The sequence below is a fragment of the Nonomuraea sp. NPDC049378 genome, from assembly GCF_055586745.1.
In genome coordinates this window covers 135,100-191,636 of record NZ_JBVJHP010000018.1, presented here as the reverse complement: position 1 = coordinate 191,636, position 56,537 = coordinate 135,100, and the positions used below count along the sequence as shown (strand labels likewise).

Annotated in this window: 51 protein-coding genes (2 of these 51 only partly in view); 25 read left to right on the top strand and 26 right to left on the bottom strand. The window is 71.9% G+C overall.

Annotated elements, in window-relative coordinates:
* The 4 genes in view from ACZ6SA_RS34875 to ACZ6SA_RS34860 are tightly spaced (each overlapping or abutting the next) and all read left to right on the top strand, a layout consistent with a single transcriptional unit that may run on beyond the window.
* Positions 1-506, top strand: the end of a protein-coding gene (locus tag ACZ6SA_RS34875; RefSeq protein ID WP_465833059.1) for a polyprenyl synthetase family protein. 532 nt of this gene lie to the left of the window's left edge; only the last 506 of its 1,038 coding nucleotides appear in the window; its start codon lies off the left edge, out of view; its stop codon occupies positions 504-506.
* Positions 503-1,960, top strand: coding sequence for a phytoene desaturase family protein (locus tag ACZ6SA_RS34870; RefSeq protein ID WP_347646147.1), 1,458 nt, complete (start codon positions 503-505; stop codon positions 1,958-1,960). The genes ACZ6SA_RS34875 and ACZ6SA_RS34870 overlap by 4 nt, the downstream gene beginning before the upstream one ends.
* Positions 1,957-2,856: a phytoene/squalene synthase family protein gene (locus ACZ6SA_RS34865; RefSeq protein WP_465833001.1), complete on the top strand. Its 900-nt coding sequence runs from the start codon at positions 1,957-1,959 to the stop codon at positions 2,854-2,856. Before ACZ6SA_RS34870 ends, ACZ6SA_RS34865 begins: the two co-directional genes overlap by 4 nt.
* Positions 2,853-3,824: a phosphate acyltransferase gene (locus ACZ6SA_RS34860; protein WP_465832999.1), complete on the top strand. Its 972-nt coding sequence runs from the start codon at positions 2,853-2,855 to the stop codon at positions 3,822-3,824. Before ACZ6SA_RS34865 ends, ACZ6SA_RS34860 begins: the two co-directional genes overlap by 4 nt.
* A gap of 5 nt (positions 3,825-3,829) precedes the next feature.
* Here the strand turns inward: ACZ6SA_RS34860 and ACZ6SA_RS34855 are convergent, their stop codons facing one another.
* Positions 3,830-4,534, bottom strand: a complete 705-nt coding sequence (locus ACZ6SA_RS34855) for a spheroidene monooxygenase (RefSeq protein WP_465832997.1) — start codon at positions 4,532-4,534, stop codon at positions 3,830-3,832.
* Here ACZ6SA_RS34855 and ACZ6SA_RS34850 point away from each other — a divergent pair.
* Positions 4,509-5,105, top strand: coding sequence for a glycerol-3-phosphate acyltransferase (locus tag ACZ6SA_RS34850; RefSeq protein ID WP_465832995.1), 597 nt, complete (start codon positions 4,509-4,511; stop codon positions 5,103-5,105). The two genes, ACZ6SA_RS34855 and ACZ6SA_RS34850, sit on opposite strands and share 26 nt — an antisense overlap.
* Here ACZ6SA_RS34850 and ACZ6SA_RS34845 read toward each other — a convergent pair.
* From ACZ6SA_RS34845 to ACZ6SA_RS34800, 10 genes are all read right to left on the bottom strand, one after another.
* On the bottom strand, positions 5,056-6,171 hold the full coding sequence (locus tag ACZ6SA_RS34845; protein ID WP_443154253.1) for a glycosyltransferase family 2 protein: 1,116 nt from the start codon (positions 6,169-6,171) through the stop codon (positions 5,056-5,058). The genes ACZ6SA_RS34850 and ACZ6SA_RS34845 overlap by 50 nt on opposite strands.
* Positions 6,168-7,607, bottom strand: a complete 1,440-nt coding sequence (locus ACZ6SA_RS34840; RefSeq protein ID WP_465832993.1) for a phytoene desaturase family protein — start codon at positions 7,605-7,607, stop codon at positions 6,168-6,170. The genes ACZ6SA_RS34845 and ACZ6SA_RS34840 overlap by 4 nt, the downstream gene beginning before the upstream one ends.
* On the bottom strand, positions 7,595-8,365 hold the full coding sequence (locus tag ACZ6SA_RS34835; RefSeq protein WP_465832991.1) for a carotenoid biosynthesis protein: 771 nt from the start codon (positions 8,363-8,365) through the stop codon (positions 7,595-7,597). Before ACZ6SA_RS34835 ends, ACZ6SA_RS34840 begins: the two co-directional genes overlap by 13 nt.
* A 112-nt stretch (positions 8,366-8,477) precedes the next feature.
* Complete coding sequence (locus ACZ6SA_RS34830; protein ID WP_465832989.1) at positions 8,478-10,022, bottom strand: alpha/beta fold hydrolase; 1,545 nt, start codon at positions 10,020-10,022, stop codon at positions 8,478-8,480.
* Positions 10,023-10,150: 128 nt separating this feature from the next.
* Positions 10,151-12,049, bottom strand: coding sequence for a helix-turn-helix domain-containing protein (locus ACZ6SA_RS34825; protein WP_465832987.1), 1,899 nt, complete (start codon positions 12,047-12,049; stop codon positions 10,151-10,153).
* A 137-nt stretch (positions 12,050-12,186) separates the two neighbouring features.
* Complete coding sequence (locus ACZ6SA_RS34820) at positions 12,187-13,194, bottom strand: branched-chain amino acid ABC transporter permease (protein WP_347646137.1); 1,008 nt, start codon at positions 13,192-13,194, stop codon at positions 12,187-12,189.
* Positions 13,191-14,054, bottom strand: a complete 864-nt coding sequence (locus tag ACZ6SA_RS34815; protein WP_347646136.1) for a branched-chain amino acid ABC transporter permease — start codon at positions 14,052-14,054, stop codon at positions 13,191-13,193. Before ACZ6SA_RS34815 ends, ACZ6SA_RS34820 begins: the two co-directional genes overlap by 4 nt.
* Before the next feature lie 9 nt (positions 14,055-14,063).
* Positions 14,064-15,305 carry an ABC transporter substrate-binding protein gene (locus ACZ6SA_RS34810; protein ID WP_465832984.1) on the bottom strand — a complete coding sequence of 414 codons (1,242 nt, stop codon included), beginning with the start codon at positions 15,303-15,305 and terminating at the stop codon, positions 14,064-14,066.
* A gap of 34 nt (positions 15,306-15,339) precedes the next feature.
* Positions 15,340-16,047 (bottom strand): ABC transporter ATP-binding protein, encoded by a 708-nt coding sequence (locus ACZ6SA_RS34805; protein ID WP_347646134.1) that lies wholly within the window; start codon positions 16,045-16,047, stop codon positions 15,340-15,342.
* The gene (locus ACZ6SA_RS34800) at positions 16,034-16,840 is read right to left on the bottom strand and encodes an ABC transporter ATP-binding protein (protein ID WP_465832981.1); all 807 of its coding nucleotides are present in this window, start codon (positions 16,838-16,840) and stop codon (positions 16,034-16,036) included. Before ACZ6SA_RS34800 ends, ACZ6SA_RS34805 begins: the two co-directional genes overlap by 14 nt.
* Positions 16,841-17,087: 247 nt before the next feature.
* Between ACZ6SA_RS34800 and ACZ6SA_RS34795 the strand changes: the two genes are divergently transcribed.
* Positions 17,088-18,341 carry a serine hydrolase domain-containing protein gene (locus tag ACZ6SA_RS34795; RefSeq protein ID WP_347646132.1) on the top strand — a complete coding sequence of 418 codons (1,254 nt, stop codon included), beginning with the start codon at positions 17,088-17,090 and terminating at the stop codon, positions 18,339-18,341.
* Positions 18,342-18,357: 16 nt separating this feature from the next.
* Here the strand turns inward: ACZ6SA_RS34795 and ACZ6SA_RS34790 are convergent, their stop codons facing one another.
* The 4 genes from ACZ6SA_RS34790 to ACZ6SA_RS34775 form a co-directional block, all read right to left on the bottom strand.
* Positions 18,358-18,813 carry a helix-turn-helix transcriptional regulator gene (locus ACZ6SA_RS34790; RefSeq protein ID WP_347646131.1) on the bottom strand — a complete coding sequence of 152 codons (456 nt, stop codon included), beginning with the start codon at positions 18,811-18,813 and terminating at the stop codon, positions 18,358-18,360.
* Between the two features lie 25 nt (positions 18,814-18,838).
* Positions 18,839-19,249 (bottom strand): VOC family protein, encoded by a 411-nt coding sequence (locus tag ACZ6SA_RS34785; RefSeq protein WP_465832979.1) that lies wholly within the window; start codon positions 19,247-19,249, stop codon positions 18,839-18,841.
* A gap of 61 nt (positions 19,250-19,310) precedes the next feature.
* Entirely contained in the window at positions 19,311-20,135 is an 825-nt protein-coding gene (locus ACZ6SA_RS34780) for a glycoside hydrolase family 12 protein (RefSeq protein WP_465832977.1), read from the bottom strand.
* 140 nt (positions 20,136-20,275) lie between these two features.
* Positions 20,276-21,919 carry a hypothetical protein gene (locus tag ACZ6SA_RS34775; RefSeq protein WP_465832975.1) on the bottom strand — a complete coding sequence of 548 codons (1,644 nt, stop codon included), beginning with the start codon at positions 21,917-21,919 and terminating at the stop codon, positions 20,276-20,278.
* A gap of 9 nt (positions 21,920-21,928) precedes the next feature.
* Between ACZ6SA_RS34775 and ACZ6SA_RS34770 the strand changes: the two genes are divergently transcribed.
* Positions 21,929-22,189, top strand: coding sequence for a hypothetical protein (locus tag ACZ6SA_RS34770; RefSeq protein ID WP_465832973.1), 261 nt, complete (start codon positions 21,929-21,931; stop codon positions 22,187-22,189).
* A 12-nt stretch (positions 22,190-22,201) separates the two neighbouring features.
* Positions 22,202-23,065 (top strand): discoidin domain-containing protein, encoded by an 864-nt coding sequence (locus tag ACZ6SA_RS34765; protein WP_465832971.1) that lies wholly within the window; start codon positions 22,202-22,204, stop codon positions 23,063-23,065.
* 10 nt (positions 23,066-23,075) lie between these two features.
* On the opposite strand, the gene ACZ6SA_RS34760 is transcribed toward ACZ6SA_RS34765, so the two are convergent.
* Together ACZ6SA_RS34760 and ACZ6SA_RS34755 are read right to left on the bottom strand one after the other, a co-directional pair.
* Positions 23,076-23,786, bottom strand: a complete 711-nt coding sequence (locus tag ACZ6SA_RS34760; RefSeq protein WP_465832969.1) for an RDD family protein — start codon at positions 23,784-23,786, stop codon at positions 23,076-23,078.
* Complete coding sequence (locus ACZ6SA_RS34755; protein ID WP_347646120.1) at positions 23,783-24,169, bottom strand: PadR family transcriptional regulator; 387 nt, start codon at positions 24,167-24,169, stop codon at positions 23,783-23,785. Before ACZ6SA_RS34755 ends, ACZ6SA_RS34760 begins: the two co-directional genes overlap by 4 nt.
* Before the next feature lie 130 nt (positions 24,170-24,299).
* Between ACZ6SA_RS34755 and ACZ6SA_RS34750 the strand changes: the two genes are divergently transcribed.
* Both ACZ6SA_RS34750 and ACZ6SA_RS34745 read left to right on the top strand, forming a co-directional pair.
* Positions 24,300-27,311, top strand: a complete 3,012-nt coding sequence (locus tag ACZ6SA_RS34750) for a GH92 family glycosyl hydrolase (protein ID WP_465832967.1) — start codon at positions 24,300-24,302, stop codon at positions 27,309-27,311.
* Positions 27,312-27,389: 78 nt separating this feature from the next.
* A complete protein-coding gene (locus ACZ6SA_RS34745) occupies positions 27,390-27,908 on the top strand; it encodes a DinB family protein (protein WP_347646118.1) in 519 nt (172 codons plus the stop codon).
* Here ACZ6SA_RS34745 and ACZ6SA_RS34740 read toward each other — a convergent pair.
* Positions 27,905-29,017 carry an ROK family transcriptional regulator gene (locus tag ACZ6SA_RS34740; RefSeq protein WP_347646117.1) on the bottom strand — a complete coding sequence of 371 codons (1,113 nt, stop codon included), beginning with the start codon at positions 29,015-29,017 and terminating at the stop codon, positions 27,905-27,907. The genes ACZ6SA_RS34745 and ACZ6SA_RS34740 overlap by 4 nt on opposite strands.
* Before the next feature lie 88 nt (positions 29,018-29,105).
* Here ACZ6SA_RS34740 and xylA point away from each other — a divergent pair, with 88 nt between their 5' ends.
* The 7 genes from xylA (at position 29,106) to ACZ6SA_RS34705 (ending at position 36,249) form a co-directional block, all read left to right on the top strand.
* Positions 29,106-30,257, top strand: a complete 1,152-nt coding sequence (gene xylA / locus ACZ6SA_RS34735) for a xylose isomerase (protein ID WP_347646116.1) — start codon at positions 29,106-29,108, stop codon at positions 30,255-30,257.
* Positions 30,254-30,997: a sugar phosphate isomerase/epimerase family protein gene (locus ACZ6SA_RS34730; RefSeq protein WP_347646115.1), complete on the top strand. Its 744-nt coding sequence runs from the start codon at positions 30,254-30,256 to the stop codon at positions 30,995-30,997. Before xylA ends, ACZ6SA_RS34730 begins: the two co-directional genes overlap by 4 nt.
* Entirely contained in the window at positions 30,994-32,097 is a 1,104-nt protein-coding gene (locus ACZ6SA_RS34725) for a Gfo/Idh/MocA family protein (protein WP_347646114.1), read from the top strand. Before ACZ6SA_RS34730 ends, ACZ6SA_RS34725 begins: the two co-directional genes overlap by 4 nt.
* Before the next feature lie 218 nt (positions 32,098-32,315).
* Entirely contained in the window at positions 32,316-33,917 is a 1,602-nt protein-coding gene (gene lysS / locus ACZ6SA_RS34720; RefSeq protein ID WP_465832963.1) for a lysine--tRNA ligase, read from the top strand.
* Positions 33,914-34,453, top strand: a complete 540-nt coding sequence (locus tag ACZ6SA_RS34715; protein ID WP_465832961.1) for an AAA family ATPase — start codon at positions 33,914-33,916, stop codon at positions 34,451-34,453. The genes lysS and ACZ6SA_RS34715 overlap by 4 nt, the downstream gene beginning before the upstream one ends.
* A 63-nt stretch (positions 34,454-34,516) precedes the next feature.
* Positions 34,517-35,245: a glycosyltransferase family 2 protein gene (locus tag ACZ6SA_RS34710; protein WP_443154269.1), complete on the top strand. Its 729-nt coding sequence runs from the start codon at positions 34,517-34,519 to the stop codon at positions 35,243-35,245.
* 41 nt (positions 35,246-35,286) lie between these two features.
* Positions 35,287-36,249: a ketopantoate reductase family protein gene (locus ACZ6SA_RS34705; protein WP_465832959.1), complete on the top strand. Its 963-nt coding sequence runs from the start codon at positions 35,287-35,289 to the stop codon at positions 36,247-36,249.
* Here the strand turns inward: ACZ6SA_RS34705 and ACZ6SA_RS34700 are convergent.
* A complete protein-coding gene (locus ACZ6SA_RS34700; RefSeq protein ID WP_465832957.1) occupies positions 36,224-36,751 on the bottom strand; it encodes a DUF6886 family protein in 528 nt (175 codons plus the stop codon). The genes ACZ6SA_RS34705 and ACZ6SA_RS34700 overlap by 26 nt on opposite strands.
* 76 nt (positions 36,752-36,827) lie before the next feature.
* Between ACZ6SA_RS34700 and ACZ6SA_RS34695 the strand changes: the two genes are divergently transcribed.
* Positions 36,828-37,184 (top strand): hypothetical protein, encoded by a 357-nt coding sequence (locus ACZ6SA_RS34695; RefSeq protein ID WP_347646108.1) that lies wholly within the window; start codon positions 36,828-36,830, stop codon positions 37,182-37,184.
* Between the two features lie 6 nt (positions 37,185-37,190).
* On the opposite strand, the gene ACZ6SA_RS34690 is transcribed toward ACZ6SA_RS34695, so the two are convergent.
* Positions 37,191-37,616, bottom strand: coding sequence for a hypothetical protein (locus ACZ6SA_RS34690; protein WP_347646107.1), 426 nt, complete (start codon positions 37,614-37,616; stop codon positions 37,191-37,193).
* Positions 37,617-37,678: 62 nt separating this feature from the next.
* Between ACZ6SA_RS34690 and ACZ6SA_RS34685 the strand changes: the two genes are divergently transcribed.
* Entirely contained in the window at positions 37,679-39,580 is a 1,902-nt protein-coding gene (locus ACZ6SA_RS34685) for a sensor histidine kinase (RefSeq protein WP_465832954.1), read from the top strand.
* Here ACZ6SA_RS34685 and ACZ6SA_RS34680 read toward each other — a convergent pair.
* On the bottom strand, positions 39,567-40,376 hold the full coding sequence (locus ACZ6SA_RS34680) for an MBL fold metallo-hydrolase (protein WP_465832952.1): 810 nt from the start codon (positions 40,374-40,376) through the stop codon (positions 39,567-39,569). The genes ACZ6SA_RS34685 and ACZ6SA_RS34680 overlap by 14 nt on opposite strands.
* Before the next feature lie 21 nt (positions 40,377-40,397).
* Positions 40,398-40,538 carry a hypothetical protein gene (locus tag ACZ6SA_RS34675; RefSeq protein ID WP_347646104.1) on the bottom strand — a complete coding sequence of 47 codons (141 nt, stop codon included), beginning with the start codon at positions 40,536-40,538 and terminating at the stop codon, positions 40,398-40,400.
* Between the two features lie 393 nt (positions 40,539-40,931).
* On the opposite strand from ACZ6SA_RS34675, the gene rho reads away from it, so the two are divergent.
* The 3 genes from rho to ACZ6SA_RS34660 all read left to right on the top strand — a co-directional run bounded on the left by rho (position 40,932) and on the right by ACZ6SA_RS34660 (position 44,999).
* On the top strand, positions 40,932-42,035 hold the full coding sequence (gene rho, locus ACZ6SA_RS34670) for a transcription termination factor Rho (RefSeq protein WP_465832950.1): 1,104 nt from the start codon (positions 40,932-40,934) through the stop codon (positions 42,033-42,035).
* Positions 42,036-42,058: 23 nt separating this feature from the next.
* Entirely contained in the window at positions 42,059-43,090 is a 1,032-nt protein-coding gene (locus ACZ6SA_RS34665; RefSeq protein WP_465832948.1) for a putative RNA methyltransferase, read from the top strand.
* Positions 43,091-43,232: 142 nt separating this feature from the next.
* Positions 43,233-44,999 (top strand): S9 family peptidase, encoded by a 1,767-nt coding sequence (locus ACZ6SA_RS34660; protein WP_347646101.1) that lies wholly within the window; start codon positions 43,233-43,235, stop codon positions 44,997-44,999.
* 202 nt (positions 45,000-45,201) lie between these two features.
* On the opposite strand, the gene ACZ6SA_RS34655 is transcribed toward ACZ6SA_RS34660, so the two are convergent.
* On the bottom strand, positions 45,202-46,392 hold the full coding sequence (locus tag ACZ6SA_RS34655; RefSeq protein ID WP_347646100.1) for a PP2C family protein-serine/threonine phosphatase: 1,191 nt from the start codon (positions 46,390-46,392) through the stop codon (positions 45,202-45,204).
* Positions 46,393-46,863: 471 nt separating this feature from the next.
* Between ACZ6SA_RS34655 and ACZ6SA_RS34650 the strand changes: the two genes are divergently transcribed.
* Together ACZ6SA_RS34650 and ACZ6SA_RS34645 are read left to right on the top strand one after the other, a co-directional pair.
* Positions 46,864-51,039, top strand: coding sequence for a HAMP domain-containing protein (locus tag ACZ6SA_RS34650; protein WP_465832945.1), 4,176 nt, complete (start codon positions 46,864-46,866; stop codon positions 51,037-51,039).
* Between the two features lie 3 nt (positions 51,040-51,042).
* The gene (locus ACZ6SA_RS34645; protein WP_347646098.1) at positions 51,043-51,672 is read left to right on the top strand and encodes a response regulator; all 630 of its coding nucleotides are present in this window, start codon (positions 51,043-51,045) and stop codon (positions 51,670-51,672) included.
* A gap of 31 nt (positions 51,673-51,703) precedes the next feature.
* Here ACZ6SA_RS34645 and ACZ6SA_RS34640 read toward each other — a convergent pair whose 3' ends face one another.
* A complete protein-coding gene (locus tag ACZ6SA_RS34640; RefSeq protein WP_465832943.1) occupies positions 51,704-53,068 on the bottom strand; it encodes an NYN domain-containing protein in 1,365 nt (454 codons plus the stop codon).
* A gap of 186 nt (positions 53,069-53,254) precedes the next feature.
* Complete coding sequence (locus ACZ6SA_RS34635) at positions 53,255-55,624, bottom strand: sigma-70 family RNA polymerase sigma factor (RefSeq protein WP_347646096.1); 2,370 nt, start codon at positions 55,622-55,624, stop codon at positions 53,255-53,257.
* A gap of 110 nt (positions 55,625-55,734) precedes the next feature.
* Between ACZ6SA_RS34635 and pyrE the strand changes: the two genes are divergently transcribed.
* Positions 55,735-56,268, top strand: coding sequence for an orotate phosphoribosyltransferase (pyrE, locus tag ACZ6SA_RS34630; RefSeq protein WP_347646095.1), 534 nt, complete (start codon positions 55,735-55,737; stop codon positions 56,266-56,268).
* On the opposite strand, the gene ACZ6SA_RS34625 is transcribed toward pyrE, so the two are convergent.
* A protein-coding gene (locus ACZ6SA_RS34625) for a hypothetical protein (RefSeq protein ID WP_347646094.1) crosses the window boundary here: on the bottom strand, positions 56,265-56,537 show its 3' portion. The gene runs 141 nt beyond the window's last position; the window shows 273 of its 414 coding nt (coding positions 142-414); its start codon lies off the right edge, out of view; the stop codon is at positions 56,265-56,267. The two genes, pyrE and ACZ6SA_RS34625, sit on opposite strands and share 4 nt — an antisense overlap.

Below are 56,537 nucleotides of genomic sequence, written 5' to 3'. Positions count from 1 at the left end.
CGCCCGGCGGCAACGGCGACGACGAGCAGGCCAGGCTCATCTCCCTCTACAAGTCGGGCAAGTACACCGTGGAGCGGCCCCTGCACCTCGGGCACGCCGTCGCGGGCGGCTGCCCGGGCACGCTGCGGCTGCTGAGCGCGTACGCGCTGCCGCTGGGGGAGGCGTTCCAGCTCAGGGACGACGTCAACGGCGTGTTCGGCGACCCGGCCGGCACCGGTAAGCCCGCCGGGGCCGACCTGCTCCAGGGCAAGGCGACCTACCTGCTCGCCGTCGCCCGCAGGCGGACCGGGAGCCCGGTCCTGGACAGCGTCACCGATCAGCGCGGCGTGGCGGCGGCGCGCAGGCTGATCGTCGAGTGCGGCGCGCTGGACGCGGCGGAGCAGCGCATCGCCGCGCTCGCCGGCGAGGCGGTCACGGCGCTGGACGAGCCGCCCGGCATCCCGCCCGAGGCCAGGCAGGCTCTGGTCGAGCTGGCGGCCCTGTGCGCCGCGGGAGCCCCCGGATGAGTCCTGTCGTGGTCGTCGGAGCCGGTCTCGGCGGCCTGGCGGCGGCCGTCCACCTGGCCGCGGCCGGCCGCGAGGTCACCGTGGTCGAGGCTCTCGACGAGCCCGGGGGCTGCTGCGGCACCACCCGCGTCGGGGCGTACCGGTTCGACGCCGGCCCGTCCGTGCTGACCATGCCCGGCGTGCTCGCCGAGGTCTTCGGCGCGGCCGGTGAGGAGCTGCGGCGCTGGTTGCCGCTGCGCCGCCTCGAACCGTCCTACCGGCTCGTCTTCGACGACGGGTCGCGGCTGGACATGCTGCCCGAGCGCGAGGCGATGACCGAGCAGGTGCGGATGGTGTGCGGGCCCGCGGAGGCGGCGCGCTACGAGCGCTACCGGCGGCTGCTCGGCGAGCTCTTCCGGATCGAGTGGCCGGCGTTCATCAACGCCGACATGACCAGGTTGCGCGGCCTGGCCCGGCCGGCTGCGCTGCTCCGGCTGGCCGGGCTGGGCGGCTTTCGCCGGCTGGACCGCCTGGCCGCCCGCCATCTGACGGACCCGCGGCTGATCAGGGCGCACACGTTCCAGGCGCTGTACGTGGGCCTGTCGCCGCAGCACGCGCTGGGCATCTACGCCGTGATCGCGCACATGGACACCGTCGGCGGCGTGTTCTTTCCCGAACGCGGCGGCATGCACGCCATACCGGCCGCCATGGCGGCGCTGCTGGAGAAGCTGGGCGCGGGCATCCGCTACGGCGTGCGCGCTCGCGAGATCGGGACGGACGGCGACGGCGTCACCGGGGTGCTGCTGGAGGGCGGCGAACGGCTGCCCGCCAGGCAGGTGGTCGTGGCCTGCGACCGGCTGGCGGCCCGGAGGCTGCTGCCCGCACGGGCGGACGACTGGCGGCTGCGCCGCCCCCACCACTCCCCCTCCTGCCTGGTGATGCACGCCGGCCTGGACCGCCCACCGGCCGGCCAGGCGCACCACACGCTGCACTTCGGGCGGGCCTGGGAGGAGACGTTCACCGCGCTGGCGGCGGGCCGGCCACAGCCGGACCCGAGCCTGCTGGTCACCTGCCCGGAACCGGACGGCGACGCGGCGCCCGACGGGCACGCCACGCTCAGCGTCCTCGAACCGGCGCCCAACCTGCAGCGCGTCGCCGACTGGGGCCGGCTGCGCCCGGAGCTCGAGGCGCGGCTGCTCGGCCGCCTGGCCACGCTCGGCTACGGCGACCTCGCGGGCGCGCCCCGGCTGGTGGTGGACCCGCCCGCCTGGGCGGCGCGCGGGCACAGCGCGGGCACGCCGTTCGCGCTGGACCACCGCTTCACCCAGACGGCCTGGCTGCGCCCCTCCGCCGTCGCCCGGCGGGTGCCCGGGCTGCACTTCGCCGGCATGTACACCGCACCCGGTGTCGGGGTGCCCACGGTGCTGATCTCCGGCCGGCTCGCCGCCGAACGCATCCTCAAGGAGGCCCGTTGACGCTCACCGCCAGCTACGAACGGTGCAGGCGGCTCCACGCCCGCTACGGCCGCTCCTACTACCTCGCCACCCGGCTGCTGCCGCAGTGGAAGCGGCGGCACGTGCACGCGCTGTACGGTTTCGCCCGCTACGCCGACGAGATCGTCGACTCGTTCACCATGACCGCCGACCGGTCCCGAGCGCTCGACGGGCTGTGCGCCAGGGTCGAGGCCGGGCTCACCGGGGCCAGACCGGACGATCCGGTGCTGCCGGCGCTGCTGCACACCGTCAACTCCTTCGGCATCGACCACGACGACATCGCCGCCTTCCTCGCCTCGATGCGGGCGGACCTGTCGGTCACCCGGTACGCCACCTACGACGACCTGCTCGGCTACATGGCCGGATCGGCCGCCGCCATCGGCACGATGATGCTGCCGGTGCTGGAGCCGGCGCCGGGCTGCGAAGAGGCGGCCCGCGAGCCCGCCCGCCAGCTCGGCCTGGCCTTCCAGCTCACCAACTTCCTGCGTGACGTCGGCGAGGACTTCGCCCGCGGCCGGGTCTACCTGCCGATGGAGGACCTCGGCAAGTTCGGCGTCGAGCCGGGCGAGCTGGGCGCCGCCCGCACCGGACGGGCCGTACGGCGGCTGCTGGCCTTCGAGGCCGGGCGCGCCCGCGAGCACTACCGCGCCGCCGCCGGCGGCATCGGCCTGCTCGTCGCCTCGTCACGGCCCTGCGTACGCGCCGCCGTCGATCTCTACGGCGGCATCCTCGACGAGATCGAGCGCGGCGGGTTCGAGGTCCTGGCCGGCCGCGTACGGGTGCCGCGCCGGCGGCAGGCGGCCGTGTTCGCCCGCCACCTGCTGGCCTCCGCCGAGGCGGGCAGGACCGAGCGCCGCGTCCGCGTGGAACTCCCGTGACAGCCGTGCGCCCGGTGGTCCTGGACGCGATGGGCGGCGACCACGGACCGGCGGAGACGGTCGCCGGTGCGGTGGCGGCGTGGCGCGCGCACAAGGTGCCGGTCATCCTGGTCGGCGACGAAGCGCGCGTGACCGGGGAGCTGCGCAGGCACGGCGCCGCGGGCGAGCTCGCGGTCGTGCACGCCGACGACGCCGTCCCGATGGCCGAGCGCGGCCCCGCCGCCACGGCGCTGGCGACCTCCAGCCTCGCGGTCGGCTGCGAGCTGGTCGGCCGGGGCCACGGCGGGGCGCTGGTGTCCGCGGGATCCACCGGCGCGGTGGTCTCCTGCGCGGTGCGCGGCATCGGACGGTCCGGCGTGCTGCGGCCCGCGCTGGCGGTGGCGCTGCCGTCGCTGCGGGGCGGCGCGAGCGTGCTGGTGGACGCCGGCGCGACAGCCGATCCGAGCCCGGCCATGATGGCCGAGTTCGCGCAGCTGGGCGCCGGGTACGCGCGAGCCGTGCTCGGCCGCCCCGACCCGGTCGTGGGGTTGTTGTCGATCGGGTCGGAGCCGGGCAAGGGCAACCGGCTGACCCGCCAGGCCGGGGAGCTGCTCGCCGCCCTGCCGCTGCGCTTCCACGGCAACGTCGAGGGCCATGACGTGCTGGCCGGCACCGTGGACGTGATCGTCACCGACGGGTTCACCGGCAACGTCGTGCTGAAGAACGTCGAGGGGTGCGTACGCACGGCGCTGACCATGGTCGCCCAGGCCGGCATCGCCTCCCCGCGGCAGCTCGCGAAGGTGGCCCGCCGCTACGACCCTGAGACCCATGGCGGCGCCGCCCTGCTCGGCCTGCGCGGCACCGTCGTCGTCGCCCACGGCTCGTCGCCGGCCGCCACGATCGCCAGGGCGTGCGTGGTGGCGTACGCGCTGGCGGGGCCGGAACCGGGGACCGGCATCGAGGCGACGGCGGCGGAGCGGGTGACATGACCCGCTCAGCGCAGCGGGTCGGCGCCGTTCCAGGTTCCTTCACTGGCGTAGGGGGCGAAGCGGGCGAACAGCTCCTCGGCGTACCAGTTGTGCGCCCGTACCTTGCGGATGACCCGCTGGTGTGCCCCGTCCCGGTAGGCGAAGGCGCGCACCGCCTCCTGGTCCCGCCACAACGAGAACGTCGCCTGCCGGGCCAGCGGCCACTCCCCCATGCCGATCGAGCGCAGGCAGCCGTCCTGCCGCCGGAGCAGGTCGTCGACGGGCCGAACCGACCGGTAGAAGGCGACCAGGCGGCCGGGCCGGATGGACGCCCTGGTGAGCACCGCCACCGGCCCTCTCCCGCCCTCGGGGCGGGCCGCCATGCCGTCGAAGGGGTCGCGCCCGGCCCAGGCGCCGCGCGAGGCCAGCGGGACCAGCCGCGCGTGCCAGCTCTCGTACGCCTCCGCACGCCAGCGGGCGGCGATCGGCGAGACGCGCAGGAACTCCTCCAGGTCGTCCTCTCCGCGCCAGACCGCGAACAGCGCCCACCGGCGCAGATCGGCTCCCAGCGACATGGAGCGGCCCCGGCCGGTGCCGAGCAGCCGCCAGAACAGCAGCCCGCCGGCGCCCCGCAGCAGCGGCCGGTCGAAGGCCATGTGCTTCATGGCGCCCGCGCTGCCGTACCGGACGAGGTGGAACGAGGCGATGGTCGAGGTGCTCGTGGCGGTCACCGCCGGCTACCTGCTCGGCTCGGTGCCGGTCGCGGTCGTGGTGGCGGGCGGGCACGGCGTCGATCCGCGTGACGTCGGCGACCGCAACCCGGGGTACTGGAACGTCAAGGAGCAGCTCGGGCGGCGGGCGGCCGTGCCGGTGTTCGCCGGCGACACGCTGAAGGGCACGCTGGCGGCCCTGGCGGGGCTGCTGGTCAGCGGCGGCCACACCACCGGGCTCGGCGTGGTGTCGGGCCCGAGCGTGGTGCCGGTGTACCTCGCGGTGGCGGCGGCCATGGCCGGGCACGCGTGGCCGGTCTTCGCCTCCTTCCGGGGCGGCCGCTCGGTCCTCACCTTCGCCGGCGGCGTCGCGGTCATCTGCCCGCCGGCGTTCGTGCTGGCGGTGGCCGTGCTGGTCGTGACGGCGCTGGCGCTGCGCTCGTTCGCCGCGGGGGCGCGCCTGGCGGTGTTCGCGGTGCCGGTGCTGCAACTGCTGTTCGCGCCCGTGGAGGTGGTGGCGGCCACCGGCGGGCTGATGTGCCTCATCGGGCTGCGCTTCTGCCTGGCCGCGCTGGCCGCCCGCCGCCGCTGACGCGCGGGTACGTGCGGCCACGCCACGCGCGGACGGGTCGCAGCGTGGCCTGGGTCAGCCGGAACGCGGACGCCGGATCGAGCAGCGGCGACAGCAGCACGCCCGCGCCCGGTTCGCGATAGCTGCCCCGCAACGCCCTGGCCAGCAGCAGCCGCATCCCCAGCAGCGCCACGTCCAGCGCGGCCGGGCGGCCGGCGGCCAGCCGGAGCACGGGCAGCGCCCCGGTCAGCCAGAGGACGGCCAGGTCGGCCGCCTGCCGGCCGGGCCCGGTCACGTCCCGCAGCGGCAGCGAACGGCCCCACTCCCGCCACAGCTCGCGGACCGAGTCGTGCATGTCCACCTCCAGCAGGCCGCCCGCGTCCAGGAAGCCCACCGTCCAGCCTCGCCCGGCCAGGCAGCGGGCCAGCGCCACATCGTCGGTCATGCGATCACGTACGAGCGCGAACCCCTCCACTTCGGCCATCCGGGCCCGCCGGAAGGCCATGCACTGGCCGTTGGCGACGACGCGGCGCGGCGGCGGCGGGCTCGGCGGGCCGATGGGCCCGAACCGGTAGACCAGCGTGGCCAGCATGGAAGCGTGCAGGGCCTGCTCCAGCACGCCGTCGCAGACGAACCGGGGACCGGCGCTCACCAGGTCGTACCGCTCCAGAGCCGCCGCCAGCGCGCCGAACAGGCCGGGCGCGGGCCGGGCGTCGGCGTCGAGCGTCACCACGACCTCGCCGGCGGCGGCGGCCATCCCCTGGTGCAGCGCCCACTGCTTGCCCACCCATCCCGGTGGCAGCGGTCCCGCGGTGACGACCTTGGCGCCCAGCGACGCGGCCACCCGGGCCGTGCCGTCGCGGGAGCCGTCGTCGACGACGATCACCTCGGTCACGGCGGGCGCCGCCGGCACGGCCCGCAGGCACGGTCCGATCCTGGCCGCCTCGTCGCGGGCGGGGATCACCACGGAGATCGTCGTGCCGGCGTCCAGGCGGGGCCGGAGCCGCGGCAGCCGCCGCCGGCCGCGCGCGAGCCTGGCGGCGACGACAGCGGCGGCGACGATCTGGGCCGCGGTGAGCGGCCTCACGGCGCGCCCCCGGGGAGGTCCCGTGCCACCAGCCCGGCCACGATGCGCGCGCCCAGAGCCACCATCGGCAGCCCGCCGCCCGGGTGCACCGAGCCGCCCACCAGGTACAGGCCGCGGCGCGGCCCCCGGTTGCCCGGGCGCAGGAAGGGCGCCAGCCTGCCCCCGCAGGCGCTCCCGTAGATGGCGCCGCCCCAGGATCCGTAGCGTTCCCGCAGGTCGGCAGGGGTGAAGACGTCGACGAAACGCAGCCGACCAGCCAGGTCGTGGCCGCGCTCGGCCAGCCGCTCCAGCACGAGATCCCGGTACGCCGGCACCCCGATCGGCCATCGGCCGGGGTCGCGGGCGGGCACGTTGACCAGCACGGTCCAGTTCTCGGCGCCGCGCGGTGCCTGGGAGGGGTCGTCCACGGCCGAGCAGCCGACGTAGATCGTCGGGTCGCGCGGCGGGCTCCCGCGTTCGAAGATGTCGGCGAACTCCCGCTCGTAGCCGGCCGAGAACAGCACCGAGTGATGCGGCAGTCCCGGCGTGCGCCCCTCCACCCCGGCCAGCAGCAGCAGCGCGGACGACGAGCGCCCCAGCCGCGCGATGCGGCGCAGCCGCCGGCGGTCCGGCAGCAGGCGCGCGTACAGGGCGGCGGCGTCGGTGTTGGCCACCACGACGTCGGAGCGCACGCGCTCTCCGCTCGCCAGCCGCACCCCCGTGACCCGGGAACCGCCGGCCTCGACGGCGGCGACCGGCTCCGACAGGAACACCTGCACACCTGCCGTTTTCAGCAGCAGGGCCAGGTCGTCGGCCAGCCGGGCCAGGCCGCCGGGCGTGTACCAGACACCCTGCCCGTGCTCCAGCGCCGGCACGCACCCCAGCGCGGCGGGCGCGAGATACGGGCTCGACCCGGCGTAGGTGGCGTAGCGGCCGGTGTACTGGCGCAGGCGGGGGTCACGGAAGTAGCGGCGGGCCAGCCCGTCCAGCGTACGCGCGGGCGCCACGGCCAGCAGATCGGACAGCCGGGCCTGGCCGGGCGGGCGGATCAGCGGCCCGGCGAACACCGTCCGGTGCGCGGCCCGCAGGCAGCCCCGCGCCCAGCCGTGGAAGGCGCGCCAGCTCGGTCCCTCTCCGGGGGCCAGCCGCTCCACCTCGGCCGCCATCCGGTCCGGGTCTCGCGGCGCGTCCAGCACCGTGCCGTCGGCGAACCGGTAGCGGCACAGGAGCTCCGGCTCGACGAGCTCGCGCCGCAGCCCCAGCTCGCGGAACAGCTCCGGCATGGTGAGCAGCGAAGGCCCGAGGGAGAAGGCGAACCCGTCCCGGCGGTGCTCGGCCAGCTTGCCGCCCAGCCGCGCGGACTGCTCGTACAGCCGGACCTCGTGCCCCTGCCTGGCCAGCAGCAGCGCGCACACCATGCCGCCCACGCCGCCGCCGATCACCGTCACCTCTGCCATGACCGCCTCCAGGCCAGCGCGGCGAACACGCCCATCGTGATCCCTCCGGCCGCCGCCACCAGCGGGTCGGCGGGCTCGAACACCGCCGCGAAGGCGACCGTCTCCATCACCGCCATGACCGTGTACAGCACGAGCAGGCCCCGCCCTGGCCCGGCGTCGCCGCACACGCGTCCGACGGCCAGCATGACCAGCGCCGACACCAGCAGCCAGCCCGCGAAGTTGCTCAGCGGGATGCCGCGGTACGCGCCGCCCTCGGCCCACGTCCACATCCCGAGCCGGACCATCTGCGGGTCGAGGAACAGGTCCCACGCCGTCAGCGCGCCCGCGCCCGCGGCGGCCCGCGCCCACCTCCCCGCCGGCGCGACGGCGGCCGCCACCGCGTACGCCGCCAGCCCCATGCCGCCCCAGGCCAGCGCCACCACGACGGGGACGCCGCCCACCTGCGGCCACAGCACGTCGTTGTAGCGGTAGACGCCGAACGGGAATCCGGTCAGCACCCCGGCCACCTCGGCCGCGTAACCGGTGAGCACCGCCGCGCCGAACGCGGCCACCGCCCTGGCCGTCCCCCACGTGCCGGCCGCGAAGGCCACGGCACACGCGGCCAGCAGCACCACGATCGGCCCGGTGTACCGCTCGGGCCGCGCGTCCAGCCCGGACGCCACCTGCAGGGTCACCATGGCGAGCAGCGACAGCACGCCGAGCGCGCGTGCCGGCCGCAGGGCCGCACCCGTCACCCGTTCGCCTGACGTCTGTTCCACACGCTGTCTTCCGGAGCGGCCGCAATCACGATCTACGTGCCCGGACGCGTGCCAAGCGAGCCTCATGGCCGTCCGAGCATCGGGACAAGAATCGCTCCGTGCGCGGTGCGGGTCAGCCGGTCGTGGCGGGGGCCGGCTTTCCCGGGCACGTGGTGGTGCGCCTGCCGGTCTCGAAGTAGGCGACGATCTTCTCGGCGCAGCCGGGCACCTGGGAGGCGGAGCCGTGGACGTCGTCGTCGACGGTCACCAGGGTGCCGCCGACGGCCGCGCGCATGGCGCGCGCCCACTCGTACGGCGTCACGGTCTCGTAGCGGTGGCCCGACAGGATCAGCGAGCCGCCGGTGGGCCGCACCTTCGGCGTCTTCGCCGGCAACGGCCACCCCGCGCACATGTGCACGAAGTTGCCCGTCCGGCCGGTCACCGGATAGTGCTTGAGACGCTGCTGGTAGGCCTTCCAGTTCGGCTGGAACGTGCTCGCGGTCGGATCCTCGTTGCAGTGGAACGCGCGGCCGGCCGTCTTGTCAGTCCCCCCGTCCCCACCTCCGCCCTCACCCTCGCCCGGCTTGCCGAACGCCTCCTTGACCGCCGGGGGCGCGGCCGGGCCCTTGGCGTCGGCGAGTTCCTTGAGCACCTGGGCCATCCTGGGCCACTGGCCGCTGGGCCGGCCGGCGGCCCGGGAGATCAGCCCGCCGTCCACGGTGAGGCCGATGTCGGTGAAGGTCAGCGGTTCGGCGTCGTACCGCCTGACCATGTCCTCCACCGCGGAGACCACCTGCCGCTTCGACGTGCCGAGGCCGTAGGTGTCGTCGCGTTCGGCCATCCAGGCGGCCATGCGCTCGAAGTTGCGGTCGACGGCGTCGGTGTGGGTCTTCGTCCAGAAGCTCTTCCAGATGTCGGGCGGGGTCACGCTGTCCAGCCACATCCGGCCCACCCTGGTGGGGTACATGGTCCTCATGACGGCGCCGAGCCACGTGCCCCACGAGACGCCGTAGAAGTTGATCTTACGCTCGCCCAGGGCGGCGCGGATCCGGTCGATGTCACGGGCCACGTTGGGGGTGGTGAGCTGCCTGAGGAACACGGGATCCCGCTGGACGCACTGCTTGCTCCAGGCGACCATGTCGGCGTAGGCCTTCCTGGCGTGCTCCTCGGTGATCGGTCCCGGCGCGGGCGTGCCGCGCGGGATGTCGGGGCAGGAGACCTTGGTGCTGCGGCCGATGCCGCGCGGGTCGATCCCGATCAGGTCGTAGCGCTCGTTGAGTGCTCTGGCGCCCCTCATCGCGAGGTTGATGGACATCAGGTAGCCGGAGCCGCCCGGCCCTCCCGGGTTGAGCGCGATGCTGCCCAGGCGGTTCTTCTGGTCGGAGGCCCGCAACCTGGTCAGGGCCACGGTGATCTGCTTGCCGTCCGGGTCGCCGTAGTCCTGGGGGACGCGGATCGTGCCGCAGTCCGTACGGGCGAGCAGCCGCCTGAACTCGGCGAACTGATTCTCCTTGAGGCCCTGCTTGCGGAGGTCCTCGTCCGAGAACTCCTGACACTTCTGCCAGGTGATGGATGAGGGCTTGGGCTTGGAGTCGGCGGCGGCGGGCACGCCGACCGTGAGGGAGCTCATCAGCAGGGCTCCCGAGAACAACCCGCGGGCCGCTGTCGCACGGTTCACTGGTCGAGGTCCTTTCGGCGGAGGGTGATCCGGCGGGGCACGCGAAGGGCCGCACATGCCGGTCTTCTGCGGTTCCGCTCCTTTATGCACCGCCGCCTGTTTCCCTGCCGTTTCCGCCTGCGGGCACGTCAGCCGTCGGGCTCGCGCAGCTCGCGGCGGAGCCGGTGCAACCGCAGGGCCAGCTGCACTTCCAGGGTGTGGTCCGGGCTGTTCCAGTCCATGCCGAGCAGGCGTCTGACCCGGTCGAGGCGCTGGGTGACGGTGTTCGGATGGATGTGCAGCCGTTTGGCGCTGGCGACCAGGCTCTGCCCGGTGGCGAAGTAGGTTCCGAGCGTCTCCATCAGCGCGGTGGACCGCTGCTCGTCGTGCCGGATGACCGGCCCGAGGGTGCGTTCCACGAAGCGCACCGCGGACGCGCCGTCGCCGAGCAGCAGTCCGGCGTATCCGAGGTCGTCGGCCGTGGCGGCGGCTCCCACCCGTTCGAGCCGGAGCAGGGCCTGCACGCAGGCCAGCGCCTCCGCGTACGCGCTGGGCAGGTCGGCCGGGTCGTCGACCGGTCCCGCGGCGCCGGCGGTGACCGGCGAGCCCAGCCGCGTGGTCAGCGAGCGTGCTATCTGGCGGCCGGTCAGCGACGGGTCGTCGGAGGGGACGACCAGGATCGCCTGGCCGTCCCGCACCGTGCTCAGACCGTCGCGGGCGGCCGCGAGGTCGGACGCCACGGAGGCGAGGCTCTGCCGGTTCTCCGCCCGGATGTGCGCGACGACGACGGCATGCCGCTTCTGGGGCTGGTAGCCGATCCGCAGGGCCCGCTCGGCCAGCGAGGAGTACGTGCGTGGGGTGGGCGTGAGGAGGTCGTCCAGCAACTCGCCGCGCACCCTGGCCTCCGCGGCGGCGAGGTTGCGGCTGAACAGCTGGAGCAACGACGCGACGACGGCGGCCCGGGCGAGCAGCCGCCTGTCCAGGTCGCCGACCTCGGACGGTGCGGCCGGCGGCCCCCACGCCAGGGTGCCGAGGTTCTCGGTGCCGGCGACGAGGCCGGTGACCCAGTACGTCCCGTCGTGGGCGACGGCGGAGCGGCCCGCGGCCCCGCCCGCGGCGGCGGCCATCGCCCGCAACACCTCATGGGAGGCCCCGGGCGTCCAGGCGACGGGCGTCTCGAACTCGTCGAAGATGGCGAGCACGCCACCGAGCTGGTCGCCCGCCGCGGCCACGACCTCCTGCACGCCGCCGCCCCGGAGCACGATGGCCATGCTCTGGTCGTGCGCCGCGACCGCCCTTTCCTGGTCGACCGTACGTTGCCGCAGAGCCTCGTTCTCCCGCCGGAGGGCCGCCAGGGTCTGCTTCTGGTCGTCCCTCGACCGCGCCTGCTCGATGGCGGTCGCGGCGAGGGTGGCGAAGGAGCCGAGCAGAGCGATGGCGTCGTGGGAGAACCACCCCGGCGTGCGGTTGGAGGCGAACAGCACCCCGATGACGGCGCTGGTCCGCAGCGGCACGCCGACGATCGACACCTGCCGCTCGGCCCTGACCGAGGTGTCGACCGCCGGGTCGTGCGTCAGCCGTTCGTCGCTGAAGTAGTCGGGCGTCGAGAACGGCGTGCCGGTGGCGGCGACCCTGCCGCCGATGCCGATCCCGAACGGGATCCTGACGTCCTTCCACGCCGAGGAGGTCGCGCCGACCATCACCTGCATGCAGGTCGCCCGGCCCTCGTTGTCGTTGAGGCTGAGGTAGGCCATGTCGCAGCCGAGCAGCCGCTGTGCCTGGCTCACGATCAGGCTGAGGATCGTGTCGGGGTCGCTGCGGTCCTCCGCCAGCTCCTTCGCGCACTCGACGAGCGCGCGCTGCTGTTCGTGGCGGCTGCGCCGCTTCTCCAGCGTGTCGCGGAGCTGGAGCGCGAGCGTGTGCTCGGCGTGCAGATCCGCTATCTCGGCGGGTGAGGCGGCGCCGGCCACCGCGTCGTGCAGGACCTCGTCGTAGTGGGGCAGCGGGGCCCCGTCCACGAGAAGCTGGAGGAAACTGCGCCTGTTCACGCCCTTGCCCATCGTTGTAGCACTCGCGCTTCCACAATGGGCACTAGTCAAGTCCCGCGGATCGCCAATTACCAGGCTGCTGCGGAGATAGGTGAATTCACGGGGCGTTCACCCATGCAACGGGCGGGCTTTCACGGTCAGGCCGGGGTGTCGACCGACTTCTTGGGCTCGGCGGGCACGTCCGCGGGCGCGTCGGGCGCACGCCGGGCGGCCAGCAGGTGGCGGGCCGTTCCCCAGATGCCCCGGCGGAACAGCAGCACGACCACGATGAAGATCGAGCCGGTGATGATCCCGGTCTCGGCGAACCCGGCGGTGGCCAGGAAGTCCTGGAGCTGGACGATCAGCGCCGCGCCGATGGCGCCGCCCCACAGCGTGCCGATCCCGCCGAGGATGACCATCATCACGGCCTGCCCGGAGGTGGTCCAGTAGACGCCTTCGAGCGAGGCGAAGCCGTGGCCGATGGCGAAGACTCCTCCGGCCGTCCCGGCGAGCGCGGCGGACAGGACGAACGCCTGCAGCTTGTAGCGGTCGACCGGGTAGCCGAGAGCGCGGGCCCGGTCCGGGTTGGCGCGGATGGACACCAGCACCCGGCCGAACGGCGAGCGTACGATGCGCCAGGCGACGAACAGCCCGGCCAGCACGAACGGCAGGCCCGCGTAGTAGAAGAAGAACGAGTCGGACAGGTCGAGCCCGAACAGCTCCCGGGGGATCCCCTGCAGGCCGTTCTCCCCGCCCGTGACGTCCCGCCACTGGTTGGCCACGAAATAGATCATCTGGGCGAAGGCCAGGGTGACCATGGCGAAATAGATGCCGCTGAGCCGTACGGACAGGAATCCGATCGGGAGCGCCAGCAGTGCCGTGAACGCCGCGCCGCCCGCGATCGCGACCGGGAACGGCAGCCCGCTGTGCAGCGCGATCAGGCCGGTGCAGTACGCCGACCCGCCCCAGAACGCGGCGTGCCCGAACGACAGCAGCCCGGTGAAGCCCAGCAGCAGGTCCACCGACGCGGCGAACAGCGCCCAGCAGGCGATGTCGAGCGCCACCGGCGGGTAGATCAGCCAGGGCAGGGCGAAGGCGGTGACGAGCCCGGCCGCCAGGAGCAGCCACCCGCCCCGGCCCGAGCGGGCCAGCCTGGTCAGGATCACCGGAACGCCTCCTCGCGTCCGAACAGCCCGGCCGGGCGCCACAACAGCACGGCGGCCATGAGGATGAACACCAGGATCTGGGAGAGCGCCGGCACGTACAGGTTGCCGAGGGCCGACACCAGCCCGACGGCGAAGCCCGCGGCGACCGAGCCGAACACCGAGCCGAGACCGCCGATCACCACGACCGCGAAGACGGTGATGATGAGGTCGGCGCCCATGAGCGGGTTGACCGCCCGCATCGGCGCGGCCAGCACCCCGGCGAACGCGGCCAGCGCGATGCCGAAGCCGAACACCGGGGTCACCCACCGGCCGACGTCGATGCCGAGCGCCCGGGTCAGCTCGGGCCGCTCGGTCGCGGCCCGCACGATCACCCCGACGCGGGTACGGGTGAGCACCAGCCACACCGCCACGCACATCAGCACCGACACGGCCAGCACGAACACCTGGTAGGCGGGGTAGGTGAACAGCCCCAGGTCGACCGTGCCGTCCAGGGCCTGCGGCCGCGGGTACGGCTGCGAGCTCACCCCGTACTCCCGTTTCACCAGGTCCTGCAGGATGAGCGCGAGACCGAAGGTGAACAGGAAGCCGTAGAGCGGGTCGAGCGGCGTCAGCCGCCGGATGAACAGCCGTTCCAGCACGATCCCCGCGGCGCCCAGCAGCGGCGGCACCAGCAGCAGGGACACCCAGAAGTTCAGGCCGAACGCGTCGAGCGCGACGAACGCCCCGAAGGCGCCGAGCATGTAGAACGCGCCGTGGGCCAGGTTGACCACGCCGAGCATGCCGAAGATGACGGACAGGCCGAGGGCGAGCAGAGCGTAGAAGGCTCCGCCCACCAGCCCGTTGAACGCCTGCTGGAGCACGCCGGCCGCCTACAGCTTGCAGGCGGGGTCGGGCTGCGGCTGGAACGCCTCCGACGCCGGGATGGTCTTGAGCACCTTCACGTAGTCGTACGGCTCCTTGACCTCGCTGGACGGCTTGACCTGCGACAGGTACGCGTCGTGCAGCAGCAGGTGGTCCTGGGCGCGGATGGTGGCGTTGCGGGCGAACATGTCCTCGATCTTGTGGCCTTCGAGCTGCTTGACCACCTCGTCGGAGTTGTCGGTGCCGCCGCGCTGGACGGCCTCGAGATACTGCAGGGCGGCCGAGTAGTTGGCCGCCATGTTGGCGGTGGGCCGCTTGCCGGTCCTGGCGTGGAACTTGTCGGCCCAGGCGCGGGACTGCTCGTCGGCGTTCCAGTACCACATGTCGGTGTAGCGGGTCCCGGCCAGGGCGTCCGCGCCGAGCGAGTGGATGTCGCTGAGGGCCAGCAGCCCGACCGCGAGCCCGACGCCCTTGTCGCGCAGCTTGTACTCGTTGTACTGCTTCACCAGGTTGACCAGGTCACCGCCGGCCTGCATCGTGCCGATCACCTGCGGCTTGGGGTCCAGGTTCGGCGCCTTGAGCAGGAACGTGGAGAAGTTGTCGTTGGGGAACGGCGTCGGGTCGGACTCGACCACGGTGCCGCCGGCCGCGTTGATCGCCGTGCTGAACGTCTTCTGCATGTCCTGCCCGAACGCGTAATCGGGGTAGACGATGTACCAGTTCTTCGAGCCGTCCTTGGTGACCTCGGTGCCGGTGCCGTGGGCCAGCATGTAGCTGTTGTAGCCGTAGTGGAAGGTGTACTTGTTGCACTGCTTGCCCTCCAGCTCGGTGCTGGCGGCGCCGACGTCGATGAACACCTTCTTCTTGTTCTTGGCGATGGTGGCGACGGCGAACGCGGCCGAGGAGGTCGGCACGTCGAGGATCACGTCGGCCTGCTGCCGATCGTAGAGCTCCTGCGCCTTGGAGTTGGCGATCTCGGGCTTGTTCTGGTGGTCGGCGTCCTTCACCTCGATGGTCTTGGCCACCGCCTTGTCACCATATTTCGCCTGATGGTCGGCCACCGCCATCCTGACGGCCTCGATCGTCAGGCGCCCGGAGGTGTCGGCGTAGATGCCCGACTGGTCGTTCAGCACGGCCAGCACCACCTTGCCGTTGCTGATCTTCTCGTCACCACCGCCAGGACCGCCGCCGCACCCGGCCAGCAGCAGCCCCGTGGCGGCCAGGCAGCCGCTCCAGCCTGTGACTCTCATTCAGGCATCTCCTCTTTTCCCGGCGGGGTGGTCGTCAGATTCCGAGGTATTCGAGCAGCTCGTGCTCGCGCTCGCGGACCTGGTCGTTGTCCAGCGACTCGACGATCCGGCCCTCGGCGAGCAGGTAGTGGCGGTCGGCGACGGTGGCGGCGAAGTGCACGTTCTGCTCGATCAGCAACACGGTGACGCCGGCCGCCTTGACCTCGCGCAGGATCTCGCCGATCTGCTGGACGATCAGCGGCGACAGGCCCTCGGTCGGCTCGTCGCACAACAGCAGCCGGGCGCCCGTCCGCAACACGCGGGCCAGCGCGAGCATCTGCTGCTCGCCGCCCGACAACTTCGTCCCCGGGAAGCGGCGCCGCTCGCGCAGCGGCGGGAAAGTCTCGTACACCCGCTTCAGCGACCACGGCTCCCGGCTCCCCTTGGTCACGGGCGGGAGCAGCAGGTTCTCCTCCACCGACAGGGTGGCGTACACGCCCCGGTCGTCGGGGACGAAGCCCAGGCCACGGCGGGCCCTGCGGTGCGGGGCCAGGCCCGTGATGTCCTCGCCGGACAACGCGATCGTGCCCGTGGTCCTGCCGTACGCGCCGTGCAGCCCCATCAGGCAGCGCAGCAGCGTGGTCTTCCCGGCGCCGTTGCGGCCGACCAGCGTGACGATCTCGCCCTCGTCGACCCGCATCGACACCTCGCGCAGGGCCTGCGCCTCGCCGTACCAGGCCGACAGCCCGTCAACGCGCAGCATGAGAGTCTCCGAGGTAGGCGGTGATGACCCGCGGGTCGTGGCGGATCTCGGCGTACGGGCCTTCTGCCAGCACCTTGCCGTGCTGCAGGACGGTCACCCGGTCGGCGAGGCTGGCCACCACGTTCATGTTGTGCTCGACCAGGACCACGGTGCGGCCCGCACGGATCTTGCGGACGAGCTCGCACGTACGGTCGACGTCCTCCACGCCCATCCCGGCGGTCGGCTCGTCGAGCAGGAGCACCTTGGGGTCGAGGGCCAGGGCGAGCGCCAGCTCCAGCGCGCGTTTGCTCCCGTACGGCAGCGAACCCGCCGGGACGCCGCCGTGGCCGGACAACCCGACCTGGTCGAGCAGCTCCTCAGCGCGCTCCGCGAAGCGGGCCAGCGCCCGGTCGGAACGCCAGAACCGCCAGCCGAGACCGGTGGGGCTCGCCAGCGCCAGCTCCACGTGCTGGTGCGGGGTCAGCTCGGCGAACAGGCTGGTGATCTGGAACGAGCGCGCCACGCCCAGCCGGGTGATCGCCTCGGGGCTGCGCCCGGCCAGCTCCCGGCCGCCGGCCAGCAGCACGCTGCCCGCGGTCGGCTTCAGGAAGCCGGTGAGCAGGTTGAACAGGGTGGTCTTGCCGGCGCCGTTGGGTCCCACCAGCGCGTGCACGCTGCCCTCGGCCACGTCCAGGTCCACGCCGTCCACGGCGAGGAAGCCACGGAACTCCCTGCTCAGCCCGCGCACCTTCAGGACGGGGACGGATCCGCCCGGGGCGGCGCCGTGCCCGCTCCCCACCGGATCTGCTCCCATGCGCCCTCCTCGCGCGTCATGACGTGACCCGCGTCACGCTCAGGCCGCCGTAACCGTGAACGCTAAGTGGGAGCCGGGCCGGTGGACCAGGTGAGAAGGACACACATTCCGGCAGCCCGCTATGAGCTGGCACACATCGGGCCGCCGCTAGATCATTCGCCTTCGCTCACAAGCGCCCCATAAGTAGCATGCGTCCCATTCTGACCGTGACTACCGATCGAGGCCCATGGTGTTGAATCGTCGAGATGTGCTGAAGGCCGCCCTGGTCGCGCCGATCGGACTGGAAGCGGCACGACCCGCGGCGGCGTCATCCGCGGAGCCGTGGGAAGCCGTGGTGGCCAGAGGCCACGTGCCCACCGCGCTGATCCCGTTCGACACCACGATGAAGAAGTACATGATCGAACGCGGGATCACCGCCGGGCAACTCGCCGTCGCCCGCAAGGGCAAGCTGGTCTTCACCCGCGCCTACACGCTGTCGACCCCGGCAAAGCCGGTGCCCGCCGTGACGCCGACGAGCCTGTTCAGGATCGCGAGCCTGAGCAAGCACATCACGGCCACCGCCGTCCTTCGGCTGGCGCAGGAGGGGAGACTGAACCTCAGCACCCCGGTGACCAGCCTGCTGGACCTCAGGCCGATGGCCGGCAGGCAGGCGGACGCGCGGCTGGCGAACGTGACCATGTGGCGGCTGCTGCAGCACTCCGGAGGCTGGGATCGCGAGATCTCCGACGACCCCGGCGTCATCGAGCACAAGATCGCCGACATTCTCGGCACCGGCTTGCCGAACGACAAGTCCGACATGATGACCTACATGACGAGCCTGCCCCTCGACTTCGCGCCCGGCTCCAGGTTCGCCTACTGCAACTACGGCTACCTGCTGCTCGGCCGGGTGATCGAGGAGATCACGGGCCGGAGCTACGGGTCGTACGTCACCGGCGGGCTGCTCGGCCCGCTGGGGATCACCCGCATGCGGCTGGGAAGCACGCTGAAGGCCGACACCCCGGGCGAGGTGCCCTACGAGTCGCGCTACACCGCCACGACCGTGCTCGACGAGTCGGGCGCGAAGGTCCCGTACCCGTACGGCGGGTTCAACATGGACAACAAGGACGCCAGCGGCGGCTGGGTGGCCACCGCCATGGACCTCGTCAGGTTCGAGCGGGTCTTCGACGTGCCCTCGGCCGCGAACGTCCTGGACTCACGGTCGATCTCCCGGGCTTTCGCCAGGCCCGAGTGGGGCACGTTCGCCTCCGGCTCCTGGTACGGCGCCGGCTGGTACGTCCGCGAGAAGAACGGCGGGTACAACACCTGGCACACCGGCGGCCTGGCCGGCACCTACACCTACCTCGTCAGGAGGTACGACGGCGTCACCTACGCCGCCTGCTTCAACCGCCGCGACGAGGGTGACGGGCCCGCCGCCTTCGGCGTCATCGGCGACCTCCTGTACGACGTGGCCGACAGGATCGCCACGTGGCCCTCGGTGGACTACAGCTCGCTGTACTTCTGACCGCGGCGTCCGTGACTCACGCCGGTTGCGGCTCGGCCTCCCGGCTCCTGACCGGTCTCGTCACCTGCTTGGCCACGCAGGAGGGCAGCCCCGCCACGACACCCGCCGCGCGGCGCTGGTAGTCGCTGGGCGGCATGCCGACCAGCTCGGTGAAGCGGGTGCTGAAGGTGCCCAGCGACGAGCAGCCGACCGCGAAACAGATCTCGGTGACGCTGAGGTCGCCACGGCGCAGCAGCGCCATCGCGCGCTCGATGCGACGCGTCATCAGATAGGCGTACGGGGACTCGCCGTACGCGAGCCGGAACTGGCGGCTGAGGTGCCCGGCCGACATGTGCACGCCGCGGGCCAGCGCCTCGACGTTCAGCGGCTGCGCGTAGTCCCTGTCGATGCGGTCGCGGACGCGGCGCAGCCGCGCCAGGTCCTTCAGGCGTGCCGCCGCGGTGAGAGCGCGCCCCCATGCGGGATGGCACATGAGCAAACCCCTTTCGTCGAGCGGCTCAGCGAACCTGCTGGATGCGGACCAGGTTGCCCGCGGGGTCGCGGAAGGCGCAGTCGCGGACACCGTACGACTGCTCCGTCGGCTCCTGGACGACCTCGGCGGCGCCGGCCTGCACCTTCTCGAAGACGCCGTCGAGGTCCCGGGTGGCCAGCAGGATCCAGCCGTAGGTGCCCTTGGCCATCATCTCGATGATGGTGCGGCGCTCGTTCTCGGTGATGCCGGGGTCGGCGGCCGGCGGCGCCAGGAGGATGGACGTGCCGGGCTGGCCGGGCGGGCCGACCGTGATCCAGCGCATCCTGCCCTGCCCGACGTCGCTGCGCACCTCGAAGCCGAGGGTGTCGCGGTAGAAGGCCAGGGAGGCCTCCGGGTCGTCGTGCGGAAGAAAGGTCGTGTGAATGGTGACGTCCATGGCGCCACGTTAACCGCGGCCCGGCGACCAGCGCTTCTCCGATCCTGACCGAGTCCCGTGGTCAGCTCGCCGACACCGAGAAACCGTTGGTACGGAAGTCCATCCCGCCGCCGGACGACGTGATCTCGTAGCCGAACTGGACGTCGCCGACCGTCACGTCGCCGAACCAGTTCCTGGACCTGATCCAGTCCAGCACCGCCTTGATGTCGACGGTTCCCGAGGTGGCGTTGCCCTGCCGGATGAAGGAGAACACCTCGTTGGACCCGTTGGAGCCGCGGTAGACGTCCCAGCTGTGGCCGCCCACCGACGCGCTCGCCTGCCACGAACCGAGCGGGCCCACCGGGCCGTACTTGTTCATCCAGAGCATGATCTCGTAGGTGTGGCCGTCGCACCAGATGTCGTACGCGCTCGCGTAGGCGCCGGCGCTCGGCACGGTGACGTTGAAGCTGCTGGTCACGCTGCGGAGTGCGCTGAGCCGCCGGTTCACGTTCCTGGTGGCGTTGGGGTAGGACTTGACGCCGCCGGTGTTGGGGTGGTCCGCCCAGACCCCCCAGTCGCCGTACGAGTTCGCCCAGATGGTCTGCGGGCCGGCGCCGCTGCCCCAGATGTTGTTGTAGAGGGTGTAGCCGCCGTTGGTCCATGTGCCCCACCGGTCCGACGAGGACCAGACGGCGGCCTGGGCCGGCTGAGCGAGCACTCCGAGGAGCGCGACGAGCATGGACACCGGGACGAAGAGGCGGAGCGTCCTGAGCATGATCTCCCTTTCCGCTGTTGTCCGCCGGTGGCAGGCGGCGCCTTGTCGAAACCGCCGTGTCGAAGCGCTTCGACGAGGCCGGGGCCGCCGAGACCGGTTCCGACAGGAGGTGGGGTCACCGTAAGGCCGCATCCGGCGGGAGGAAACACCGGCGGGAAAGGAATCCTCACCGCCACACGTCAAGCGGCGGTGACGGCGTGAAACTTTCACCCCGCGCCTTCGCGATCGTCGCCGGTGACGCAGCCGGAAGGGCACGTCCGGGCGGGCCCGCCTCAGGGCGTGTGCGGTTCCGTCATCGCCGCGCGCAGGCGTACGGGGCCGAACAGGCCCGTGACGCGCTGGCCGGCGAAGACGAAGTGCGTGGGGCTGACCTCGTCGAAATAGGGGGCCAGCGTGCCCAGCACCAGGACCTCGACGGCATTGTCGCCTTCGTCCAGCTCGACGTCGAAGACGTACGGCGAGCACACCCTGATCCCGCACGGGCGGCCGTTCACCGTGACCTCCGCCGTGCCCCTGACGCGGCCGAGGTCGAGCTCGCCCGGCCCGGCCTGGGCGGTGACGGTGGCGCGGTAGCGCACGCCGCCGCTGTAGCCGGCCAGGCCGCGCTCCTCCCAGTCGCCGAGCCGCATCCGGCCAGGGCCGCAGGTGAAGCGGACGGGGCCGGTGAACGCGGCGCCCGACTGCCGGCCGGGGACCGTGGTCACGCGCAGCTCGCCGCCGTCCACGACGCACTCGACGCCGTCCGCGACGTCCACGGAGACGCCGGTCGCGCCCGGAGGCGGGTCGAGGAGGAACCGTTCGGTCCGGGGGCGGGCGCCGGGCGCGGTGAACGTGGCGGCGGGGGCGGAGGGGCGGCCGTCGAGCCAGCCCGCCTCCGGCAGCGGGTGCGGGCGGACCCGCGACCACAGGGCGGCGGGGTCGCCCTGCTGGCGGCGGCGTACCCGGGGGCGGGGCGTCCAGCCGGGGCCGGAGACGGCCAGGCCGTCGGCCAGCACCCAGCCGTCCGACTCGATCCTGATCGTGTTGTCGCCGGGGCGCAGCAGGCGGGCCACGTCGTAGCGGCGTACGCGCGGGATGTCGGCCTCCGCGTACGGGTCGAAGCCGCCCTGGCGGCCGGCCTCCACACCGTTCACCAGCACCCGGCAGAACGCGGTCGAGGCGACCTGGAGCAGCGGCCCGCCTCCTTCCTGGACGTGCACGGTGGTCTCCAGGGGCGTGCCGGCGATCCACTCGGGGCGGGCGGCGTCGCCGGGATCGTCCACCAGGCAGGCGTAGGCCCGCAGGTCGTGCTCCTCGTCAGGGACGAGCGCCAGGTCCAGCAGGTGGTCGCCGGGCGCGACGGGTGAGAGCGTGACGGCGGCGTAACCGGAGTCGTCGAGCGGCCGCTCCTCGCCGTCGAGCCGGAGGGCCTTGGCGGCGCCGGCGCCGATCGCGAGCCAGACGGGAGCGCCCTCCGGCACGGTGAGCACGCTGCGGAAGCGCGCCTCGGCGCCGGCCGCGACCCGGCCGAACGCGAGGAACTCCACCGGCACGTGTCCCTTGGGGCCCAGGGTCTCCCGGTGGATGGGGTCCTTGTGCAGGCCCCGCGACGTCGACCACACCGAGGGCGTCCACGGGCCGTCGCCGACGCGCTGCTCCCCGCGCGGGCCGAACGTCACGTGCGCGGTCTCTCCGCCGGGCCTGCGCAACGACCAGCGTTCAACGCGGGCACCGGTGTCGCCGCCGACTCCGGCGGCGTACGCGGAACCGGTGGCGGACCCGGTGGTGAACGCGGTGGCGGACCCGGTGGCGGACCCGGTGGCGGACCCGGTGGCGGACGCGGTGGCGGTTGCCGTGGTGAGACCGAAGTCCGACCAGGTGTCGTCCATGGTCGGGACGAGCTCGACGTCCCACTCGTCCCCGAGGTCCACCTCCACCGGGCCGGCGTGGAGTTCGTCTGCACCTCCGTCAGCAGCGGCGGCAACGGCAACCCTGACGCCGGCCTGCCGCCGGGCGGCACCGACCCGGTCAACCCCCACCTGCGCTTCTCCAGCTACCAGCGCGGCTACGTCTCCTGCGAGGTCACCCGCGACCAGTGGCGGGCGGACTTCAAGGTCGTCCCGTACGTGGACCGCCCCGGCGCCCCCGTCTCCACCAGGGCGAGCCTCGTCACGCTCGACGGCGCCCCCGGCCTGCAGGCGCTCTAGGAAGGAACGATCATGCGTCACCTCGCCGCCGCGCTCACCGTCGCCACCGCCGCCGTCACGCTCACCACGGGAGCCGCCTGGCACCCCGCCGCAACCGCTGTTAAGCCCTCCGGCGACCTCACCCCCATCGCGGGCGCCGACCGGCTCGTCGCCGCGCTCGGCGTGGACCCCGCCTGCCCCGCGAAGATCGAGATCGGCATGCGCAGCGACGCGAAGAAGCCCGCGTACGCCACGATGGACGTCGAGATCGACCCGCCGCTGACCGCCTCCCGCACGATGCTGACCAGTTACCTGCCGCCCGGGTACGAGCTCGGCGCGAAACTCCTGGTCGCCGTCCCGCCCGAGACCGAGGAGGGCACGTACGAGCTGCGGCTGCGCACCCCCGCCAGGACGCTGAAGGTGCCGGTCGACGTCGTGCCCCTCGACAGGCTCGACGACGGCGGCAACCTCGCGCTGCACCGCCCCGTCACCGCCTCCTCCCAGCACACCAACGCCAACTACCCGCCGTGCAGCGTCGCCGACGGCGACACCTCCTCCAACGGCTGGGCCGGCGGCAACGGCTGGAACGACGCCACCGGCCGGGCCTGGCCCGACACCATCGCGGTCGCGCTGGGCGGGCCGAAGCAGGTCTCCCGCGTCGACCTGTACACCCTCGACACCGAGCGTTACCCGGCATCGCGCCACGGGCTGCGCGACTGGGACGTCCAGGCCCAGGTGGACGGCGAGTGGCGAACGGTCGCGCAGGTGCGCGGCAACACCGCCGGAAACGTGCGCTCGGACTTCGCGCCCGTCACCGCGGACGCCGTCCGCATCGTCGCGCTCGCCTCCAACGGCGCCAACGACTACACGCGCATCATCGAGGTCGAGGTCCGCTGAGGACCTCCTCCTACGGCTCCTCGGCGGGGGTGGCGGGCACGACCTTGGTCTCGGTCAGGCGGTCGAGCACCCGCCGCCGGTCGCCCCACACGACGGGGAGCCAGTCCAGCCAGGCGGCCGGCCCCAGCAGCATGCTGAGCCTGCGGACGATGCCCGTGACCGGGTGGATGCGCAGGCCGGTCTCGGTGACGACGCGGAGCTTCATCAGGCGTTTGCCCGGTGTCGTGCCGGTGCGCGCCTCCAGCAGGCCGAGCCCGACGATCGACCAGGCGAGGGCGAGAGGGAGGCCCAGGGCGTAGGTCAGGCCGGCGCCGTCGTAGGCGCCGCACTGCACGGTCATGAGGGCGACGCAGCCGTCGCCGATCTTGACGTACACGAAAGGCGGGAACGACAGCGCGAAGCCGGTGCCATGTTCGATGATCCCGTACAGCCCTTGGAGGAACAGCGCGGCCGAGACCCCGACGAGCGGCAGGTTGTCGACCAGCACGGCGACGAAGCGCACATTGATGGACGCGGGCTGGGCGGTGCGCAGCTCGGCGAAGGAGGCGGCCGCCTCCGCCGGGGTGCCGAGCCGGCCTAACGCCTCGGGCAGCTCGCCGGCCTCCGCCGCCTCGGACAGATGGTCGCCGAGCTCCGCCCTGGCCCTGTCGCGGGCCGCGCCGGTGAGGTGGCGCGCGACCCTGTCGGTGTAGTCGTCGATGGTCTGCCGTACGTCGCTCATTCCTGCACCTCGCCAAGGGTGTTGAGTAGTTGTCGCATCGCGTCGACCAGGCCGCTCCACTCCACGCGCAGCATGGCGAGATAGGCGCGGCCGTCCGGGGTGATGACGTAGTACTTCCGCGGCCTGGCGCGCCCTTCGGCCTCCCAGGTCGCGACGATGTGGCCGGAGTCCTCCAACCGGTGCAGCAGCGGGTAGAGCGTGCCCTCCTTGACCTCCAGGACGCCCTCGCCCGCGTGGCGCAGCACTTTCAGCAGCTCGTAGCCGTAACGGCGGCGGACGCTGAGGACGGACAGCACGGCCAGCTCGGTCGTGCCCCGCGCGAGCTCGCGACGGAGCCGTGCGATGGTGGCCGATCCCGGCGTCGCCTCGACATCCTCACTCATACGACCACGGTACGACCTGATACCTCGGGTAGCAAGGTATCAGGTCGAGCGATGGCCGAGGAACCGGATGTTCCCGCGCTCTTACAACGCCGTCAATGATCCGGTTAATGTGGGACGGTGTGATCACGAGGTGTTCTCCCCCCGCTCGTGGCTCGCCGTGACGCTCATCGGCACGCTCGTCGCCACGCTCGCGCCCGCCACGCCCGCCTCCGCCCACCGCTCCCCGGCGAAGGTCGCCGATCCCGTCAGCCACGTCGATCCGCTGATCGGCTCCGCGGGCGGCGGCAACACCTATCCCGGCGCCGTCACGCCGTTCGGGATGATCTCCTGGAGCCCGACCAACACGGCCGGCGACCAGACCAACGCCGCCGGCTCCAACGGCTACTCCTACAACACCCCGCGCGTGCGCGGCTTCGCGCTGACCCACGTCAACGGCGCGGGCTGCCATCCAGGAGCGGCGGGAGACGTCCCGATCATGCCGTACGCCGGCGACGTCACCTCGTCCCCCACGGCCGACACGAAGGACGCCGTCTACGCGAGCGGCTTCAGCCACGACAACGAGACCGCGCGCCCCGGCAGGTACACCGTCACGCTCGACTCCGGCGTCACGACTGACCTGTCGGTCACGACCCGCGCCGGCGTCGGCGAGTTCACGTTCCCGAAGGGCTCGCCCGCCAGCCTGCTGTTCCGGGTGTCCAACTCGCTCAACGGCAGCGAGGACGCCGAGATCACGATCGACCCCGCCCGGCGTGCCGTGACCGGCTCGGTGCTGACGGGCGCCTTCTGCGGCCGGCGCGCCAACGGCGGCGAGAACAACCGCAAAAGCTACTACCGGCTGCACTTCGCCGCGACGTTCGACCGCGCCTTCTCCGGCACCGGCACGTGGGTGGACGGCGAGCTGCGGCCCGGCACCACGAAGGCGAGCGGCGGCGAGGGGTACGCGACCGGCGCCGACCGCGCGGGCCGCGGATCGGGCGGCTACGTCTCCTTCGACACCGCGTCCGACGCCGACGTGCGGATGAAGGTCGGCATCTCGTACACGAGCCTGGCGGCGGCGAAGGAGAACCTCGCCCGCGAGATCGGCCCCGGGGACGACGTCGGCGACGTGGCCGGCAGGGCACGCCGCGCCTGGAACGACCGGCTGCGCACGATCGAGGTGGCCGGCGGCTCCGACGACCTGCGCACCACGTTCTACACCGCCCTCTACCACGCCTACCTGCAGCCCAACATCGCCAGCGACGTCTCGGGCACCTACCTCGGCAGCGACCGCGAGGTGCACCGGCTGGCGCGCGGCCAGCGGGCGCAGTACGGCAACTTCTCCGGCTGGGACCAGTACCGCGCCCACACCCAGCTGCTGGCGCTGCTGGAGCCGCAGGTGGCGGGCGACTACGCCCAGTCGCTGTACAACCTCGCGCGGCAGAACGGCGGCGTATGGGACCGCTGGGTGCACGTCAACGGCCCCACCCACGTGATGACCGGCGACCCGTCGGCCCCGACGCTGGCCGGGTTCCACGCGCTCGGCGTGCGCAACTTCGACGTGCGCGGCGCCTTCGACTCGCTGGTCAGGCAGGCGACCGTGCCGCACCCGTCGGGCCTGTCCGACAGGGGCTGCCCGGGACAGTGCGAGGGCCAGCGCCCCAACCTGGCCGAGTACCTGCGGCTGCACTACGCGCCGCAGGACACCTGTCACTGCTGGGGCGGCGCCGCGGAGACGCTGGAGGACGCCACGGCCGACTTCGCGCTCGCCGACTGGGCCAGGCGGCTCGGCCGCGAGGCCGAGCACGACCGGCTGATGCCGCGCGCGAGCTGGTGGCGCAGCACGTTCAACCCCTCGGCCGGGGCCGAGGGCGGCTACCAGCAGGCGCGCAGGGCGGACGGAAGCTGGTCGTGGCCGTTCTCGCCCACCTCGGACGCCGGGTTCGCGCAGGGCACGAGCGCGACCTACACGTGGATGGTGCAGCACGACGTGTCCGGGCTGGCCGCCGCCATGGGCGGCAAGGAGCGGGCAGCCGAGCGGCTCGACACGTTCTTCCACCGCCCCGACGGCTCGTGGGCGACCGGCGGCGACGGCTTCCGCTACGACCCGACGAACGAGCCAGGCATCCACGTGCCGTGGCTCTACAACGCGCTCGGGCAACCGTGGAAGACGCAGGAGACCGTGCGCGCGATGGCCGGGCTGGTCTACGGGACCGGCCCCGGCGGGCTGCCCGGCAACGACGACCTCGGCACCATGTCCGCGTGGTACGTCTTCGCCGCGCTCGGCATGTACCCCCAGACGCCCAGCCGCGCCGAGATGTTGTTGTCCAGCCCGATCTTCCCGAAGGCGTGGATCAGGCGCGGCAACGGCAGGACCATCACGGTGACCGCGCCGCAGGCCTCCCCTGAGGCGATCTACATCCGGGACGTACGGGTGAACGGCAAGCGCCACACCCGCTCCTGGCTGCCGGAGTCGCTGGTCAACGGCGGCGGGCACGTCGTGGTGGACGTCGGCACGGCCCCTGACAGGTCGTGGGGCACGGCCGCCCGCGACCTCCCTGTCGACCACGTCCCGGCCGCGCGGGAGCCCGTCCCGAACCTGCCCGCCCCGTGCGAGCCGTCCGGCGGCGTCTGCCTGCACCGACCGCAGTACGACGTCGACGGAGTCGCCACCGCCGACGCCAAGGCGCAGGGCAACCTGGACGGCAAGGGCTGGAGCTTCCCCGCCGAGCAGCTGCCCGAACCCGGCCCGCACACCGTGGACGGCACCGCGTACCTGATCCCCGAGACCAAGGGCACCGCGGTCAACTTCATGAGCCTGCGCGGCCAGCGCACCTACCTGACGAAGGGCCGCTACCGCGCGCTCGACCTGCTGGTCACGGCCGTGAACGGCGACCAGCGGACCGAGCTCACGATCACCTACGCCGGCGGCGGCACGTCGGCGGCGCCCCTGCGGGTGACCGACTGGGCGAGCGCGTCACCGCACTTCGGGGAGCAGGCCGCGCTCACGGCCGACACCCGTTACCACGTCAACGGCACCTCGGACGGCCGCAAGGTCACCATCTGGCGGGTGTCCGTACCGGTCGACCCGGCCCGCGAGGCCGTCTCGTTCACCAGCTCCCCGACCCCCGACCTGAAGGTCTTCGCGCTCAGCGCCCGCGCCTGAGCGCCGGGCTCTCCCGTCGTGGCGGGCCGGCCGAAAAGATCGCGCGATATCGGTGCGGTTGAAGTAGCGTCGGCCGTCATGACACTCCCCCGCGAACGACCTCCCTTCATGGCCGACGAGCGCACGCAGCTCGTGGGCTGGCTCGACATGCAGCGTGCGATCGTCCAGTGGAAGTGCGAGGGATTGTCGGAGGAGGACGCGCACCGCCCCGTCCTGCCCACCTCTCCCCTCATGACGGTGGCCGGCGTGCTCGCCCACCTGCGCTGGACCGAGCACTGCTGGTTCGAGGTGCTCTTCCTGGGCCGTTCCGCCGCCGGCAACCCGCAGTTCGACGAGGAGGCGGAGGAGGACGCCGACATGGTCGCCGACGGCGTGCCGACGGCCCGGCTGCTCGACGACTACGAACGCCAGTGCCGGACCTCCAACGAGATCATCGCGGCTCACTCGCTCGACGACGCCGGCAGGCATCCGCACTTCGGCGCCGCGCCGGCGAGCCTGCGCTGGATGGTGATCCACATGGTCGAGGAGACCGCCAGGCACGCCGGCCACCTTGACACGATCCGCGAGTTGCTCGACGGGAGGAAGGGCTACTACTAGACGCCGAGGACCTCGGCGGGTTCGGCGATGACGCGCTGGATGATCATCCCGGCCGCCCCCAGCACCGCCGCGTCCGGGCCGGTCCGCGAGACCACGAGGGCGGGCGGGCCGTCGCGCATGTGCGCCAGCCTGGCCCCCAGCCCGCCGGCCACGGGCCCCTCCAGCCACGGGAACAGCGGCGCGAAGACGCCGCCGAGCACGATCATGCCCGGGTCGAGCAGGTGCACGGCCGAGGTGAGCGCCACGCCGAGGGCTTCGCCGGCCCGCTCGCACGTCTCCAGCGCCCGCGGGTCGCCCGACTCCAGCCGTGCCACCAGCTCGGAGACCGAGTCCAGCGCTCCGAGCAGGGTGTCCTGCCCGGCATAGACCTCCAGGCAGCCGCGGCCGCCGCACCGGCACGCGGGCCCGTCGGGCACGACGACGACGTGGCCCAGCTCGCCCGCCAGCCCGAACGTGCCCCTGAACAGGCTGCCGGCCACCACGAGCCCGGCGCCGACGCCGATCTCGCCCGACACGTAGAGGAAGTCGGTCTCCCGCGCGCCGAACCACAACTCGCCGAGCGCCGCCAGGTTGGCCTCGTTGTCGATGGCGAACGGCAGGTCGACCACGTCGGCCACCCGTACGTCCCGCCAGCCGAGGTGCGGCGCGCTGCGCAGCGTCTCGCCCTCGACGGTGCCGGGCACGGCGAGCGCGGCGCCGATGACCCGCAACCCGGCCGCCTCGGCCTCGGCGATGGTCTCCTTGGCCAGTCCGCGCAGCTCGTGCAGGATGTGCGCGGGGTCGGAGTTGCGGTTGTCGGCCGGGCGGGTGCGGCGCAGGCGTACGGTGCGGGTGAGGTCGACCACGCAGGCCGCCAGATAGTCGATGTTGATCTCCAGCCCCAGCGTGGCCACCCGGTGGCCGCTCAGGCTCACGGCGACTCCCGGGCGGCCCCGCTCGCCGTCCCTGACGGCGCCGCGTTCGGTCACCACCCCCGCCTCCAGCAGGTCGGCGACGAGGCTGGACACGGTGGTCTTGGTGAGCCCGGTCAGCTCGGCGAGCGCGGCGCGGGTGTGCGGCCCCGACCGGTGGATCGCGCCGAGTACGACGGCCAGGTTACGGGCACGCATGGAATCATGACGGACCCCTCTTGACGCCACCATGCTCACCTCCTCAGGATTATGTACAGATTATGGACTAAAGACCGAAGGACGCACCATGACCGCATTCACACCCACCCCCGACGACCGCTTCACCTTCGGCCTCTGGACCGTCGGATGGCAGGCCCGCGACCCGTTCGGCGACGCCTCCAGGCCGCCGCTCGACCCGGTCGAGAGCGTGCACCGCCTGGCCGAGCTCGGCGCGCACGGCGTCACCTTCCACGACGACGACCTCCTCGCGGTCGAACCCGACCGGGACAAGGCCATCGCGGCGTTCAGGAAGGCCCTCGACGAGACCGGCATGAAGGTGCCGATGGCCACCACCAACCTGTTCACCCACCCGGTCTTCAAGGACGGCGCGTTCACCAGCAACGACCGCGACGTGCGGCGCTACGCCCTGCGCAAGGTCATGCGCAACATCGACCTGGCCGCCTCGCTGGGCGCGAAGACGTACGTGTGCTGGGGCGGCCGCGAGGGCGCCGAGTCCGACGCCGCCAAGGACGTCAAGGCGGCCATGGAGCGCTACAAGGAGGGCCTGGACCTGCTCTGCTCGTACGTCCGCGACCGCGGCTACGACCTGCGCTTCGCCCTGGAGCCCAAGCCCAACGAGCCCCGCGGCGACATCCTGCTGCCCACGATCGGCCACGCCCTGGCGCTGATCAACGAGCTGGAGCACCCCGAGATGGTGGGCCTCAACCCCGAGGTCGGCCACGAGCAGATGGCCGGGCTCAACTTCGTGCACGGCATCGCCCAGGCGCTGTGGCACGGCAAGCTCTTCCACATCGACCTCAACGGCCAGCACGGGCCGAAGTACGACCAGGACCTGGTCTTCGGCCACGGCGACCTGAAGAGCGCGTTCTTCCTGGTCGACCTGCTGGAGAACGGCGGCTACGACGGCCCCCGGCACTTCGACTACAAGCCGCTGCGCACCGAGGACCGCGAGGACGTGTGGGTCTCGGCGGCGGCGAACATGCGGACCTACCTCATCCTCAAGGAGAAGTCGCGCGCCTACCGGGCCGACCCCGAAGTGCGGGAGGCCCTGCGCGCCTCCCGCGTGGACGAGCTCGCCCAGCCCACCCTCGCGGCCGGCGAGACGTGGACCGACCTGGCCAAGGACGACTTCGACCCCGAGGCCGCGGCCGAGCGCGGCTTCCACTTCACCCGGCTGAACCAGCTCGCGCTCGAGCACCTCATGGGGGTACGCGGATGACGAAACCCGTCAGTGTCCAGCTCTACACCGTCAGGGAGCCGCTGGCCGCGGGCCGCGACGACGTGCTCAGGCGGATCTCGGAGATCGGCTACACCGCGGTCGAGCCGTACGACCCCACCTCCGACCCCAAGGGTTTCCGCCAGGTAGCCGACGACCTGGGGTTGCGCGTGTCGAGCACGCACGCGGGCGCGCTGCTCCGGCAGGAGCCCGCCGAGGTCTTCGACGCGGTCGCCACGCTCGGCACCGATCTGGTGATCGTCCCCGCCGGGATCGCGCACGAGGAGTTCACCACCGCCGACGGCATCGCCCGAACGGCCGACCTGTTGAACGGCCTGGCCGAGCAGGCGGCCGGGCACGGGATGCGGGTCGGCTACCACAACCACTGGTGGGAGCTCGAGCCGAAGATCGACGGCCGGCACGCCATCGAGGTGCTGGCCGACCGGCTGGCTCCCGAGGTGTTCCTGCAGATCGACACCTACTGGGCGGCGGTCGGCGGCGCCGACGTGCCCGCCCTGCTCGGCCGCCTGGGGGAGCGCGTGATCGCGCTGCACGTCAAGGACGGCCCGGTGGTCAAGGGCGAGCCGCACACCGCGGTCGGCAGGGGTGTCATGCCCGTGCCGGAGATCCTCGCCGCGGCCCCTGACGCCTGGCGCGTCGTCGAGCTCGACGAGTGCGCCACCGACATCTTCGCCGCCCTGGCGGACAGCCACGCCTATCTCACCTCCTTGGAGAGCCTTTGAGCAACGGCCCCGTCGGCGTCGCCCTGGTCGGCGCCGGAGTCATCAGTGGCCAGTACCTCCGCAACCTCACCGCCTTCCCCGACGTGCGCGTGCTCGCCGTCGCGGACCTCGACGCCGACCGGGCCGCGACCGTCGCCCGCGAACACGGCGTTCCCGTCTCCGGCGACCTCGGCACGGCGCTCGCGCTGCCCGAGGTGGAGATCGTGGTCAACCTCACGGTCCCGTCGGCGCACGCGGCCGTCGCGCTGGAGGCCCTGCGCGCCGGCAAGCACGTGTACGGCGAGAAGCCCTTCGCCATGGACATGGACGAGGGCGCCAAGGTCATGGCCGAGGCCGCCAACCGGGGCCTGCGCCTCGGTTGCGCCCCCGACACGTTCCTGGGCGCCGGGCTCCAGTCGACCCTGCACGCCCTGCGCTCCGGCCTCATCGGCACGCCGGTCGCGGTCGCGGCGGCCACGCAGAGCTTAGGCCCCGAGTCGTGGCACCCCAACCCCGAGTTCTTCTACCAGCCCGGCGGGGGCCCGCTCTTCGACCTCGGCCCCTACTACCTGACCGCCCTCGTGTCCCTGTTCGGCCCGGTCAAGCGGGTCGCGGCCGGCACCCGCAAGGCCCGCGAGCAGCGCGTCGTCGGGTCAGGGCCCAAGGCGGGCACGGCCTTCCCCGTCGATGTCCCCACCCACGTCAACGCCCTGCTGGACTTCCCCGGCGCCGCCACGGCGACGGCGACGTTCAGCTTCGACTCGCCCATCAACCGCAGGATGATCGAGGTCATCGGCACCGAGGGCGCGCTGTCGCTTCCCGATCCCAACACGTTCGAGGGCCCGCTGCTGGCCCGCGGCCCGCGCGAGACGGACTGGCGCGAGCTGCCCGTGTCTGGCACGACGGTGAGCCGCGGCATCGGCGTGCTGGACCTGGCCAGATCGTTGCGCGCGGGCACGCCGCACCGGGCGTCGGGCGAGCTGGCCTACCACGTGCTGGAGCTCATGTCGTCGATCGCGCAGTCGGGCGAGCGTTCGGAGTTCCGTCCCATCTCCTCCACCACGACCGCGCCGGAGCCGCTTCCGGCGGACTGGGATCCGCACGCGGCCACCCTGTCCTGATCCGGCGCTAGACCATACTCCGTTGCACGGAGTATGGTCTAGCGCCATGCCCAGAAGATCGTTCCTCGCCGCGGCCGCCGTGGTCGTGCTTGCCGGCTGCGGCGCCCCCACCGAGACCCCGCCCTCCCCCTCGGGCAAGCCGGATCGCAGGCAGCAGCGCGACCGACCCGTGAGGTATCGCGTTGGCTTGAACCGGCCGGACCCGCAAGAATGGCGCGATGGCGGAAAGTGCCGAGACCGACTGGGTCTCCAGGTTCGCGGACGAGGTGATCTCCGAGGCGGAGAGACGCGCTCCGGGCAAACCGATCGTCTGCGCGTCGGGGTTGAGCCCGTCGGGCCCGATCCACCTGGGCAACCTGCGTGAGGTCATGACCCCCCACCTGGTCGCCGACGAGATCCGCCGGCGCGGCCTCGACTGCGTCCACCTGCTGTCGTGGGACGACTACGACCGCTTCCGCCGGGTCCCTGCGGGCGTCGACCCGTCCTGGGCCGAGCACATCGGCAAGCCGCTGACCTCGGTGCCCGCCCCTCCCGGCAGCGTGCACGCCAACTGGGCCGAGCACTTCAAGGCGCCGATGGCCGAGGCTCTCAAGGAGCTGGGCGTCGACTGTCGCGGCATCAGCCAGACGGAGCAGTACACCTCGGGCGCCTACCGCGAGCAGATCCTGCGGGCGGTGCGCGAGCGGGCGGCGATCGACGCCGTGCTGTCGCGCTACCGCTCGAAGCAGGTCGAGGACTACTTTCCGTACAAACCGTACTGTGACCTGTGCGGGCGCGACCTGACGACGGTCACCGCCTACGACGACGAGACCACCGAGCTGGCCTACACCTGCGAGTGCGGCTTCGGCGAGACGGTCCGGCTGGCCGAGCACGACCACGGCAAGCTGGTGTGGAAGGTCGACTGGCCGATGCGCTGGGCCTACGAGGGCGTGATCTTCGAGCCGTCCGGCGTCGACCACCACTCTCCCGGCTCCGCCTGGATCGTCGGCGGGCAGATCGTGGGCGAGGTGTTCGGCGGCCGGCAGCCGATCGGCCCCATGTACGCGTTCGTCGGCATCACCGGAATGGCCAAGATGAGCAGCTCCAAGGGCGACGTGCCGACCCCGGCCGACGCCCTGGAGATCATGGAGGCGCCGGTGCTGCGCTGGCTGTACGCCCGCCGCAAGCCCGCACAGTCCTTCAAGATCGCCTTCGACCAGGAGATCCAGCGCCTCTACGACGAGTGGGACGCGCTGGGCCGCAAGGTCGGCGCCGGGCAGGCCCAGCCGGCCGAGCTGGCCGCGCACAGGCGCGCGGTCAGCACCGCCGCGGGCCCGCTGCCCGCCACGCCGCACCCGATCCCCTACCGCACGCTGGCCTCCGTCCTCGACATCACGACCGGGCACGCCGGGCAGACCATCCGCATCCTGCGCGACCTCGACGGGGTCGGCTCGCTCGACGACGCCCGCCCGCGCCTGGACAAGGCGCAGAGCTGGGTCGACGACCACCTGCCCCCCGACCTGCGCACCCGCGTGCGCGGCACTCCCGACTACGAGCTGCTCGACTCGCTCGGCCCTGGCGCGCGCGAGTCGTTGCGGCTGCTGGCCGACGGCCTCGACGACTGGTCGATCGAGGGCCTCACCGCGCTGGTGTACGGCGTGCCGAAGGTCCAGGCCGGGCTGCCGGCCGACGCCCAGGCGACACCGGAGCTGAAGGCGGCGCAGCGGGCCTTCTTCGCCCTGCTCTACAAGCTGCTCGTCGGCCGCGAGACCGGCCCCAGGCTGCCCACGCTGCTGATGGCCGTCGGCGCCGACCGGGTGCGCAAGCTCGTCGGCGCATGAGGGGCGTCGTCCTCATCACCGGCATCTCGGCCGCCGGCAAGTCCACCGTGGCGCAGGCCCTGGCCGAGCGGCTGCCGCGCTCCGCCCACGTGCGGGGCGACGTGTTCCGGCGCATGGTGGTCGGCGGCCGCGCCGAGATGACGCCGGAGGAGACGGACGAGGCGCAACGCCAGCTCCACCTTCGTTACCGCATTGCAGCGAATACTGCGGACATGTATTGCGAAGCCGGATTCACATCAATTGTTCAGGACGTCGTTATTGGTGGGGATTTGGAGCGGTTCACGGAAATGGTCCGTTCTCGGCCTTTGCAGATCGTCGTTCTCGCTCCCGACCCGGCGGCCGTGGAGCGCCGCGAGCGGGCGCGCGGCAAGCGCGGATACGCGGACGGATGGACGATTGCCCAGCTGGACGCCGTGTTGCGCGACGAGACGCCGCGCCTCGGCCTGTGGCTCGACACCTCCCGGCAGCGCCCGGAAGAAACCGTGAACGAGATTATCTCTCGGGTCAGAGAGGCTCAAATAGGAGGCGATGGATAAGAACCCTGACCCATGCAAGGAATCGTCAAGTGAACTGCATGCGAAAGGGGGGATTTTTCTGCCATGAACAACCAGCCTTTCGCCGTCAGCGTCAGCGTCATCGTTCCCGCGATGAACGAGGCCGACAACCTCCCCCACGTGTTCGCCACGCTGCCCGAGTGGATCGACGAGGTGATCCTCGTCGACGGCAACTCGACCGACGACACCGTCGCCGTGGCGCGCGAGCTGCGCCCCGGCCTCCGGGTCGTCACGCAGACACGGCGCGGCAAGGGCAACGCCCTCATCGAGGGTTTCCAGGCCGCACGCGGCGACATCATCGTCATGATCGACGCCGACGGCTCCACCAACGGCCGGGAGATCCGCTCGTTCGTCGCCACGCTCGTCAACGGCGCCGACTTCGCCAAGGGCTCCAGGTACGCCCCTGGTGGCGGCTCGGACGACCTCAGCCCGATCCGCTCGCTCGGCAACAAGGTCCTCACCGGGCTGACGAACCTCCTCTACGGCACCCGCTACACCGACCTCTGCTATGGCTACAACGCCTTCTGGACCCGCCACCTCGACGCCCTCGACCTCGACTGCGACGGGTTCGAGATCGAGACCCTGATGAACGTCAGGGCCGCCCAGGCCGGCCTCGTCATCCGCGAGGTCCCGAGCCACGAGCGCTCCCGCATCCACGGCGAGAGCAATCTGCACGCGCTGCGCGACGGCTGGCGCGTGCTCAGAACGATCCTGCGGGAGCGCGGTCGCGGCAGCGCCGTCACGGCCCAGGCGCAGGTGGCCCTGGCGAAGTGAGCCGGTGGCGCCCGCCACGTGAATAGTGACATTCTCTGACAATGCGCTACATAGTGATCGGAGCGGGAGCAGTCGGGGGAACCATCGGGGCCCGCCTGTTCCAAGGCGGCCACGACGTTCTGCTCATCGCGAGAGGCGCCCACCACGACGCGCTCAAACGTGACGGCCTGCGCCTGATCACCCCGGATTCCACCGAAACCCTCCACATCCCCACCGCCGACGGCCCCGTGCCCACCCGCGACGGCGACGTGCTGATCCTGGCCACCAAGTCGCAGGACACCATCGCCGCACTCGACCCGTGGCCGACCGGCCTGCCCGTGGTCTGCGCCCAGAACGGCGTCGCCAACGAGCGCATGGCCCTGCGGCGGTTCGAGCACGTCCACGGCATGTGCGTGTGGTTGCCCGCCGAACATCTGCGGCCCGGCGTGGTGACCGCGAACGGCCACCCGTACTCCGGCATGCTGCACGTCGGCCGCTATCCACAGGGTGTGGACGAACTCACCGAGCAGATCGCCACCGACCTCGGCAAGCACGGACTCGTCGGGCTGGCCGTCCCCGACGTGATGCGCTGGAAGCACGGCAAGCTGATCGGCAACCTGGGCAACGCCGTCGAGGCGCTGCTCGGCCGCGTGGACGGAGTCGCCGAGGTGGTCACGCGGGCCAGGGTGGAGGCCATGGCCGTGCTCGACACGGCCGGCATCGCGTACTCGACGAACGAGGAGGAAGCCGAGGTGCGCGGCCGGCGGGTCGACATCCGCCCGGTCGAGGGCGCCCAGCGCGGCGGCGGGTCGTCGTGGCAGAGCCTGGCCAGGGGCAGCGGCTCGATCGAGGCCGACTACCTCAACGGCGAGATCGTCCTGCTCGGCCGGCTGCACGGCGTGCCCACCCCCGTCAACGAGGTCCTGCGGCGCGAGGCCAACAGCGCCGCCCGCGAGAAGCTGCCGCCCGGCTCGATGCGGTTGGAAACGCTGCGAGCGCTCATCGACGAGCGTTGCGCATCCTGATCCCGCTGAACTCCAGCGTGCTCGCCGTCACCTCGTTCCAGAACGGCCACAGGTCGGCCATCACCCTGAGCTGGATGCCGGCCTCCTCGTGCAGCTCGAACAGGTCGGAGACCGGCTCGGGCGGACCCAACGGCGCCACGGGAACCGTCGCGACCACGGCGTGCGGCGGATCGCCGATGGGCTTGAAGTCGTCGGCCGGGAGCCGGTAAGCGTAGAGCCGGACGTCCATGATGGCCCGCAGCCAGCCGTACTCGACGGCGTGGACCCGCTCGCCGCAGCCCACGCCGACGATCCGGTCGAGGTCCTCCTGGGAGGTGCGCGGGCCGGCCCACGCCATCGCCCGGGGGCAGTCGCGGGGAAACCAGTAGTCGGGGCACCGGTCGTGGCCGACCGCCCACACGTAGGGCTCGGTCCGTACGGACGTCGGCGCGACATGCGGCACGAACCGTTCGATGGTCGGGTCCTCGGAGAAGTGCAGCACCTCGCCCGGTCCAGGTCTCATGATGACCATCATGGCGCATATCCCGCCGCCGCCAGGGCAGGGGAAAACCCGCTCTGACGACAAGGGGTGAGTTTGGATGATCTTTTTAGGTGTGCTTCTGGTCCTGCTCGCCGGCGCCGCCGTCGCGCTGGTCCTCACCGAGGAGAGCGCCAGGTACATCCTGTTCGGATACACCTTCGAGCCCAGTCACCTGGAGATGTTCCTCGCGGGGACGGCCGTCGCGGCCGTCCTGCTCGCGGGGTTCTGGCTGATCGGCTCGGGGTCCCGCAGGACCGCCAGGCAGCGCCGCAGGCTCCGCAGCGCCAAGGCCGAGGCTTCCAGCCGGGTGGCCCGGCTGGAGGACGAGAAACGCGATCTGGAACGCAAGCTCGAACGCGACGGCTCCTCCGGTGACCGCCTCGTGTCGCGCGGACCCCAGGACACGCGTCCGTGACGCCGGTCAGGCGTTCACGCTCTGGCGTGCGGGTAGCAGGTTGCCCTCACGCCAGAGCGCGAACCCCGTGATCAGCGCGCCGAGCCCTTCCCAGAGCCCGACGCCGAAGAACTTGGCCGGCGCCGCGCCCGTCAGCACCAGCGTGGTGAACACCGCGAACGTCACCAGCCGGAACGGCACCGTCCAGCGGAAGAACGGGGTGTAGTTCGCCGAGGCCGCGAAGACGTAGTAGACGCCCATGTTGACCGCAGCCATCGACGAAGCGGCCATGTAGACCAGCGTGTAGTCCCCCGTCGGCCTGGTGTCGAGCACCTCGAAACCCAGCATGACCAGCAGGGTGTCAGGAGAGATCAGACCGAGCAGGCCGAGGGCGAAGGCGAGGAAGCCGAAGACCGCGATGGTCCAGCCCGAAAAAGAACGCGGGAGACGCACAGAAATCCTTCCAAAGGGGGGTGTACTCTGCGAGGCGATCTCATCATGCACCCGGAGGTCGCATGCCCCCCACGCGTGGCCGCCCCATCGCGCTGAAAATCCTCATCCTCCTCCTCGTCCCGCTGCTGTCCCTCGTGGGCCTGTGGGCGTTCGCCGCGGGACTGACCGGCGGCGACGGCGTCCGGCTGCTGGCGATCAACGACCTGGCGGGCAACCTGGCCATCCCGTCGGAGCAGGTCAACATCCACCTGCAGAACGAGCGGCTCGTCTCGACGCAGTTCCTGGCCACGGGCAAGGGCGCCGGCAAGGTGGCCCAGCAGCGCAAGTCCACCGACCAGGCCATGGCCACGTTCCGCAGGCTGGCCAGGGTCCAACAGGACCTGACCCCCGCCATGACCACGCAGCTCAACGCGCTGAACACCAAGCTCGGCGGGCTCCCCGACCTCAGGCGCGCGGTCGACGGCGGCACGGCCGCGCCGCTCGACATCGTCGAGGGCTACAGCCAGATCGTCGACGCGTCCTTCCGCATGTACGACGCCATGGTGCTGGTGCCCGACATGTCCCTCTACAAGCAGGCCAGGGCGATCACGATGCTCGGCGAGGCCAAGGACATGTTGTCCAGGGAGCAGGCCGTGATCGCGGTGGTGCTCGCCAAGGGCAAGGTGGAGCCCAGGGAGCGGGGGGCGTTCACGGCCATGGTCGCCACCAGGCGGCTGCTCTACTCCCAGGCGCTCTCCCACCTCGACGACGAACTGCGCGGCCCGTACGAGCGGTTGTCCGCGTCGCCGGTCTACCGGGAGTTCGTCCGCACCGAGGACACCATCCGCACCCGGACCGCCGCCATCGGCCTGCCGCCCACGGCGGCCACCTGGCCCGTCGACGCACAGAACCTGTGGCAGGCCGTCGAGGACAACCAGAGCGCGGCCGTGCGGGGCATCACCGCCCGGGTCACGCCGACGGCCATCGGCATGCTGGTCAAGCTCGGCGTGGCGGGCGGCGTGGGCCTGATCGCCGTCATCGCCTCGATCGTGCTCTCGCTGCGCTTCCGCAGGCGCCTGGTGAGCGAGCTGGCCGGGCTCCGCGACGCCGCCACGGAGCTGGCCGAGGTACGGCTGGCCGAGCTGGTCAGGCGGCTGCGCAAGAACGTCGACCCGCCCAAGCCCGAGGAGGTGGCGCCGCTGAAGGTCAGGACCAGCACCTCCGAGGTGAGCGACATCGTCCAGGCGTTCAACGAGGTGCAGTCCACGGCCGTCGAGGCCGCGCTGGGCCAGGCCAAGCTACGGCACGGCGTCAGCCAGGTCTTCGTGAACCTGGCCAGGCGCAACCAGTCGCTGCTGCACCGGCAGCTGCTGCAGCTCGACAGCATGGAGCGGGCCACCGAGGAGCCGGAGACGCTTGCGGACCTGTTCAAGCTCGACCACCTCACCACCCGCATGCGCCGGCACGCGGAGAGCCTCATCATCCTGTCCGACCAGGCTCCGGGGCGCGGCTGGCGCAACCCGGTGCCGGTGCACGACGTGTTGCGCGCGGCCGTCGCGGAGGTCGAGGAGTACGAGCGGGTCGAGGTGCTCCAGCCGCCGCCGGTCTCCCTGCTGGGCTCGGTGGTCACGGACGTGGCCCACCTGGTGGCCGAGCTGGTGGAGAACGCCACTCTCTTCTCCCCGCCGCAGACCAAGGTGGACGTGCGCAGCTCCAGCACCGCGCACGGCCTCATGATCGAGATCGAGGACCGCGGCCTCGGCCTGCCCCGCGTCGAGCTCGACGAGCTCAACGAGCGGCTGTCGACGGTGCCGGAGTTCGACCTGGCGCAGAGCGACCGGCTCGGCCTGTTCGTGGTCGGCAGGCTCGCGTCCAGGCACGGCATCAAGGTCACCCTGGCGCCCTCGCCGTACGGCGGGCTGACCGCGATGGTCGCCCTGCCTTCGTCGCTGCTGGCCGGCCAGCCGGTGCTCAGCGGCCGGTGACGGGCCTAGTGGCCGGGTCAGTGAGAGGGCCGGTGACAGGCGTCGCGCCGGCCGGTGCCAGGCGCAGGAACGGCTCGCTGAAGTGCGCGGTGGCGAGGATCGCCCGCTCGGCGCGGAGCGCGGCGAGGGTCTCCGCGCGGGTGCGCGCGGCTGCCTCCTGGTCGCCGTCGTAGAGGTAGCGCAGGCTCGGATCGTCCAGCTGCACCGGGTGGAGTACGAGGTCGCCGGTCATGGCCACGTCGCCGGCCCTGGCGATCTGGTGTCCGGGGGTGTGGCCGGGTGCGAGGTGCACGCGCACGCCCGGCGCGACGTCCGCGTCGCCCTCGACGACGTGCAGCTGATCCTTGATCGTGGTGACGACGTCGTCGAGCATCGGGCCGGCGGCGGCGTCGAGCTCGGCGCGCTGGAGCACGTAGCGGGCGTTCTCGAACGCGGGCCTGCCGTCCGCGACCGCGCCCGAGGCGTGGTCGCCGTGCAGGTGGGTCAGGATGACGGTGCCGATGTCGGCGGGCGACACGCCCACGGCGGCGAGCTCGCCGGCCAGCGTGCCGGGGACCGGCGCCCAGCTGGCCGCCGGTGAGTCGACGCCGCCGATGCCGGTGTCGACCAGCGTCAGGCGGCCGGCCGCGTCACGCAGCAGGTAGCAGTGGAAGTGCAGGACCCAGGGCTCGTCGGGCAGGCCCGAGCCGGCGAACATCTCGTCGAGCGGGCGTCGGATGGCGGGGCCCATGGGGCCGACGGCGTCGCAGAGCGGGGTCACGTCGACGCCGGACACGGTGATCGGTCGGTGCGGCACCCGGTAAGGCTACGCCGTCGCTCAGGCGGCGACCGGCTCGCCCGGGACGTATTCGTTCTCGACGTCGGCGGCGAAGACGGCGCGGCGGCAGCGGGCGCACCTGTACATGATCGGGCCTTCGTCGAGCTCGTTGTGGCACCGCGGGCAGTTGACGGTCTTCATGATGCTCCCCCAGATTCTCTCTTCGCCTTCATGGAACCCCCATCGAGTTGCAGGGATCCTGCATGCCACTAGATATGACGCCGCTGCGTCGATGGGAGTTGTGTCCTTCGGTACACCGAGCGCGGTAATTTTCCTCGCCCCGCGGTGTCGAGAAGAACATTGTCACGCGTCCACCCGGCGTTCGCCGGTCAAGACACGGGAACGGCCCGGGAATAGTCCGAGCGGGCTAGGCGTTGCATGGGCCAGATGGTGTGGTATGTTCCCAACCAGCGTTGAGCTCAGGCTCCGCTGATCCTCATCTCACAGCCCCGCCCCGCTTCACGGGGGCCCGGCTCGTGTTCCTTTCTCTGCCAACCCGTTACGGGTTCGGCGCATTCCCCTGAGGGGTCCATCATGTCTGTGCAAACCATTCCGCGGCAGCGTGCCTCCACGTCGGTCCGGCATGTGACCGGCCTTCTGGACGTACGCGAAAAATCCGCATTTCTCCGGGCCGGCCATCTGCCAGGACCGGGCGACGTACGCCTCACACCCGACAAGCTCCGCCAGTACGACCTGCGTCCCGGCGACCACGTGACCGCCACCCTCGCCGGCAACAAGCTGGTCGGTGTCGAGTCCGTCAACGGCGCCGCACAATGGCGGGACCGCCCCCGCTTCGCCGACCTGACACCGATCCACCCGACAGAACGGCTCAGCATCGAGACGGAGTCGCTCAGCACGCGCGTCATCGACCTGTTCGCCCCCATCGGCAAGGGGCAGCGCGGCCTGATCGTGGCGCCGCCCAAGGCCGGCAAGACCATGGCGATGCAGGCGCTGGCCGCCGGGATCTCCCGCAACCACCCCGAGGTGCACCTCATGGTCCTCCTGGTCGGCGAGCGGCCAGAGGAGGTCACCGAGATGCGCGCCACCATCGACGGCGAGGTCTTCTCCTCCACCTTCGACCACCCCGACCGCGACCACGCCGCCCTCGCCGAGCTGGCCGTCGAACGGGCCAAGCGGCTCGTCGAGGCGGGGCAGGACGTGGTGCTGCTGCTCGACTCGCTGACGCGGCTCGGGCGCGCGTACAACAACCTGGCGCCCGGCGGGGGACGCGTGCTCACCGGCGGCATCGACGCGACCGCCCTCTACCCGCCCAAACGCTTCTTCGGCGCCGCCCGTAACGTCGAGGGCGGCGGCTCCCTCACCATCCTCGCCACCGCGCTGGTGGACACCGGCTCGCGGATGGACAACAGCCTGTACGAGGAGTTCAAGGGCACGGGCAACATGGAGCTGCACCTGACCCGCGAGCTGGCCGAGCGGCGGTTGTTCCCGGCCGTCGACCTGGACGCATCGGGCACCCGGCGGGAGGAGATCCTGCTGCACCCGCAGGAGCGGCAGGTCATCTGGCGGCTGCGCCGGATGCTCACCACGCAGGAGAAGCAGCAGGGGCTCGAGATGCTCGTCGGCAAGCTCCGCGCCACCCCGTCCAACGCCGCGTTCCTCCTGGAAGCGAGCGCGTGACGTGCGTGCACCAGAATGGGCGCATGCTGGCTGACATCGTCGACTGTCTGAGTTGTCCCGTGTGCCGTGCGGGGCTGCGGATCGACGCGGCCACGGTGCGGTGCGCGCAGGGGCACACGTTCGACATGGCCAGGCAGGGATACGTCAGCCTCCTGGTCGGCTCCAGGCCGCCGGGCACCGCCGACACCGCCGCGATGGTGGCCGCGCGGGCCGGTTTCCTGGACGCGGGGCACTATGCCCCTTTGGCGGACGCCGTGGCGCAAACCGTGCGGGCGCATGTCACGCGGCGGGCAGAACATGAGTCCTCCACGGAAACGAGTGACGGCGCCGAGCTGAGGGCGTACCGTGGGGCGCAAATGGAGGCCGGTGACGGCCCGGGGCCGGCCGGCCCCGGGCAGGGGCCGGAGATCGTCGAGGGTCGTCGCGCGGAGGGCAGGGCCGCGCCGGTGATCGTCGACGCAGGAGCGGGCACCGGGCACTACCTGGCGGCCACGCTCAACGCGGTGACCGATGGCATCGGGATGGCATTCGATGTGTCGAAGCACGCTGTGCGCCGGGCGGCGCGGGTGCATCCGAGGGCGGGAGCGTTCGTGGCCGACGTGTGGCGGCCCCTCCCGATCCGGGATGGGGTGGCCGATGTGGTGATCGACGTGTTCGCGCCCAGGAACGGGCCGGAGTTCGGCAGGATTCTGCGGCCCGGCGGCGTCGCGGTGGTCGTCACTCCCGCGAGGGCTCATCTGAGCCCGCTGGTCGAGGAGCTGGGCCTGCTCTCCGTGGACGACGAGAAGGAGCGCAGGGTGGCCCGGAGCCTGGAGGGGTTCGCCGAGCGCGAGCGGCGTTCGGTGGAGTTCGAGATGGAGTTGGGGCACGATGACATCGCCCAGGTGATCGGAATGGGCCCGAGTGCGTGGCATACCGATGCGACTACGCTCGATGAGCGAATTGCCTCATTTATCTCCCATAACGTCGCGAAAGGACGTCATAAAGTAACGACGCACGCGGCGTTTCACCTGTCTATCTATGAACCCGTCCCCCGATCAAGTCCCGTTCCTTGACGGGCCCACGTGGCCGATGTTACTGATGGGGCATTTAGTCCGAAATTCCCCCACATTTCCTAAGTATTTCCCCGGCACAGGCGCAATACTGGACGACATCCATCGCCCCGAGGCGAAGGACTTCAGGGAGGGAGCGCGCCGGATGAAGGCGGAGGAACGCTGGCAGGCCAGGTTCCGGGCCTCGCGCATGACGCTGCCGTCCTGGGCCCGGCAGGCCCCCAACCGCTCCATCTACCGTTCCAACGCCACCGGCACCTGGCAGGTCTACGCGTGGGACCGCGTGTCGGGCTCCACCCGCCAGGTCACCGACCGGCCCAGGGGCGCGGTGTACGCCGCCATCGACCCGACCGGCCAGTGGATCTACTGGTTCGCCGACACCGAGGGCGACGAGTTCGGCTCGTGGTGGCGCCAGCCGTTCAACGGCGGCCCCGACGAGCCGGTCGCGCCCGGCATCCCGCCCGGCCAGCCCGGCGGGATCGCGCTGTCCGCGACAGGCGTCGCGGCGATCAGCCTGGCCAGCGGCGGAGCGTTCCGCATCCACCTGGTACGCGCCGGCGAGCCTGCCACGCTCCTGTACGAGCACCCCGAGGCCAACTGGGTGACCGACATGTCACTCGACGGCTCCCTGATCGCCATCAACCACGGCGAGTACGCCGACTACCGGCACCCGGCGCTGCGCGTCGTCCGCCCCGACGGCGACACGGTCGGCGAGCTCCACGACGGCCCCGGCAAGGGGGTCCTCGGCCTCACCTTCGCCCCGGTCATGGGCGACCGCCGCCTGCTCGCCCTGCACGAGCGCCGCCGGCGCCACGAGCCACTGGTGTGGGACCCGGTGACCGGCGAGCAGCGCGAGATCTGGCTGCGGGACTCCGGCGACCTGGCAGCCGAGTGGTACGACGACGGCCGCGGCCTGCTCATCCTGCGCGACGACCGCGCCCGCAGCCACCTGCACCGCTACGACCTGGCCGGCGGCGTGCTGAAGCTCATCGAGACGCCGCACGGCGTGATCGACGACGCCGCCCCGCGGCCCGGCGGCCATGTCGAATACTCCTGGTCGAGCGCCTCCCATCCGCCGGTCATCCGGTCGAGCAACGACCAGGTCGTGGTCAACTCCAGCGGCCCGCCCGCCCCTCCGAGCGTCCCCGTGGAGGACCTCGACGTCGAGGGCGAGGGCGGCCGCATCCACGCGCTGGTCAGCAGGCCGGAGACCGGCACCTCGCCCTACCCGACGATCTTCCTGCTGCACGGCGGGCCGGCGGCACACGACCGCGACGCCTTCTCACCCGAGGTCGCGGCCTGGGTGGACGCCGGGTTCGCGGTGGTGCGGGTCAACTACCGCGGCTCGACCGGCTACGGGTCGGCCTGGCGTGACGCGCTCCGCGGCGACGTCGGGCACACCGAGCTGGCCGACGTGGCCGCCGTGCACCGGTGCGTGGTCGAGCGCGGCATCTCCGACCCCGGCCGGACGGTGCTCGCGGGCTCGGGCTGGGGCGGCTATCTCACGCTGCTCGGCCTCGGCACCCAGCCCGACCTGTGGGCGGCCGGCATCGCCGCGGTGCCGCTGGCCTGCCACCAGACGTCGTACGAGGACGAGGCGGAGAGCCTGCGGGCCTACCATCGGGCGTTGTTCGGCGGCTCACCCGACGAGCAGCCCGAGCGGTACGCGGCCAGCTCCCCCATCACCTACGTCGAGCAGGTGCAGAGCCCGCTGCTGATCCTGGCGGGCGAGAACGACGCCCGCTGCCCGATGCGCCAGATCGAGAAGTACGTGGCCAAGCTGGCCGAGCACGGGCGCGATCACGAGGTCTACGCCTACGACGCCGCCGCGAGCTCGCTCCTGGTCTCGGAGCGCATCGCCCAGCTCGCGTGCCAACTCGATTTCGCCCGAAAGCACGTCAAACTGCACTAACCACTGACATGTCGTAAGAAGTTGGGCGACTCCGTCGCTTGATCGTCGGGCTTCCCGGCTGCCACCATCACGCCACCGCCGAGCCGGAAGGGCGTACTTGGAGCTCCACGATCGCCGCGTTGTCGTGCCAGCGGACGCGCGCCACGATCGCCGGCCTGACGTGCCGGCGGCCGCGCAGCACCACGACCGCCGGCCTGACGTGCTAGCGGGCGCGCAACACCACGATCGCCAGGTCGTCGGCGCTCGGCTCGGAGGCGAAGTCGGCCGCACCCCTGCGGATGCGCTCGGCCACCGCTCTGGCCGACAGTCCCGCGCACTCGGCCAGCAGCTTGGCCAGGCCGCCGTCGTCGTCGAGCAGCCGCCCGCCGGAGCGCCGCTCGGTCACCCCGTCGGTCACCGCCAGCAGCACGTCGCCATGGTCGAGGCGGATCGTGTCGGCCTCGAACGTCACCTCGTTGAAGACCCCCAGCAGCGACTGCGGGGTGGTCACCGCCTCCACCTTGCCGCCCTTGAGCCGCAGCGCCTCGGGGTGACCCGCCGACACCAGGCGCAACTCCAGCCCGGTCTCCACCGGCGTGATCTCGCCGTGCAACAACGTGAGGAACCTGGCCCGCTCGCCCTCCTCGAGGATCGCCTGGTTGAGCCGGCCGAGCACGGCCGCCACGCCGTACCCCTCCCTGGCGAGCAGCCGCAGCGTGTGGCGGGCGAGGCCGGTCACGGCGGCGGCCTCGGGGCCGGTGCCGCAGACGTCGCCGATCGCGAAGCGCCACGACCCGTCGCCCGCCTTGAACAGGTCGTAGAAGTCGCCGCCGACCTCGTTGGCCTCGCCGGCGGGTTCGTAGATGACGCCGTAGTCGAGGCCGGGGACCTCGGGCTCGTTGGGCGGCAGCAGGCTGCGCTGGAGCGCGCGGTTGGCGGCCGCCTGCTGGGCGTAGAGCCTGGCGTTGTCCATGGCGAGCGCGGCGCGCCTGCCGATGTCCTCGGCGAACTGGATGACCTCGTCGGGGAAGCGGTCGGGGCGGCCCAGGCACATCATGCCGAGGCTGCGGCCGCGCGCCGTGAGCGGCACCGCGAGGACGTGCGAGTCGTTCACGTGGAACGCGGAGGTGGCCCCGGTGTCGGCGCCGTCGACGTCCATGCCGTCGAGCTGCTCGCGCAGGCCGTCGATCCTGGCCTCGTCGGCGTGCCAGAGGTAGACCAGCCGCAGCGGGCCCACGGCGTTGTCGGAGGTGTAGACGGCGCACCAGCTGGACAGCCTCGGCACCACGACCTGGGCGACGATCGCGGGGACCATGTCGGGATCGAGCGTGCCCGCCAGCAGGTCACTCGCGTCGGCGAGGAACCCCAGCCAATGGGGACCCCTGGAACTTTCTTCCAGCCATTCGGCTGCCACTCTGTCCGCCGAGCCGGGTACCGTGATCCTAGCCCAGTGGACACGGGAATCACCCGCGAAGGTGACTCCCCACTCTTCGACATTCGCGGAAGGAGCCTTTGGATCACTCTGGGAGAGGTTTTGCTGCCGCAACTCGACCTGTACGGCGTCCCCAAAATGCTTCCAAATCACCTCAAACGGCTCGTCAGCGACTTGCTCCGCCAAGTCCCCCGCGACCTGCTCCGCGGTGTGGAGCACGCCACCGGTGGCCCACGCGGTCATCACCTCGCGCGTGAACCTCATCGCAGCGGTCACAGCGGTCCCGCCCGGCGCGAACGTCGCAGCGAGCACCGCATGGGGAGAAGCAGTCATCCCAACGTGCCTACCACACTTCCCGTTGACTTGGGGTAAATCCAAGGACAGGACTACGAGCTACTCATCGTGACAGACTTGAATCACTCGCCGGAGCACGCCGCGAGTGAAGGAGGCCCCATGACCACGGCCAAAGCCACGCTAACCCCGGAGGAGAGGACGTACACCGAGTCGGATCTCGTTCCCATCCTGGAGACCCTGTTCTCCTGGCGGGACGGCGACTTCCGGCGACGGGTCCCTCATGCCCCTCCCGGGATACTCAGCGAGGTGCGGCTGCTGCTCAACGAAGTGGCCGACCGGCGCGAGCATCTCTCCAACGAGCTCACACGCGTACGCAAGGAAGTCGTCAAGGAAGGCCGATTCGGGGAGCGGCTGACCCCCGGTCCCGGCGTCGGCGCCTGGGCGGAGAGCGTCGAGTCGGTCAACATCCTGATCGACGCGCTGGTCAGCCCGGTGAGCGGCGCGGCCGACGTCATCGACGCGGTGGCCAAGGGCGATCTGTCACGACGCATCGACCTCGACCGCACGGCGCGCGGCGAGGTGCGGCGGCTGGGCAAGGCCATCAACGGCATGGTCGACCAGCTCGCGCTGTTCAACACCGAGGTGACGAGGGTCGCGCGCGAAGCGGGCACGGAGGGCCGGCTGGGCGGCTCGGCCAACCTGCGGGGCATGTCGGGCAGCTGGCGCGACCTCACCGAGGCCGTCAACACGATGTCGTCCCGCGTGGCCGCGCAGGTGCGCGACATCGCGGTCGTGACCACCGCGGTGGCCAAGGGCGACCTGAGCCGCAAGGTGACGGTCGACGCGGTGGGCGAGATGTTCGAGCTGAAGAACACCGTCAACACGATGGTCGACCAGCTCTCCGGCTTCGCGGAAGAGGTGACGCGAGTCGCCCGCGAGGTGGGCACCGAGGGCCAGCTCGGCGGCCAGGCGCAGGTGCCCGGCGTGTCCGGGGTCTGGGAAGACCTCACCGACAACGTCAACTTCATGGCCAACAACCTCACCTCCCAGGTGCGCAGCATCGCGACCGTGGCGACGGCGGTGGCCCAGGGCAACCTGTCGAAGAAGATCACCGTTGACGCGCAGGGCGAGATCCTCCAGCTGAAGGACACCCTGAACACCATGGTCGACCAGCTGTCGTCCTTCGCCGACGAGGTCACCCGCGTCGCCCGCGAGGTGGGCACCGAGGGCAAGCTGGGCGGCCGCGCCGAGGTGAAGGGCGTGTCGGGCGTCTGGAAAGACCTCACCGACAACGTCAACTCGATGGCCAACAACCTGACCTACCAGGTGCGCAACATCGCCCAGGTGACCACGGCCGTCGCCAACGGCGACCTCACCCGCAAGATCGACGTCGACGCCCAGGGCGAGATCCTCGAGCTCAAGTCGACCATGAACACGATGGTCGAGCAGTTGTCGTTGTTCGCCTCCGAGGTGACCCGCGTCGCCCGCGAGGTGGGCACCGAGGGCCAGCTCGGCGGCCAGGCACAGGTGCGCGGCGTGTCCGGGGTCTGGAAGGACCTCACCGACAACGTCAACTCCATGGCCAACAACCTGACCTCGCAGGTGCGCCAGATCGCGGCGGTCTCGGCCGCGGTGGCGCAGGGCAACCTGTCCAGGAAGATCACCGTCGACGCGCAGGGCGAGATCCTCCAGCTGAAGGACACCCTGAACACCATGGTCGACCAGCTGTCGTCCTTCGCCGACGAGGTCACCCGCGTCGCCCGTGAGGTGGGCACGCAGGGGCAGCTGGGCGGCCAGGCCCGGGTGCAGGGCGTGTCGGGCGTCTGGAAAGACCTCACCGACAACGTCAACTTCATGGCCAACAACCTGACCTACCAGGTGCGCAACATCGCCGAGGTGACCACCGCGGTCGCCAACGGCGACCTCACCCGCAAGATCGACGTCGACGCCCAGGGCGAGATCCTCGCGCTGAAGACCACCATCAACCGCATGGTCGACCAGCTGTCGTCGTTCGCCTCCGAGGTCACCCGAGTCGCCCGCGAGGTCGGCTCGGAAGGCCAGCTCGGCGGCCAGGCCCGCGTCGAGGGCGTCGAGGGCACGTGGAAGCGGCTCACCGAGAGCGTCAACGAGCTGGCCGGCAACCTCACCACGCAGGTGCGCGCCATCGCCACCGTGACCAGCGCCGTGGCGCGCGGCGACCTCACCCGCTCCATCGCCGTCGAGGCGCAGGGCGAGCTGGCGGAGCTGAAGGACTACATCAACTCGATGGTGGCCAACCTCCGCGAGACCACCCAGGCCAACCAGGAACAGGACTGGCTCAAGTCCAACCTGGCCCGCATCTCCAGGCTCATGCAGGGCCACCGCGACCTCCTCGAGGTCGCCAAGCTCACGATGAGCGAGCTGACCCCGCTGGTGTCGGCCCGCTACGGCGCCTTCTACAGCATCGACCCGGAAGGCGACCACGAGCTGATGCTGATCGGCGGCTACGGCGTGCGCCCCGACCGGGGGCCGCGCCAGCGCTTCGCGATCGGCCAGGGCATCGTCGGCCAGGCGGCGGCCGAGGGCCGGCACATCATCCTCGACGACGTCCCGCCGGAGTTCATCACCATCGACAGCGGGCTCAGCAGGTCCACGCCCGCGCAGATCGTCGTGCTGCCCATCCTGTTCGAAAGCCGGGTGCTCGGCGCGCTCGAGCTGGCCTCGTTCACGCCGTTCGGCGAGGTGCACCTCGACTTCCTGACGCAGCTCGTCGAGACCATCGGCGTCACGATGAACACGATCATCGCCAATTCCCGCACCGAAGACCTGCTGACCGAGTCGCAGCGGCTCACCAGGGAGCTGCAGGAGCGCTCCGACGAGCTGCAGCGCCAGCAGGAGGAGTTGCGCAGGTCCAACGCCGAGCTTGAGGACAAGGCGGCGCTGCTGGCCAAGCAGAACCGCGCGATCGAGATCCAGAACTTCCAGATCGAGCAGGCCCGCCGCACCCTGGAGGAGCGCGCCGAGCAGCTCGCGGTGTCCTCGCGCTACAAGTCCGAGTTCCTCGCCAACATGTCTCACGAGCTGCGCACGCCGCTCAACAGCCTGCTGGTGCTGGCCAAGCTGCTGACCGAGAACGCCGAGGGCAACCTGACCTCGCAGCAGGTCGAGTTCGCCCGTACGATCCACAGCGCGGGCTCGGCGCTGCTCCAGCTCATCAACGACATGCTCGACCTGTCGAAGGTCGAGGCGGGCCGGATGGACATCCACCCCATCCAGGTGTCGCTGCCCAAGATGGTCGACCTGCTGGAGGCGGCGTTCGCGCCGCTGGCACAGGACAAGGGGCTGTCGTTCAGCGTCGAGGTCGCGCCCGACGTGCCGCAGGAGCTGCGCGCCGACGAGCAGCGCCTGCAACAGGTGCTGCGCAACCTGCTCTCCAACGCGGTGAAGTTCACGCCGCGGGGCGAGGTGAAGCTGCGCATCTCCACCCCGCCCACCGGGGTGCAGTTCGACGACGACACCCTGCACGACGCCGACGACCTGCTCGCCTTCCAGGTGATCGACACCGGCATCGGCATCGCCCCCGACAAGCGGGACGTCATCTTCGAGGCGTTCCGGCAGGCCGACGGCACCACGAGCCGCAAATACGGCGGCACGGGCCTGGGCCTGGCCATCTGCCGCGACATCGCCCGGCTGCTCGGCGGCGAGATCCACGTCGACAGCGAGCTCGGCAAGGGCAGCACGTTCACCCTCTACCTGCCGGCCTCCTACACCGGCCCGCTGGCCGTGACCGACGGCGGCGCCGCGCGCAGGCAGCTCATGACCAAGCCGGCGGAGGAGCCCACGTCGCCGGCGCCCGAGCCGCCGATGCCGCTCGACCTGCCGTTGCCCGAGCTGGTCGAGACGCCGACCGAGACGCCCGCGCAGTGGCAGGGCGACGATCCGCTCGCCGGCGCGAAGATCCTCATCGTCGACGACGACATCCGCAACGTCTTCGCGCTGACGAGCGTGCTGGAGCGACATGGTTCCACGGTCGTCTACGCTGAAAACGGTCGTGAGGGGATCGAGCAGCTCGAACGGAACGAGGACGTCGCGCTCGTGCTGATGGACATCATGATGCCGGAGATGGACGGCTGGGCAACGACGTCGGCGATCCGGCGCATGCCCCAGTTCGCCGATCTGCCGATCATCGCGCTCACGGCCAAGGTCATGCGGGGCGACCGGGAGAAGAGCATCGCCTCGGGCGCGTCCGACTACGTGCCCAAGCCGGTCGACGTGGACCGCCTGCTCGAACGCCTGCGCGGCTGGCTCAGCCGCGGACGCGGCGCCGCGTCCGACTCACCAGCCGAAGGGTCGTGATCGGTGACAGACCGTGCGAAGATCCTCCTGGTAGATGACCGCGAGGAAAACCTGATCGCCCTCGAGGCCATCCTCAGCTCCCTCGACCTGGTGCCCGTACGCGCCAGGTCCGGCGAGGAGGCTCTCAAGGCGCTGCTCAACACGGAGTTCGCGCTCATCCTGCTCGACGTGCGCATGCCCGGCATGGACGGCTTCGAGACGGCCGCGCACATCAAGCGGCGCGAACGCACCAGGAACATCCCGATCATCTTCCTGACCGTCGTCGACAGCGCCCCCGACTACGCCTTCCGCGGCTACGCGGCGGGCGCGGTCGACTATCTCACCAAACCGTTCGACCCGTGGGTGCTGCGGGCGAAGGTGTCGGTGTTCACCGAGCTGTACAACATGAACAAGCGCCTGGCGGAGCAGGCGTCCATGCTCAGGGATCGCCTGACCGGCGAGCTGCCGCCCGGCGCCGGCGACCACGCGGCGGTGCTGCCCGAGTTGTCGCGGCGGCTCACGGCCGTGGAGGACGAGCTGGCCAGGGTGCGCGAGCTGGCCCGCAAGTCCCAGGACCCCGCGCTGGCCGCGCCGCTGGCCGACCTGACGGACCGGGTGAACAGCCTGCGCGCGGGGTTCGACGCCCTGTCCTGACGCCAGGGCCGCGCGCGCTGACGTCGAGGGGTCATTGGCGGGCGCGTTCGAGCGCGTCCCAGAAGCCGCGGCGCAGGGCGTGGCGCACCTCGTCGTGCAGCAGGAAGTCGATCGGCAGCGACGACCCCTGCAGCAACCGCGCCTCCAGATCGGAGGGCATGCGCGGCTTGCGGGCCAGCACCGCCTCCAGCCAGAGCGCGGGCGCGTCCCGCGCGACCGACTCGCCGAAGTCGTGCCCTTCCCGGTGCGCGGCCTTGACCGCGTCGGACAGCGTGGTGGCGCCGGCCGTCGAGGCCGACGGCGTGACCGGCGCGGGTTGCGGACCGGTGTAGGGGCCGTGCTGCGACTGCTGGTAGCCGCCGGTCGGCGAGGAGAACTGGCCGGTGCTGGGCTGTTGCGGCTGCGCGGGCGCCGAGGGCGGCGGCGTGGCCGGCTGCTGCTGTTGCGGTTGGGGCTCGGGCTGGTAGTTGTACGTGGGCAGCACCGGAGGCGGGGACGACTGGCCCTGCCCCGACGGCGATGGCCCGTTAACCGAAGGCTGGCCCGGCGCGGCGGAACCGCCGGCGGCGTGGCTGCCGGAGTGGCTCCCGGTGGCATGGCTCCCCGATGCGTGACTGCCCGCCGCATGCCCACCCGTGGCGTGACCGCCCGAGGTGTGCCCGCCCGAGGTGTGCCCGCCCGAGGTGTGCCCGCTTGAGGTGTGCCCGCTTGAGGTGTGCCCGCTTGAGGCGTGGCTGCCGGACGGCGGGGCCTGCGGCAACGAGGGCAGCGACGGCGTGGAGCTCTGCCCGGGAGGCAGCGAGTGGGTGGCCTGCCCGTTGCTGATCGGCTGGTGGTGCCCGTTGGCCGCCTCGGCGGCGCCGCTGACCAGGCTGACGTACTGCCGCAGGTGGACGGCGCCCAGCTCGACCAGGTCGTCGCACTCCTGCCGCAGCGAGCGCGACACGGCCCAGCTGCCTTCGACCGCGATGTGGATGACGCTCACCCTGATGCCGAGATCCTGGGCGTCGCACACGACCTGCGTGAGGTCCTCGTCGCCGCTCAGGACCACGGCGTCGCAGATGGCGTTGTTGCGGGCGAGGGTCATGAGATCGCGATGCACCTGGGCGTCCACGCCCTCGCGCCGGCCCGGCCGGATGCGGGACAGCCTGAGCTTGAGACCCGGTATGTCGGCCAGCGCGTCGTGCTCCGGTGTGCGGCGGCCTTCGACGGTCGCTTCGTACCAGTAGCACCGCAGCAGCGGCAGGCCTGTGCGCTCGCGTGACAGGCCGGTCATCAGCTGGAGCAGACCCGGATAATCCCAGGAAACCGCTTCACGATGACGCGTGCCGTGCACGGCCATCGCGCCATCAGCCAGCAGATAGCCGGCGTCCACGAACAGCGCACAGCGATCCACTGACACCGCCCCTTTCCTGGTGGTCCGACCTTGCTGGCTCTGCACCGTCAGAGACCGGACTCGGCGGCCCTTTCTCAGGGTAATGAAAGCAGGTGATCGTGCGAGGGTTAATCCTGACGATTCGCCCCTCAGCCACCGTCGCGCCGGACCACTCAGGCCGACGGTACCATTTTGTCCTGATTATGGTCACGACCGTGCTCGCACGCTTATGGCCGCGGCCCCGAAGAGTACGGCGTCCTTGCCCGTCGCGATCGTCAGCCAGGGATCCGTTCCGAGCCGGGCGCTGACCGTGTCGACGTCGACGCCGAACGTCATCCCCGACACCCCACCCGACGACCCGTCGAAGACGTTCGCGAGATCGCGGTCGCCGCCCGCCGGCCGCAGCGCGCCGGACCCGAGCGAGACCTTGTCGCCCTTCAGATCGGCGTCGCCCTCCCACGTCACCAGCGCGGCCCTCGCGGGGGTGGCGGCGGGGTGCAGCCCGCCCAGCGGAAGGCGCACCCGACGGGCGGGCCCGCCGACCACGGTGGCCGCGTCGAGCACCATGGCCTGGCTGTACGGCTGCGCCGGATCGGTCACGACCAGCACGAGGCTCCAGCCCGCGTGGCGCGAGGCCCCCTCCTCCATGGGAGCGTCGGCCGCCCACCACACGCCGGTCCTGCGTGCGCCCGCCGCCAGCCCCGTGACGTCGGCGAACGCGTGGTAGGCCGGGCCCTGGGGCAGCTCGCGCACGGCCACGTGGCTGGGCCGGATCGTCGCGTATTTGCGCCGCCCAGGGGGCCTGAACTTGATCGGCCCGGTCCTCGCGCCACCGGCCGACCAGTAGAGCCCGGCCCACACGACCCTGCCCCCCTTCGGCAACGACAGCCTCGCCCCGCTGGAGGCGCCGGTGCCGAGGGTGTCGTCCCGGTCCACGGCGACCATCGGCCAGAGGTCGTTGTCGCGCCTGCCGCCCTCGCGACCGCGGGCCTGCTCGCAGCCGGGGCTCTCCTCGGGGCAGCTCAGCAGCGCGTTGCCCACCGCCCTGACCGTCACCCTCCCGTCTGCGGCGAACCTGGCCGGCGCGCCCGTCGCGCGCACTCCCTTGCCGGCCCGCGCCCTGACCTGCAGCGGGCCCGCGGCGACCCGCGCGGCGGGTCCCGTGCTCCGCGGAGCCCGTCGGGCCACCGTCACCCGCAGGAAGACGGCCGTCGCCCGCCCTTCCGCCAGCGGCTTCCTGGCGCAGCGGGCGCCGCCCACCGAGGAACGGCATTCCCAGCCGTCCGCGGGCCCCACGACGGACGGAAGCCCGCGGCGCGCGGGCGGCATGAGCGTCACGCCCGGCGGCAGGGTCACGTACGCCGTCAGCTTCTCGCTCGGCCGCCCCCCGTAGTTGCGCAGCCGCAGACCGACGATGCCGGGCTGGGCACGTACGAGTGCGCCGAGCACGTCGATGGTGGCGCGCAGCCGCGCCTGGCCCGCCGGCTCCCGCTCCGCGGGGGGTGGCGGCACCCGTTCCGGCTCCCCGCCCCGCGGCGGCGCCTGATCGGGGTTCTCCTGCGGCGGCATCCGCTCGGGGTCGCCGCCGTGCGGCGGCACGCCCACCGCGTGGACGGGCTCCGACGGCTGGGCGGCCACCGTCGCGGTCGCCGGTGTGCCGTCGGGCGCCCTGCCGGCGGTCTGCCACAACGACGCCGCCGCGGCCACCGTGAGGGCCACGCCGGCGACCAGCATGACGGGCTGCCGCCGGCGTGCCCGCCAGAGCCGCCGGACTCCCGGGGGCGGCCCGCTCTCGGCCGCGTCCGGCCTGGCCAGCGCCGCCGCGTACCCGCCGAACATGGGCCCCGCGATCAACGGCCCCACCAGCACCCGCAGCCCGCGGTTGACGTCGGTGAGCTCCAGGATCACCCCGTGGCACTCCTCGCAGCCGTCCACGTGCCGCTCGACGGCTCTCGCCTCCCGCCTGGCCAGCCCGCCCCTCACGTAGGCGCCCATCTTGCCGAGCACGGGTCGGCAGTCGTGCGGCGGCGCGGCGCCGAGGTGCATCTGCAGGTACGCGCGCCGCAGCCCTTCCGTGGCCCGGTACGCCAGCGCGGCCACGCCGTTGGCCGACAACCCGAGCAGCGGAGCCACCGCGACGGGCTTGCACCTCTCCACCTGCGTGTGCCAGAGCACCGCCCGCCAGCGCTCGGGCAGCGACAGGTACGCCCTGGCGATCAGGGACCGTTCCAGCCCGGCGAGCGCGGGATCGACGAACGGCGCCGCCGGGTCGTACTCCTCGACCTCGCCCGCCTGGCGGCCCGCCAGCTTGGAACGGTCGTGGACCGTGCGCCGCACCACGGTCAGCAAGTAGGTGCGGAAGCCGGACTCCGGCCCGCCGCCCCTGCCCACGAGATCGAGGATCTTGGTGAACGCCTCGGTGACGACGTCCTCGGCCTCGGCGCGCCGTACGAGCTGCCTGGCCATGGCACGGGCCGCGGCCACGTGCCGCTCGTAGAGCCGCCCGTAGGCGGTGGCATCGCCCTGTCGGGCGGCCTGTAGCAGGCTTGCATCGCTTTGCGGCAATTCGACACCCATGATCGGCTCCACGATTACGAAGGGTTGCCCCGCGCATACATTCCGCATTACCTGTCACGGCTAAACCGGGTGCGCGGAGGCGATCACGGGCGGGCCATAAGCTTGGGCGCATGACGGATCGCGACAACCTGCTGGCCGAGATCAAGAGCAAGGCCATCGTCCACGGCAAGGTCACGCTCTCCTCGGGCAAGGAGGCCGACTTCTACCTCGATCTGCGGCGCATCACGCTCGACGGGGTGGCCGCGCCGCTCGTCGGCAGGGTGATGCTGGACCTGACCGCCGACCTGGAATACGACGCGGTGGGCGGCCTCACGCTGGGGGCCGACCCGGTGGCGGGCGCGATGATGCACGCGGCGGCGGCGCGCGGCCGCACGCTCGACGCGTTCGTGGTGCGCAAGGCGCAGAAGGCGCACGGCATGCAGCGCAGGATCGAGGGGCCCGAGGTGAAGGGGCGGCGCGTGCTGGCCGTCGAGGACACCTCGACGACGGGCGCCTCGCCGCTGACGGCCGTGGAGGCGCTGCGGGAGGCCGGGGCCGAGGTGGTGGCGGTGGCGACGATCGTCGACAGGGGCGCCACCGAGCGCGTCACCAGCGAGGGCCTCGACTACCGCACCGCTTACACGCTCGGCGACCTGGGGCTCTAGCCGGGCTCCCGGACGGTGAACGCCTCTCTCTCGCCGCTCTCGCCCTGCTCGCGCGGCTTGCCGTTCTCGGTGACCCGCACCGTGCCCGCGTCGCTGAGCACCACGTCGAGTTCGGGCTCGAAGTAGTTGAGCTCCTCGCCCCTGGCCATCTCGTGGTGGTGGAGCACGTCACCGCCCGGCACGCGTACGGTGACCACGGGGCAGGTCTCCGCCAGGCACTCGATGCGCACGGTCGGCACCCGCGCGGTGGCGTCGGAGGCCGGGGCGGT

What these genes read in the sequence shown, in the direction of transcription:
- ACZ6SA_RS34870 (WP_347646147.1), top strand. Translation starts at nt 503, where the DNA reads ATGAGTCCTGTCGTGGTCGTCGGAGCCGGTCTCGGCGGCCTGGCGGCG.
- ACZ6SA_RS34850 (WP_465832995.1), top strand. Translation starts at nt 4,509, where the DNA reads ATGGTCGAGGTGCTCGTGGCGGTCACCGCCGGCTACCTGCTCGGCTCG.
- ACZ6SA_RS34840 (WP_465832993.1), bottom strand. Translation starts at nt 7,607, where the DNA reads ATGGCAGAGGTGACGGTGATCGGCGGCGGCGTGGGCGGCATGGTGTGC.
- ACZ6SA_RS34810 (WP_465832984.1), bottom strand. Translation starts at nt 15,305, where the DNA reads ATGAGAGTCACAGGCTGGAGCGGCTGCCTGGCCGCCACGGGGCTGCTG.
- ACZ6SA_RS34805 (WP_347646134.1), bottom strand. Translation starts at nt 16,047, where the DNA reads ATGCTGCGCGTTGACGGGCTGTCGGCCTGGTACGGCGAGGCGCAGGCC.
- ACZ6SA_RS34800 (WP_465832981.1), bottom strand. Translation starts at nt 16,840, where the DNA reads ATGGGAGCAGATCCGGTGGGGAGCGGGCACGGCGCCGCCCCGGGCGGA.
- ACZ6SA_RS34790 (WP_347646131.1), bottom strand. Translation starts at nt 18,813, where the DNA reads ATGTGCCATCCCGCATGGGGGCGCGCTCTCACCGCGGCGGCACGCCTG.
- ACZ6SA_RS34785 (WP_465832979.1), bottom strand. Translation starts at nt 19,249, where the DNA reads ATGGACGTCACCATTCACACGACCTTTCTTCCGCACGACGACCCGGAG.
- ACZ6SA_RS34780 (WP_465832977.1), bottom strand. Translation starts at nt 20,135, where the DNA reads ATGCGGCCTTACGGTGACCCCACCTCCTGTCGGAACCGGTCTCGGCGG.
- ACZ6SA_RS34765 (WP_465832971.1), top strand. Translation starts at nt 22,202, where the DNA reads ATGCGTCACCTCGCCGCCGCGCTCACCGTCGCCACCGCCGCCGTCACG.
- ACZ6SA_RS34760 (WP_465832969.1), bottom strand. Translation starts at nt 23,786, where the DNA reads ATGAGCGACGTACGGCAGACCATCGACGACTACACCGACAGGGTCGCG.
- ACZ6SA_RS34755 (WP_347646120.1), bottom strand. Translation starts at nt 24,169, where the DNA reads ATGAGTGAGGATGTCGAGGCGACGCCGGGATCGGCCACCATCGCACGG.
- ACZ6SA_RS34745 (WP_347646118.1), top strand. Translation starts at nt 27,390, where the DNA reads ATGACACTCCCCCGCGAACGACCTCCCTTCATGGCCGACGAGCGCACG.
- ACZ6SA_RS34740 (WP_347646117.1), bottom strand. Translation starts at nt 29,017, where the DNA reads ATGCGTGCCCGTAACCTGGCCGTCGTACTCGGCGCGATCCACCGGTCG.
- xylA (WP_347646116.1), top strand. Translation starts at nt 29,106, where the DNA reads ATGACCGCATTCACACCCACCCCCGACGACCGCTTCACCTTCGGCCTC.
- ACZ6SA_RS34730 (WP_347646115.1), top strand. Translation starts at nt 30,254, where the DNA reads ATGACGAAACCCGTCAGTGTCCAGCTCTACACCGTCAGGGAGCCGCTG.
- lysS (WP_465832963.1), top strand. Translation starts at nt 32,316, where the DNA reads ATGGCGGAAAGTGCCGAGACCGACTGGGTCTCCAGGTTCGCGGACGAG.
- ACZ6SA_RS34715 (WP_465832961.1), top strand. Translation starts at nt 33,914, where the DNA reads ATGAGGGGCGTCGTCCTCATCACCGGCATCTCGGCCGCCGGCAAGTCC.
- ACZ6SA_RS34710 (WP_443154269.1), top strand. Translation starts at nt 34,517, where the DNA reads ATGAACAACCAGCCTTTCGCCGTCAGCGTCAGCGTCATCGTTCCCGCG.
- ACZ6SA_RS34705 (WP_465832959.1), top strand. Translation starts at nt 35,287, where the DNA reads ATGCGCTACATAGTGATCGGAGCGGGAGCAGTCGGGGGAACCATCGGG.
- ACZ6SA_RS34700 (WP_465832957.1), bottom strand. Translation starts at nt 36,751, where the DNA reads ATGAGACCTGGACCGGGCGAGGTGCTGCACTTCTCCGAGGACCCGACC.
- ACZ6SA_RS34695 (WP_347646108.1), top strand. Translation starts at nt 36,828, where the DNA reads ATGATCTTTTTAGGTGTGCTTCTGGTCCTGCTCGCCGGCGCCGCCGTC.
- ACZ6SA_RS34685 (WP_465832954.1), top strand. Translation starts at nt 37,679, where the DNA reads ATGCCCCCCACGCGTGGCCGCCCCATCGCGCTGAAAATCCTCATCCTC.
- ACZ6SA_RS34675 (WP_347646104.1), bottom strand. Translation starts at nt 40,538, where the DNA reads ATGAAGACCGTCAACTGCCCGCGGTGCCACAACGAGCTCGACGAAGGC.
- rho (WP_465832950.1), top strand. Translation starts at nt 40,932, where the DNA reads ATGTCTGTGCAAACCATTCCGCGGCAGCGTGCCTCCACGTCGGTCCGG.
- ACZ6SA_RS34665 (WP_465832948.1), top strand. Translation starts at nt 42,059, where the DNA reads ATGCTGGCTGACATCGTCGACTGTCTGAGTTGTCCCGTGTGCCGTGCG.
- ACZ6SA_RS34660 (WP_347646101.1), top strand. Translation starts at nt 43,233, where the DNA reads ATGAAGGCGGAGGAACGCTGGCAGGCCAGGTTCCGGGCCTCGCGCATG.
- ACZ6SA_RS34650 (WP_465832945.1), top strand. Translation starts at nt 46,864, where the DNA reads ATGACCACGGCCAAAGCCACGCTAACCCCGGAGGAGAGGACGTACACC.
- ACZ6SA_RS34635 (WP_347646096.1), bottom strand. Translation starts at nt 55,624, where the DNA reads ATGGGTGTCGAATTGCCGCAAAGCGATGCAAGCCTGCTACAGGCCGCC.
- pyrE (WP_347646095.1), top strand. Translation starts at nt 55,735, where the DNA reads ATGACGGATCGCGACAACCTGCTGGCCGAGATCAAGAGCAAGGCCATC.